The organism is Weizmannia sp. WK01 (genome assembly GCF_025905465.1).
Taxonomy (GTDB): Bacteria; Bacillota; Bacilli; order Bacillales; family Bacillaceae_C; genus Weizmannia; species Weizmannia faecalis.
Genome location: NZ_CP109616.1, coordinates 2,473,795 through 2,531,465 on the forward strand (window position 1 = coordinate 2,473,795; position 57,671 = coordinate 2,531,465).

The 57,671-nt window shown below is 47.9% G+C and carries 44 protein-coding genes, 21 tRNA genes, 3 rRNA genes, 3 pseudogenes and 1 riboswitch (1 of these 72 running past the window's edge); of the genes and pseudogenes, 22 read left to right on the plus strand and 49 right to left on the minus strand.

From position 1 onward, the window contains the following. Window positions 1–9: 9 nt before the first annotated feature. On the minus strand, window positions 10–1,203 hold the full coding sequence (locus OF158_RS11830) for an MDR family MFS transporter (protein ID WP_035183954.1): 1,194 nt from the start codon (window positions 1,201–1,203) through the stop codon (window positions 10–12). A 349-nt stretch (window positions 1,204–1,552) separates the two neighbouring features. Further along, window positions 1,553–1,828: a YtzC family protein gene (locus tag OF158_RS11835; RefSeq protein ID WP_014097661.1), complete on the minus strand. Its 276-nt coding sequence runs from the start codon at window positions 1,826–1,828 to the stop codon at window positions 1,553–1,555. Window positions 1,829–2,202: 374 nt separating this feature from the next. On the opposite strand from OF158_RS11835, the gene OF158_RS11840 reads away from it, so the two are divergent. Continuing rightward, on the plus strand, window positions 2,203–2,775 hold the full coding sequence (locus OF158_RS11840) for a tRNA 5-(aminomethyl)-2-thiouridylate-methyltransferase MnmM (protein WP_014097660.1): 573 nt from the start codon (window positions 2,203–2,205) through the stop codon (window positions 2,773–2,775). Window positions 2,776–3,204: 429 nt separating this feature from the next. On the opposite strand, the gene OF158_RS11845 is transcribed toward OF158_RS11840, so the two are convergent. Both OF158_RS11845 and OF158_RS11850 read right to left on the minus strand, forming a co-directional pair. Further along, entirely contained in the window at window positions 3,205–4,299 is a 1,095-nt protein-coding gene (locus tag OF158_RS11845) for a tetraprenyl-beta-curcumene synthase family protein (protein WP_035183957.1), read from the minus strand. Window positions 4,300–4,309: 10 nt separating this feature from the next. After that, on the minus strand, window positions 4,310–5,116 hold the full coding sequence (locus OF158_RS11850) for an alpha/beta hydrolase (protein ID WP_035183961.1): 807 nt from the start codon (window positions 5,114–5,116) through the stop codon (window positions 4,310–4,312). Window positions 5,117–5,274: 158 nt separating this feature from the next. Here OF158_RS11850 and OF158_RS11855 point away from each other — a divergent pair, with 158 nt between their 5' ends. Next, entirely contained in the window at window positions 5,275–5,790 is a 516-nt protein-coding gene (locus OF158_RS11855; RefSeq protein WP_014097656.1) for a gamma carbonic anhydrase, read from the plus strand. A gap of 370 nt (window positions 5,791–6,160) precedes the next feature. On the opposite strand, the gene asnB is transcribed toward OF158_RS11855, so the two are convergent. Both asnB and metK read right to left on the minus strand, forming a co-directional pair. After that, window positions 6,161–8,059 carry an asparagine synthase (glutamine-hydrolyzing) gene (gene asnB / locus OF158_RS11860; RefSeq protein WP_035183964.1) on the minus strand — a complete coding sequence of 633 codons (1,899 nt, stop codon included), beginning with the start codon at window positions 8,057–8,059 and terminating at the stop codon, window positions 6,161–6,163. A 230-nt stretch (window positions 8,060–8,289) separates the two neighbouring features. Then, entirely contained in the window at window positions 8,290–9,501 is a 1,212-nt protein-coding gene (gene metK / locus OF158_RS11865; protein WP_014097654.1) for a methionine adenosyltransferase, read from the minus strand. Window positions 9,502–9,646: 145 nt separating this feature from the next. Then, window positions 9,647–9,795: riboswitch (SAM riboswitch) on the minus strand. Between the two features lie 170 nt (window positions 9,796–9,965). On the opposite strand from metK, the gene pckA reads away from it, so the two are divergent. Beyond that, window positions 9,966–11,555 carry a phosphoenolpyruvate carboxykinase (ATP) gene (pckA, locus tag OF158_RS11870; protein ID WP_017550244.1) on the plus strand — a complete coding sequence of 530 codons (1,590 nt, stop codon included), beginning with the start codon at window positions 9,966–9,968 and terminating at the stop codon, window positions 11,553–11,555. Between the two features lie 150 nt (window positions 11,556–11,705). Here pckA and OF158_RS11875 read toward each other — a convergent pair whose 3' ends face one another. The 3 genes from OF158_RS11875 to OF158_RS11885 form a co-directional block, all read right to left on the minus strand. Further along, complete coding sequence (locus OF158_RS11875) at window positions 11,706–12,095, minus strand: NUDIX hydrolase (protein WP_014097652.1); 390 nt, start codon at window positions 12,093–12,095, stop codon at window positions 11,706–11,708. A 480-nt stretch (window positions 12,096–12,575) separates the two neighbouring features. Next, window positions 12,576–13,619 (minus strand): DUF2584 family protein, encoded by a 1,044-nt coding sequence (locus OF158_RS11880; RefSeq protein WP_225620990.1) that lies wholly within the window; start codon window positions 13,617–13,619, stop codon window positions 12,576–12,578. 15 nt (window positions 13,620–13,634) lie between these two features. Next, window positions 13,635–14,177: a flavodoxin family protein gene (locus OF158_RS11885; protein WP_035183970.1), complete on the minus strand. Its 543-nt coding sequence runs from the start codon at window positions 14,175–14,177 to the stop codon at window positions 13,635–13,637. A 215-nt stretch (window positions 14,178–14,392) separates the two neighbouring features. Between OF158_RS11885 and gntK the strand changes: the two genes are divergently transcribed. The 4 genes from gntK to OF158_RS11905 all read left to right on the plus strand — a co-directional run bounded on the left by gntK (window position 14,393) and on the right by OF158_RS11905 (window position 19,309). Next, window positions 14,393–15,928 (plus strand): gluconokinase, encoded by a 1,536-nt coding sequence (gene gntK, locus OF158_RS11890; protein WP_035183973.1) that lies wholly within the window; start codon window positions 14,393–14,395, stop codon window positions 15,926–15,928. 770 nt (window positions 15,929–16,698) lie between these two features. Further along, complete coding sequence (locus OF158_RS11895; protein ID WP_035183976.1) at window positions 16,699–17,706, plus strand: ABC transporter substrate-binding protein; 1,008 nt, start codon at window positions 16,699–16,701, stop codon at window positions 17,704–17,706. 39 nt (window positions 17,707–17,745) lie between these two features. Further along, the gene (locus tag OF158_RS11900) at window positions 17,746–18,516 is read left to right on the plus strand and encodes an ABC transporter ATP-binding protein (RefSeq protein ID WP_014097647.1); all 771 of its coding nucleotides are present in this window, start codon (window positions 17,746–17,748) and stop codon (window positions 18,514–18,516) included. After that, window positions 18,503–19,309, plus strand: a complete 807-nt coding sequence (locus OF158_RS11905; RefSeq protein WP_017551856.1) for an ABC transporter permease — start codon at window positions 18,503–18,505, stop codon at window positions 19,307–19,309. The genes OF158_RS11900 and OF158_RS11905 overlap by 14 nt, the downstream gene beginning before the upstream one ends. A 585-nt stretch (window positions 19,310–19,894) precedes the next feature. On the opposite strand, the gene ytkD is transcribed toward OF158_RS11905, so the two are convergent. Continuing rightward, the gene (gene ytkD / locus OF158_RS11910) at window positions 19,895–20,356 is read right to left on the minus strand and encodes an RNA deprotection pyrophosphohydrolase (RefSeq protein ID WP_017551857.1); all 462 of its coding nucleotides are present in this window, start codon (window positions 20,354–20,356) and stop codon (window positions 19,895–19,897) included. Between the two features lie 168 nt (window positions 20,357–20,524). On the opposite strand from ytkD, the gene OF158_RS11915 reads away from it, so the two are divergent. Next, on the plus strand, window positions 20,525–20,773 hold the full coding sequence (locus OF158_RS11915; protein WP_013860030.1) for a DUF6154 family protein: 249 nt from the start codon (window positions 20,525–20,527) through the stop codon (window positions 20,771–20,773). A 72-nt stretch (window positions 20,774–20,845) separates the two neighbouring features. Here OF158_RS11915 and OF158_RS11920 read toward each other — a convergent pair whose 3' ends face one another. Then, complete coding sequence (locus tag OF158_RS11920) at window positions 20,846–21,295, minus strand: Dps family protein (protein WP_014097644.1); 450 nt, start codon at window positions 21,293–21,295, stop codon at window positions 20,846–20,848. Window positions 21,296–21,411: 116 nt separating this feature from the next. Between OF158_RS11920 and yidD the strand changes: the two genes are divergently transcribed. From yidD to OF158_RS11940, 4 genes are all read left to right on the plus strand, one after another. Beyond that, window positions 21,412–21,648 carry a membrane protein insertion efficiency factor YidD gene (gene yidD / locus OF158_RS11925; protein WP_013860032.1) on the plus strand — a complete coding sequence of 79 codons (237 nt, stop codon included), beginning with the start codon at window positions 21,412–21,414 and terminating at the stop codon, window positions 21,646–21,648. A gap of 100 nt (window positions 21,649–21,748) precedes the next feature. After that, the gene (locus tag OF158_RS11930; protein WP_014097643.1) at window positions 21,749–21,868 is read left to right on the plus strand and encodes a DUF4021 domain-containing protein; all 120 of its coding nucleotides are present in this window, start codon (window positions 21,749–21,751) and stop codon (window positions 21,866–21,868) included. Window positions 21,869–21,987: 119 nt separating this feature from the next. Beyond that, entirely contained in the window at window positions 21,988–22,878 is an 891-nt protein-coding gene (locus OF158_RS11935; protein ID WP_035183982.1) for a metal ABC transporter solute-binding protein, Zn/Mn family, read from the plus strand. Between the two features lie 61 nt (window positions 22,879–22,939). Next, window positions 22,940–23,098 (plus strand): DUF1540 domain-containing protein, encoded by a 159-nt coding sequence (locus OF158_RS11940; RefSeq protein WP_014097641.1) that lies wholly within the window; start codon window positions 22,940–22,942, stop codon window positions 23,096–23,098. Between the two features lie 328 nt (window positions 23,099–23,426). Here the strand turns inward: OF158_RS11940 and menC are convergent, their stop codons facing one another. From menC to OF158_RS11970, 6 genes are all read right to left on the minus strand, one after another. Beyond that, complete coding sequence (menC, locus tag OF158_RS11945; RefSeq protein WP_035183985.1) at window positions 23,427–24,530, minus strand: o-succinylbenzoate synthase; 1,104 nt, start codon at window positions 24,528–24,530, stop codon at window positions 23,427–23,429. Next, entirely contained in the window at window positions 24,527–25,981 is a 1,455-nt protein-coding gene (locus OF158_RS11950) for an o-succinylbenzoate--CoA ligase (protein WP_035183989.1), read from the minus strand. The genes menC and OF158_RS11950 overlap by 4 nt, the downstream gene beginning before the upstream one ends. Before the next feature lie 317 nt (window positions 25,982–26,298). After that, entirely contained in the window at window positions 26,299–27,117 is an 819-nt protein-coding gene (gene menB / locus OF158_RS11955) for a 1,4-dihydroxy-2-naphthoyl-CoA synthase (RefSeq protein WP_026684902.1), read from the minus strand. Window positions 27,118–27,156: 39 nt separating this feature from the next. Next, window positions 27,157–27,960, minus strand: coding sequence for a 2-succinyl-6-hydroxy-2,4-cyclohexadiene-1-carboxylate synthase (menH, locus tag OF158_RS11960; RefSeq protein WP_035183992.1), 804 nt, complete (start codon window positions 27,958–27,960; stop codon window positions 27,157–27,159). Beyond that, complete coding sequence (gene menD / locus OF158_RS11965; RefSeq protein ID WP_035183995.1) at window positions 27,957–29,702, minus strand: 2-succinyl-5-enolpyruvyl-6-hydroxy-3-cyclohexene-1-carboxylic-acid synthase; 1,746 nt, start codon at window positions 29,700–29,702, stop codon at window positions 27,957–27,959. The genes menH and menD overlap by 4 nt, the downstream gene beginning before the upstream one ends. Window position 29,703: 1 nt before the next feature. Further along, entirely contained in the window at window positions 29,704–31,056 is a 1,353-nt protein-coding gene (locus OF158_RS11970; RefSeq protein WP_226979843.1) for an isochorismate synthase, read from the minus strand. A 244-nt stretch (window positions 31,057–31,300) separates the two neighbouring features. Between OF158_RS11970 and OF158_RS11975 the strand changes: the two genes are divergently transcribed. Continuing rightward, a complete protein-coding gene (locus OF158_RS11975; RefSeq protein WP_035183998.1) occupies window positions 31,301–32,224 on the plus strand; it encodes a 1,4-dihydroxy-2-naphthoate polyprenyltransferase in 924 nt (307 codons plus the stop codon). A gap of 164 nt (window positions 32,225–32,388) precedes the next feature. Here the strand turns inward: OF158_RS11975 and OF158_RS11980 are convergent. The 24 genes and pseudogenes from OF158_RS11980 to OF158_RS12095 form a co-directional block, all read right to left on the minus strand. Further along, a tRNA-Glu gene (locus tag OF158_RS11980) sits at window positions 32,389–32,460 on the minus strand. Window positions 32,461–32,465: 5 nt separating this feature from the next. Beyond that, window positions 32,466–32,557: transfer RNA gene (locus tag OF158_RS11985), tRNA-Ser, on the minus strand. A 3-nt stretch (window positions 32,558–32,560) separates the two neighbouring features. Beyond that, window positions 32,561–32,635: transfer RNA gene (locus tag OF158_RS11990), tRNA-Asn, on the minus strand. A 5-nt stretch (window positions 32,636–32,640) separates the two neighbouring features. Further along, window positions 32,641–32,714 (minus strand) — tRNA-Ile (locus tag OF158_RS11995). 4 nt (window positions 32,715–32,718) lie between these two features. Further along, window positions 32,719–32,792: transfer RNA gene (locus tag OF158_RS12000), tRNA-Gly, on the minus strand. A 7-nt stretch (window positions 32,793–32,799) separates the two neighbouring features. Next, window positions 32,800–32,872 (minus strand) — tRNA-His (locus tag OF158_RS12005). A gap of 23 nt (window positions 32,873–32,895) precedes the next feature. After that, window positions 32,896–32,971, minus strand: a tRNA-Phe gene (locus tag OF158_RS12010). Window positions 32,972–32,979: 8 nt separating this feature from the next. Beyond that, a tRNA-Asp gene (locus tag OF158_RS12015) sits at window positions 32,980–33,052 on the minus strand. Window positions 33,053–33,054: 2 nt separating this feature from the next. Next, a tRNA-Met gene (locus OF158_RS12020) sits at window positions 33,055–33,128 on the minus strand. Window positions 33,129–33,145: 17 nt separating this feature from the next. Next, window positions 33,146–33,238: transfer RNA gene (locus tag OF158_RS12025), tRNA-Ser, on the minus strand. Between the two features lie 18 nt (window positions 33,239–33,256). Further along, window positions 33,257–33,333, minus strand: a tRNA-Ile gene (locus OF158_RS12030). A gap of 15 nt (window positions 33,334–33,348) precedes the next feature. Beyond that, window positions 33,349–33,422: transfer RNA gene (locus OF158_RS12035), tRNA-Met, on the minus strand. Window positions 33,423–33,446: 24 nt separating this feature from the next. After that, a tRNA-Ala gene (locus OF158_RS12040) sits at window positions 33,447–33,522 on the minus strand. A gap of 13 nt (window positions 33,523–33,535) precedes the next feature. Next, window positions 33,536–33,612 (minus strand) — tRNA-Pro (locus tag OF158_RS12045). Window positions 33,613–33,625: 13 nt separating this feature from the next. After that, window positions 33,626–33,699 (minus strand) — tRNA-Arg (locus OF158_RS12050). Window positions 33,700–33,716: 17 nt separating this feature from the next. Beyond that, window positions 33,717–33,802, minus strand: a tRNA-Leu gene (locus OF158_RS12055). A 9-nt stretch (window positions 33,803–33,811) separates the two neighbouring features. Then, window positions 33,812–33,886: transfer RNA gene (locus tag OF158_RS12060), tRNA-Gly, on the minus strand. Between the two features lie 15 nt (window positions 33,887–33,901). After that, a tRNA-Leu gene (locus OF158_RS12065) sits at window positions 33,902–33,983 on the minus strand. Window positions 33,984–33,989: 6 nt separating this feature from the next. Continuing rightward, window positions 33,990–34,065, minus strand: a tRNA-Lys gene (locus OF158_RS12070). 166 nt (window positions 34,066–34,231) lie between these two features. Then, a tRNA-Val gene (locus OF158_RS12075) sits at window positions 34,232–34,304 on the minus strand. A gap of 8 nt (window positions 34,305–34,312) precedes the next feature. Continuing rightward, window positions 34,313–34,428 (minus strand): 5S ribosomal RNA (rrf, locus tag OF158_RS12080). 277 nt (window positions 34,429–34,705) lie between these two features. Continuing rightward, window positions 34,706–37,638 (minus strand): 23S ribosomal RNA (locus tag OF158_RS12085). 165 nt (window positions 37,639–37,803) lie between these two features. After that, window positions 37,804–39,356, minus strand: a 16S ribosomal RNA gene (locus OF158_RS12090). Together the 16S, 23S and 5S rRNA genes with 20 tRNA genes alongside form the textbook arrangement of a ribosomal RNA operon. Window positions 39,357–39,559: 203 nt before the next feature. Continuing rightward, a pseudogene (locus tag OF158_RS12095) lies at window positions 39,560–40,216 on the minus strand (DMT family transporter); the annotation flags it as partial. A 90-nt stretch (window positions 40,217–40,306) separates the two neighbouring features. Here OF158_RS12095 and OF158_RS12100 point away from each other — a divergent pair. Continuing rightward, window positions 40,307–40,996: an MgtC/SapB family protein gene (locus OF158_RS12100; RefSeq protein ID WP_029142729.1), complete on the plus strand. Its 690-nt coding sequence runs from the start codon at window positions 40,307–40,309 to the stop codon at window positions 40,994–40,996. A 139-nt stretch (window positions 40,997–41,135) separates the two neighbouring features. Here OF158_RS12100 and OF158_RS12105 read toward each other — a convergent pair whose 3' ends face one another. Next, on the minus strand, window positions 41,136–42,203 hold the full coding sequence (locus OF158_RS12105) for a DUF1646 family protein (RefSeq protein ID WP_035184005.1): 1,068 nt from the start codon (window positions 42,201–42,203) through the stop codon (window positions 41,136–41,138). A gap of 485 nt (window positions 42,204–42,688) precedes the next feature. Continuing rightward, window positions 42,689–44,104 carry an ISLre2 family transposase gene (locus OF158_RS12110; protein ID WP_048339815.1) on the minus strand — a complete coding sequence of 472 codons (1,416 nt, stop codon included), beginning with the start codon at window positions 44,102–44,104 and terminating at the stop codon, window positions 42,689–42,691. 259 nt (window positions 44,105–44,363) lie between these two features. On the opposite strand from OF158_RS12110, the pseudogene OF158_RS12115 reads away from it, so the two are divergent. The 3 genes and pseudogenes from OF158_RS12115 to OF158_RS12125 form a co-directional block, all read left to right on the plus strand. Next, a pseudogene (locus OF158_RS12115) lies at window positions 44,364–44,484 on the plus strand (LysM domain-containing protein); the annotation flags it as partial. Window positions 44,485–44,530: 46 nt separating this feature from the next. Continuing rightward, on the plus strand, window positions 44,531–45,115 hold the full coding sequence (locus tag OF158_RS12120) for a hypothetical protein (RefSeq protein WP_225620903.1): 585 nt from the start codon (window positions 44,531–44,533) through the stop codon (window positions 45,113–45,115). Window positions 45,116–46,256: 1,141 nt separating this feature from the next. Next, complete coding sequence (locus OF158_RS12125; RefSeq protein WP_052042158.1) at window positions 46,257–46,544, plus strand: hypothetical protein; 288 nt, start codon at window positions 46,257–46,259, stop codon at window positions 46,542–46,544. Window positions 46,545–47,112: 568 nt separating this feature from the next. Here the strand turns inward: OF158_RS12125 and OF158_RS12130 are convergent. From OF158_RS12130 to OF158_RS12150, 5 genes and pseudogenes are all read right to left on the minus strand, one after another. Beyond that, complete coding sequence (locus OF158_RS12130; protein ID WP_035184255.1) at window positions 47,113–49,527, minus strand: heavy metal translocating P-type ATPase; 2,415 nt, start codon at window positions 49,525–49,527, stop codon at window positions 47,113–47,115. A gap of 93 nt (window positions 49,528–49,620) precedes the next feature. Then, on the minus strand, window positions 49,621–49,827 hold the full coding sequence (gene copZ, locus OF158_RS12135; protein WP_014097626.1) for a copper chaperone CopZ: 207 nt from the start codon (window positions 49,825–49,827) through the stop codon (window positions 49,621–49,623). A 15-nt stretch (window positions 49,828–49,842) separates the two neighbouring features. Beyond that, window positions 49,843–50,187 (minus strand): metal-sensitive transcriptional regulator, encoded by a 345-nt coding sequence (locus tag OF158_RS12140; RefSeq protein ID WP_035184253.1) that lies wholly within the window; start codon window positions 50,185–50,187, stop codon window positions 49,843–49,845. 826 nt (window positions 50,188–51,013) lie between these two features. After that, window positions 51,014–52,489 (minus strand): annotated as a pseudogene (locus OF158_RS12145) (IS1182 family transposase); the annotation flags it as partial. A 346-nt stretch (window positions 52,490–52,835) separates the two neighbouring features. Then, complete coding sequence (locus tag OF158_RS12150) at window positions 52,836–53,246, minus strand: Lrp/AsnC family transcriptional regulator (protein WP_026685168.1); 411 nt, start codon at window positions 53,244–53,246, stop codon at window positions 52,836–52,838. Between the two features lie 106 nt (window positions 53,247–53,352). Between OF158_RS12150 and OF158_RS12155 the strand changes: the two genes are divergently transcribed. The 5 genes from OF158_RS12155 (at window position 53,353) to OF158_RS12175 (ending at window position 57,130) form a co-directional block, all read left to right on the plus strand. Further along, on the plus strand, window positions 53,353–53,769 hold the full coding sequence (locus OF158_RS12155) for a carboxymuconolactone decarboxylase family protein (protein ID WP_014097622.1): 417 nt from the start codon (window positions 53,353–53,355) through the stop codon (window positions 53,767–53,769). Between the two features lie 218 nt (window positions 53,770–53,987). Then, window positions 53,988–55,175 (plus strand): M20 family metallopeptidase, encoded by a 1,188-nt coding sequence (locus tag OF158_RS12160; protein WP_035184248.1) that lies wholly within the window; start codon window positions 53,988–53,990, stop codon window positions 55,173–55,175. 59 nt (window positions 55,176–55,234) lie between these two features. After that, window positions 55,235–55,429, plus strand: a complete 195-nt coding sequence (locus OF158_RS12165) for a DUF3311 domain-containing protein (protein ID WP_026685171.1) — start codon at window positions 55,235–55,237, stop codon at window positions 55,427–55,429. Continuing rightward, a complete protein-coding gene (locus OF158_RS12170) occupies window positions 55,426–56,895 on the plus strand; it encodes a sodium:solute symporter family protein (protein WP_026685172.1) in 1,470 nt (489 codons plus the stop codon). The genes OF158_RS12165 and OF158_RS12170 overlap by 4 nt, the downstream gene beginning before the upstream one ends. A gap of 151 nt (window positions 56,896–57,046) precedes the next feature. Next, window positions 57,047–57,130, plus strand: a tRNA-Leu gene (locus OF158_RS12175). Between the two features lie 299 nt (window positions 57,131–57,429). On the opposite strand, the gene OF158_RS12180 is transcribed toward OF158_RS12175, so the two are convergent. Further along, on the minus strand, window positions 57,430–57,671 hold the 3' portion of the coding sequence (locus OF158_RS12180; protein ID WP_071646896.1) for a four-helix bundle copper-binding protein. The gene runs 82 nt beyond the window's last position; only the last 242 of its 324 coding nucleotides appear in the window; its start codon lies beyond the right edge, outside the window; it ends in the stop codon at window positions 57,430–57,432.

The window sequence follows — 57,671 nt, forward strand, 5'->3', positions numbered from 1 at the left end:
GTTTCAACATTATTTTCCTGCCGCCTCAGAATGCGGTTTTTCTGCGAGTGGGCGGTCATACAGCAAGGCCAATAAAAGGGAAATAGCGAGAAAAATAATGAGCAATCCGAACAATGCCTTCATGCCGAATGCATCTGCGACAAACCCGCCAACAACAGGGCCAATCATTCTGCCGCATGTTGCGACACTGTTGATGATGCCCTGGTAAAACCCTTCCCGCCCTTTCGGCGAAAGCGTATTGGCAACTGCGGGCACAGCCGGCCAGACAAGCATTTCCCCAACCGTTAAAATGGCCATTGCCACTAAAAAGCCGGCAAAATGCCCGGCAAAGGCAACGACAGCGAATGACAGCATAAAAATGGCCGTCCCAACAACAATTTGCTGTTTGACTTCCGGCAAGAACCGCTTTAAAAACGGCAAAAGGAGCGGCTGGCCGAGCACGATGATCGCGCCATTCAATGTCCAAAGAAAGCTGTATTTGTTCAGCGATATATGAAGCGTCTGCGTATAAGTGGAAATCGTGGCCGTCCATTGCGTGTACGCCGTCCATGCCAGGAAATAAGCAAAGCATAACAGGATGAGTGATGCCACTTGCGCCCGTCCTGCACGTTTGGCAGAAGCAGCGGCTGTGCCCGCATATCCGGCATGTTTTTCGGCAATATTCCGGTAACCGAAGATAGCAATCGCCATAAAAACGAGAAAAAGTGCAAGATTCGCTGCAAAAATAAGGTCAATGGAATAAGAGGCAATCACACCGCCCAGCGCGGCACCGAGTGCAACCCCGATGTTGTTGGCGACATAGATATAGATGGCATTGAACGCTTTTCTCCCTCCGCCTTTCCAAGCCGCGCCCGCCATTGCAAGGATCGCCGGGCCGATCATGCCGGAACCGAGCCCGATGGCACCGAGGAAAAATACATAATCCGGCCAAGCGTGGTTCCATGTCAAGCCGGCAAGCGCCCCGGCAGAGATCAAGCCACCCAGTATTACGGAACGGTAACCTCCGATTTTATCATGCAAATATCCACCCAAAAGACTGCCGATGACGCTTGTAAAATTATTCAGCATGAGCACAAGCCCGGCGATAAACAGCGATTTACCGAGATGATCGTGGATATAGATTGAATTTAACGGCCATAAAAAAGAAGCGCCAGTCATGTTGACAGCCATGCCAATGACAAGCAGCCACACAGTTTTTGGCAAAATGAATGCCCCCCTGCTAATGAATCGATCAAAGGAAATTGTAGGGGTTTTTCCCGACAGTTACAAGCATTCTTGCAAAATATAAATATTATGGCAATTCCCCGTCCTCTACTTGATCCAACATTTGCATTAAAAGCGGGATAAGGCCCGTGCCCTATCCCGCTTTCATGAATCCGCCCGGCTTTTCTTGTTGTTTTTCCTAAATTTTCTGTGCCGAAACCGCTCCTACATGTCCGTTGTTCCCGTCGGATTTTTCGCCGTGATGTTTGCCTGGCTTTTCCGTTTTCCCAATTTGCTTATTGACCCATTTTGCCCCAGCAAGCTTCGTTTTTTCCGGCTTACGGTTTTATCACATGGTCGGTTCATGTTCCTGTAAAATCATCTCGTTTTGCAGCTGCTGAATCACAAGGCGCATACGGTGGAGGCGCTCACGCTGCTGGGAGTTGGCACTGATCGCCAATTTGCAAAGTTCATTATAGGCTTCTTCCAGCTCTGTTAACGGTTCCGAAAAATCATAATAGCCGTAGTTTTCCTGGCGGTTGCCTTCCGCAAATTGCTCACGCGCCGATTGAACGGCTTGCTCGCAACGGTTGATACAATTTTCGACTGCTTCCCGTGTGGCCATCACGATTCCCCCCTTTATGCTTTGAAGCGTGCAGGCTTCATTTGTATAATGCCCCGTGCAGAAAAAATGTTTCCCCAGCGCATTGGGAGTTTCTTCCCGACAGCTCGATTTAGAATCCGAGCCGCCTTTGCACCCGCACCCGTTCATGGTAAAATGCAAAAGGAGTGCGCTGCATAAAGACGGTTTTTTACCATTTTGGGGCGCGAGCCTGTATGTCTGAAGAATAAGAACGATTTTGCCGTGTCCATTCCGGTATTCGAATGGAAAGCGCTGAAAAATATGATTTACATGGGGCACATTTGCCTTTTCACAGTAAAAAAACAGGCGTTCAACTTTCACCTGTAGACCAATCAATAAATGGAGATGCTGCAAAGATGAATATGCTTCCTGTTCTCTCATTTGCTCATTTACTTTTAGAAAAAGCTGTAAAGAGCGGCGGTTTTGCCATTGACGCAACAGCCGGGAACGGGCATGATACTGTATTTCTCGCCAAACGGGTTGGAGAAGGTGGAAAAGTGTTTGCTTTTGATATCCAGCCGGAAGCGGTGAGGCGGACAAAGGAACGCCTGGAGAAAGAAGGCCTCGTTACGCGCGCCGAACTTTTCTGCACCGGCCATGAACATGCCAGCGAATGCATCCCGGCAGCGCTGCATGGCAAGATCAGCGGAGCGGTTTTCAATTTGGGCTATTTGCCGGACAGCGACAAAACGGTCATTACCCGGCCGGAGTCAACCATTGCCGCACTCGAGCAGATTTTTTCCATGCTTGAAACTGGCGGGATCATCGCAGTGGTGGTTTACCACGGGCATGAAGGCGGCGCATATGAACGTGACCGGCTCCTAGATTATGTAAAACAGCTCGACCAGAAAAAGGCGCATGTGCTCCGGTATGAATTTCTTAACCAGGCAAACCATCCGCCTTTTCTTATTGCTATTGAAAAACGATAACGAAGGATCGATTGGTTCCGATTCAAAACATAACGGGAACCTGGCTTTTTCATGTCATTCCCAAAAGCGATAACATAGGGGCGGCTACGAACAGCTGCCTTTTTCAATCGCATATGAATCTGACCGGATTCTGGATTATGCAAAGCACGCCTTTTTTCATGCCATTCAAAAAGCGATAACAAAAGGACCGGGTACGAAAAGCACGCCTTTTCTCATTGCCATTGAAAAAGGGTAACGCATCTTCCGACTATGAACGGCCGCCTTTTTCAATCGCATATGAACACGGCCGGCTCCTGAATGATGAAAAAAAGCCGGAGGGAAAAAGGCGTATGGGCTCCGGTTTCCTCCACCAGACAGCCATTCGCCTTTTCGAAAAACGGTAACAAAGGGGCCGATAAAATCTGCCCTTTCCCGTTGCCACCAGCCGGCTCATTTTACTATTGTTTTTGCCAGGCTGGCCGGGATCATGTTTTTGATGGCGCGGTACATTTTTCCGTTAAAATAAAAGAATAAACTGATCGAGCCGGCAAATTTGATCATTTTCCGCGACAATTTCTGAACGCTCCGCTGCTTTCTCACCTTTTCGTCTGACAAATAAACAGCCAAAAGCCCCCGGTTAATCAGTTTATGAAATTTTTCATTTGGGAGTCGGGCCGTATGTTTATCCGCCTCCTGCAAGAAATGCTTCAGCCGTTTAAACAATTCTTCTTCGCTCGGGTAATAAAAACAAAAATTCAAGTCCCCACCTTTTTTGTCTTCGTCCTGGTCGATAAAATAATCCAGCAGAATATGCAACCCCTGAATATAAGGAAAATACCCGTCACGGATGATTTTCGCATATTCAGGGCGGAAATCGTCCCGGAGCGCGTAGGAAACAAGGCAGAAAATCCCGAGGGTCGAGCCGGAACAGGCGGAAAACTCATACCATTCCATATCTGGAAAATCCGCCTTATAGCGCAAAAACCATTCCTTTAGCCGCGGCACCCGTTCCTCTACGCGCACATGTTTATGTACTTGCAGATCCGAATAATAACGGCAAAGTTCCAGCAAATAAGGTTGAATGGCTTTATATTGGGGGATGCGGCTCAACACAACCTGGCATGTCCGCACGAGTTCATGCAAATAACCGCCGTCATCCTGGTCCAGTCGGTAACGGTAATAATTTTTCAACGGTGCGCCGACCGTAAGCGCATCGGACATGGACTCGTGCAGTGCTCGGAAATCAACCGGGTCAAGCGACGTGCTGCGGTCGCATAGATTATCAAGATAGTCGCTGATCGTCTGGTAAGCGACAATAAACCGAAAAGCCGCTGTCCGCTCTTCCATTGCCAAAAGGCCGAGGATCGATCCGCCTTCGCAGTGAAACGTTTTATGCTGAATGCTGGCGAGCGCCTGTGTCTTTAATTCATCATTGGGAATCCGGCGTGCCATTTCCCGCCAGTAATGGAGTTCACGGTGGACAGCCGGCATCACCCGGCGGTAAACTTGCGCCATTAATGAGATCGGATAGGATGGAATTGTCACAAGCGTCACCTCATTCTAATATATAGCCTAACGTGCGGAGCCGGTTTTCCACAAAATTTTTCGCATAAAGGAAAACATCTTCCCTTTCCGGTTCATTGAAAATTTCATGGTAGCATTTCGGCCATTCTTTGTATAATTTTTCGGACACGGAAGTTTGGTTAAACCAATTTACGACAGCCCCCTTGTCCACAATTTTGTCATTCCCGGCCTGCATGACAAGAAACGGGACGTCCGGCAGCCGTACGGTATCCATCTGTGCCTGCCGCATCGCTGCGAGCAGCTCACGGTACCAGCGGACAGATACTTTTGTCAGCATCAATGAATCGTTGACCGCCTGCATTTGAATATCCTTATTCCGCGTTGCCATTTGCACGGTCAGCGGGCTGTTAAAGCGGAGGCCCGGGGCAATCCGGTTTAACCCGATTGAAAGCAGGCCGAGCAGCTTTGAAGGATACTGGACAAGCCCAAGGCACGGCGAGGAAAGAATAACCCCCGCGATTTTCAGATGTTCCTGCTCAAGCAGCCGGATGACCGCCAGCCCGCCCATGCTGTGACCGAGGAGAAAAATCGGGAGGTCGAACTGATAGGCTGCCGTCACCCACTCTTTTATCTCTGTTGTATATTCATCAAAGGAATCAATATGCCCCCTTTTTGCTCTTGATGTCATCCCATGACCGGGAAGATCGCCCATCACGACATGATAGCCGCTTGATCTCCACATCTCAATCAGCCAGCTGTAGCGGCGGTGATGCTCCATCGCGCCATGGACCATGACGATGACTGCTTTTGGGTTTTCATCTGCTTCCCATTTCCACATGTTCCTGCCTCCTTCAAAACCTGCGAAACCATCCTGCTTTTATTTTACCCATAATCCTTCTGTTCTGAAAAACATATGCCATTTTTAACCCGATTTATTCACAATTTGTTCCCAATTCTTTAAGATAAAAGAAAAGATCAAAACAGGAGGGTATGAATATGATTTATGCTTACAATGGAAAAACCCCTTTGATTGCGCCAACTGCTTATATTGCTGACAATGTGACCGTTACGGGGGACGTTGAAATCGGCGATGAATCCGGCATCTGGTTTGGAACCGTTATCCGCGGCGATGTCGCACCGGTAAAAATCGGACAAAAGGTAAATGTCCAGGATAACTGCGTCCTGCACGAAAGCCCGCAAACACCGCTCATACTGGAAGATGAAGTGACGGTCGGCCACCAGGTAATTTTACATAGCTGCCATGTTCGGACAAAAGCTTTGATCGGCATGGGTTCAATTATTCTTGACGGCGCCGAAATCGGGGAAGGCGCTTTTATTGGCGCCGGCAGCCTTGTAACGCCCGGGAAAAAGATTCCTCCGCATACGCTTGCGTTCGGCCGCCCGGCAAAAGTGATCCGTGAACTTACCGAAAAAGATATCCAGGACATGCGCCGCATCGTCCGCGAATATGCCGAAAAAGCACAGTACTATAAAAATTCCGTCGGGCGCTGACAAAGGTTACCGGCGGGGACAAAAATAACGCCTTCTTTAAAAGCATCGGCAGCCGCACTGTTTTAAGCCGCAAACAAGCGAAAAAATGAACAAAAAAAGCCATGCTGCGAACCGGGATAAATGCAAAGCTTACCAGGCATATACGAAAAAAGCGTTATACGATAAAGGGGCCTGCCCCCGTTTCCGATTACACGGAAGCGGGGCCAGACCCCCCTTTTTTGTCCCAGCTTTCTTACTGTGAAACGCTGAACGAACACCGGACCATTTCACAATTCCATCCCCTTTTGAAGACGGAAAAACCTCCTGTCCGCTCATTTTGCGGACAACTTTACCCGGTTATTTTCCCGATTGTGAATCGATTTTTTGGAGATTACAGCGAAGCGCCGGCAAGCCCCCCTTGTGCTCCTTTTTGGAAATCGTACTTGTCTTCCATATACACGGCATGCCAGAGCATGAAAATGAGCACGGTCCAGATTTTCCGGCTGTAATCGAGCTTGCCTGCACAATGGTCTTCCAAGAGCTTCAGTACATATTGTTTGTTGATGATGTCATCGGTCGGGCTCGTTTTGATGATCTCTGCCGCCCAATCATGCATTTCATCTTTCAGCCAGTGGCGGATCGGGACCGGGAACCCGAGTTTTTTCCGATTCAGCACATGTTCCGGCACAATGCCTTCTGCCGCTTTGCGCAAAACATACTTCGTTGTGTTATGAGACGTTTTTAAGCTCGCCGGAATTTGCGAAGCGACCCGGAACACTTCTTTATCCAAAAACGGCACACGCAGTTCAAGTGAATGGGCCATCGTCATCCGGTCCGCCTTCAGCAAAATATCGCCGCGCATCCACGTATGGATATCGATATATTGCATCCGGTTAACCGGATCATAGCCTTTTGTTTCATTGTACAGCGGCTTTGTGATGTCACGGTAGTCAAGGCTGTTGTTATAAGTCAACAGCAAGTCGCGTTTTTCTTCTTCGGTGTACATTTTCGCATTGCCAATATAACGGTCTTCCATCGGTGTGACGCCGCGTTCGATAAAGCTTTTTCCTTTTACCCCTTCCGGCAACACTTTCGCCAAAGCTTTCAAAATAGATTTTCCGGCAGCCGGAATTTTTTCAAAAACTTCAAGCGACTGCGGTTCACGGTAAATATTATAGCCGCCGAACAATTCATCCGCGCCTTCGCCAGACAGAACAACGGTCACATACTTTCTTGCTTCACGCGCCACAAAATAAAGGGGCACACAAGCAGGATCTGCGAGTGGATCGTCCATATGCCAAATGATTTTTGGCAGTTCTTTCATGTATTCTTCCGGCGTGATCACATAGCTGATATTTTCAACCCCGAGTTTTTCCGCCGTTTCTTTGGCCACATCAATTTCACTGTAGCCGTCGCGTTCGAAGCCGACGGAGAATGTTTTAATGCCCGGATGGAACTGTTTTGCAATCGATGCCGTAATCGAGGAATCGATCCCACCCGACAGGAATGCGCCAACCGGTACATCGCTGCGCATATGGACTTTCACCGAATCAATCATTACGTCACGCACTTCTTGAATAAATTCGTCCTCGCTTTTATGAACCGGGTGGAAGGATGCTTTCCAATATCGTTTGATTTCCATCGGTTTGCCAATTTTTTTCACAAAATAATGGCCCGGTTCAAGTTTCCGGATGTCTTTTGTCATGGTGAAAGGTTCGGGCACAAATTGGTAGGTTAAATAATATTGGACAGCATCATAATTCAGTTCTGGTTTTTCCATGGCAAGCAAAATGCTTTTCTTTTCAGAACCGAAATACATTTTATCGCCGTCTTCATAATAGAAGAACGGTTTAATGCCGAACGGGTCACGCGCGCCGCACAGCGTTTGTTCCTGCTTATCCCAGATCGCAAACCCGAACATCCCGCGCAGACGTCCGATCGCTTTTTCGCCGTAACGGCTGTACATGGCAAGAATGACTTCCGTATCCGAATTCGTTTCGAATGTCATCCCTTCTTTTAGCAGTTCTTCACGCAATTCCACATAGTTATAAATTTCGCCATTAAAAATAATCCAGTACCGTTCGTTTTCGTATGTTAAAGGCTGGTGCCCCGCCTCGATATCGATAATGCTCAGGCGCCTGAAACCGAACTGGATATGCTCGTCTTCATAAAAGCCTTCATCATCCGGGCCGCGGTGCTCAATCATATGATTCATCTGTTTAAACTGTTGCCTGTCTTCGTCTGATAATGTAACGGGATGGTCATGGACGCAGCCAATAAATCCGCACATGTAAAAAGTCACCTACTTCATTTCGATATACTCTATTGTAAATTTATTTCTTTAAAAAACAAATGTATTTCCGCCAAAATTTGACGGCCAAATTCTGCACATGTAATATAGTTTAGCATGTTTTCCGCCAGTTTGCAGGGTTTTTGTTAAAAATGAGGCAAACAGGATTCCTTATTCCCGCCGTTTTATGAAAAAGAGCGGCCTGTATACCAGGCGCGCTCTTTTTCCTATTATTTTCCGATATGATTGCGGGCGAATTCGTTCAACGCCCCGGCTTTGTCCGTTTTTTCCCAAGGCACATCCAAATCATCGCGGCCGAAATGCCCGTACGCAGCGATCTGCCTGTAAATCGGACGGCGCAAGTCGAGCATTTTGATAATGCCGGCCGGGCGCAGGTCAAAATGAGCTTCGACCGCCTCGATCAGCACTTTTTCCGGCACTTTTCCGGTCCCAAACGTATCGATGGAAATAGAAACGGGCTTCGCCACCCCGATCGCATACGCAAGCTGTACCTCGCATTTTTCCGCAAGGCCTGCCGCAACAATATTTTTCGCAACATAGCGGGCGGCATAAGCAGCGGAACGGTCCACTTTCGTCGGGTCTTTCCCGGAAAATGCGCCGCCGCCGTGACGTGCATAGCCGCCGTACGTGTCGACAATGATTTTGCGGCCGGTCAGCCCCGCATCCCCTTGAGGGCCGCCGATAACAAAGCGGCCGGTCGGATTAATCAAATACTTTGTATCCGCATCGAGCAAGTGTGCCGGCACAACCGGTTCAATGACGTATTTTTTCATATCTTCCTGGATTTGTCCGGCGCTTGTGTCAGGATCATGCTGCGTTGAAATGACAATCGTATCAATGCGGGCAGGCTGGTTGTTCTCGTCATATTCAACTGTCACCTGTGTCTTCGCATCCGGGCGCAAATACGGGATCACTTCTTGTTTGCGGAGTTCAGCAAGACGGCGGGCAAGCTTGTGGGCAAGCGAAATGGGAAGCGGCATCAGCTCTTCTGTCTCATTGCAGGCAAACCCGAACATCAGGCCCTGGTCGCCGGCTCCGATTGCCTCAATCTCTTCGTCGCTCATCCCGCCTTCGCGGGCTTCCAAAGCCTGGTTAACGCCGCGCGCAATATCTTCGGACTGTTCGTCAATCGATGTCAGCACAGCGCATGTTTCCGCATCAAACCCGTATTTCGCGCGCGTATAGCCGATCTCTTTAATGGTCTTGCGCACCACTTTCGGAATATCCACATATGTATTGGTGGAAATTTCCCCCGTGACGAGCACAAGCCCTGTCGTGACGGAAGTTTCACAGGCAACGCGGGCATTCGGGTCTTTTTCTAAAATGGCATCCAAAATGGCATCGGAAATCTGGTCGCAAATTTTGTCCGGATGGCCTTCCGTCACCGATTCCGATGTGAACAAATGCCGTCCTTTTAACATCCGCTTTTCCTCCTTATATGGTTACATATTGGAAACGGTACTCATACCCTAAACTCGATTCATTTCATGTACAAAGCCAAAAATAAAAACCTTCCCCATTCATCATGAGTGGAAAGGTTTTGACTTCAATCAATCGCGCCTTTCACTCTTATCGTTCAAGGAAACATTCCTTGCTGCAGGTTAGCACCTTTGCCTGGAAGTCAAGCGGCAGCTGCGTTGCGAGCGCATTGCCTGTTCCAGAGGCGGGTTGCTGGGTTTCATCGGGCCCGTCCCTCCACCAGCTCGGGATAAGAGTATCCGTTCAAAGTAAAATCATACGCAATTTAGCAGGCGCTGTCAATGATTTTTTCGCCCTTCTCCCCTTTGTCCTCTGCATTTTTCCCGGAAAAAAGTATGTAATAAACGGATGAATATGTTATACTGATATCGTTTAAAGTGAAATAAGTTATTCAAAGGGGCGGTTTATGAAAATGGATCTGATTGGCGCTTCTGACGATTTAAAGTTTTTGTTGTCGGGGGAAAACGTACGCATGCAGCTTTCCGTGCCACAATTAATGGAAAAAATTATCGAACGGAAAGAAGCTGTACTGACAACGGAAGGGGCCATTTCTGCTGCAACAGGAAAATATACAGGAAGGTCACCGAAAGATAAATTTATTGTCGTCGACTCCGAATCAAAAGACCGTGTCGACTGGGGCAAAATCAACCAGCCGGTTTCTCCCGGCGTGTTCAACAGGCTTTATGAAAAAATGGTCCGGCATTTAAAAGGGAAAGACGAAATTTTTGTGTTTAAAGGTTTTGCGGGTGCCGATCCAAAAAGCCGCCTTCCGATCCAGACCGTGAATGAGTTCGCCTGGCATAATTTATTCGCGCATCAATTGTTTATCCGGCCGGATGCGGAGGAGCTCTATCAACACGATGCGCAATTTACGATTCTTTCCGCGCCGCTGTTTAAGGCAGACCCGGCGCTTGACGGCACGCATTCCGAAGCGTTCATCATGATTTCACTTGAACGCCGGATAATTTTGATCGGCGGGACGGAATATGCAGGCGAAATGAAAAAAAGCATTTTTTCCATCATGAATTACTTGCTGCCGCAAAAAGGCATCCTTCCCATGCACTGCTCCGCCAATACTGGGAAAAACGGCGATACGGCCCTGTTTTTCGGCTTGTCCGGGACCGGGAAAACGACGCTTTCCGCCGATCCGGAGCGCGCACTTATAGGGGACGATGAGCACGGCTGGTCCGACAGCGGTGTCTTCAATATTGAAGGCGGATGCTATGCAAAGTGCATCGGGCTTACGGAAGAAAAAGAACCACAAATTTACCAGGCGATCCGTTTTGGGACCGTACTTGAAAATGTGGTCGTAGATCCGGTGTCCCGCAAACCGCAATATGACAACAATGCACTGACGGAAAATACAAGGGCTGCTTACCCGATTGAAAACATCGGCAATATTGCCCGCTCCGGCATGGCCGGCCATCCGTCAACCATTATATTCCTGACGGCCGATGCATCCGGTGTCCTGCCGCCGATCAGCAGGCTGACAAAAGAGCAGGCCATGTACCATTTCTTAAGCGGTTACACTTCTAAACTGGCCGGTACCGAACGCGGCGTCACGCGCCCGGAAGCCGTGTTCTCCACTTGCTTCGGCGCGCCGTTTTTGCCGCTTGAGCCCGCCGTTTATGCGGAAATGCTCGGCGAGAAAGTTGACAGGCACAACGTCCAGGTATTTCTTGTCAATACCGGCTGGACAGGCGGCCCGTACGGAACCGGTTCCCGCATGAAATTAAGCGATACGCGGGCCATGGTCCGGGCTGCGATAAACGGCAAACTGAAAGATACCGAAACACGGCAGGATGATATTTTCGGGCTACACATCCCGGTTCATATTGAAGGGGTGTCAGATGACGTCCTTTATCCGGCAGATACATGGACGGACAAGCAGGCTTACCGTGAAAAAGCGTTCGAACTTGCAGCCCGGTTCAAAGAAAATTTCCGGCAATTTTCGGTGCCGGATGACATTGAAAAACTCGGCGGCCCGCTTATATAAGCATAAACGGGAGCCCGCATTTTAAATTAAAATGAGACTCCAATTAAATTGTGGTATGCTCATTTCTGTAAAAGCGGAAACGCTGCAGCAACCCAAAAGGTTACGGCGAGTACCAAGGGTCTGCTCATTTAAGCAAAAGCGGAAACCCAGTTAAAACCAGGTGCTTGTCTGGACGGCGCTGATTCCTTCCTGCACTGCCCATTGATGGTGGGCACCGGCCATTTTTTCCACAGCCTCGTGAAGGTTGAGCCATTCCAAGTTATGGCTTCCTTTGCGGGGCTGTTCCCATTTTCCTAAATAAAACAGGCCTTCATCCATGGACCGCGCGCCCGTTTCCTGTGCCGCTTTGCCTAAAAAGCCCGCGATTTCAAGTTCCGCGCCGACTGTCCGCATCAGGCAGGCAAGTTCAGACTCCCCGCGGCTGATTTCCCCACCCGGCAGCCTGTAGCCGCTGCCCGATGGCACCACCCCGACTTTTTCTTTTTTCGCATCAAAAATGACGGCATATGCGCCGCAAGCTTTTTTGTAGTCCGTTTCCATCTTTGGACTTCTCCTCCTTTTTCAAGCAAATGCGGAAGGCCGGCCCTTTACCTCAAGTATTCGATTCTGGCGGGAGTAGCTGCCAGCCTTTTTAAATCGCTGCGACCAGTTCTCTTTTCCAGTTTTAGAAGCCGGCCTCTCTTCCGATTAGTATTTTCAATCCTGCCCATTTCATCCCGAAGAACCAGGCTGGCGGCACACTTGCAAGACGTGTTGCGTTCGCCAATATTCCTGTCCACACCGGTCTAGGCCCAGTTGAAAAATTTTAGCAGTTCCATTCACCAATACTCCGGCACCACTCCCGCCGGATCCGTTCTTTCTCCGCGCTACCCGCAAGCTGGTTCACCATTCACAAGGCATTGCCCTTTGGCCGAATTCCGGCGTTCTCCGCAAGACCAGCCAGGCATTACACTTGTAAAATTCCCTTCCGCCCGTCCTGATAAACTAAACAGGCGCCGCGGACCATGGTGCGGCGCCTGTTTAATTCGGCGTGTTCAAAGAAACCAATTCATAGTGAACGATCGTTGTATTGTTTTCCCATTCCAGTTTGCGGATGACAGCGCTTCCGCTCGGCCCGTGTTCCTTCTTTTTCCGGATTTCAACCGGCGTATCAAGCGGATACACGCAGTATCCCGGTTGTTTTAGCAAAAAGAGGTTTTGCTCAATACGCTCTTCTTTTCCGTTCGTCACGAGCATCGTATCGAGTTCCATCGGCATTCCCATTCGGCTCACCTCCGTCGTTGCTTCTATTGTATCATGTGCGGAATGCCTTTTCATCCAAACGCTGGCAGCATGGACAACCCGCCGGTTTACAGGCGGCGGGAAATGGTGGCCAAGTTCCGGGAAATACCATGTTTCAACCGATTTTCCAAGCTGTTTGAGACCGTGTTCGAGACGAATGGCGTGTTCCACGGACACATTTTGATCCTTCTCCCCGTGGATAACGAGAACGGGGCAACCAATTTGCCCGAGCTTATACAGTGGCGTCCGCACCCGGTACCGTTCCGGATATTTTTCCGGCGTGCCCCCGATCACGCGCTTCATCATTTTTCTTAAATCGACCCGTTCCGCATAACAGAGCGCAACATCCGAAACGCCGCCCCATGTGACAATAGACGCGGCCGGCCGTGCTTCCGCGGTGCCGAGTGCCATGATGCCGCCGCGGGAAAATCCGAAAACGTGGACACGCCCGCTCACCCGCTCATTCTCCATCAATACGTCAAAACCAAAATACGCATCATGCATATCGTCTCCGCCAAAGTCTTCATCGCCTTCCCCGCCCCAGTTGCCGCGGTAAAAAGGCGCGAAAACGATAAACCCTTCCGACGAAAACTCGCCGATCCGCGCCGGCCGCACCATCCCGACGCTTTTGATGCCGCCGCGTAAATATAAAAACCCGTCATAAACGCGCCCGTCATCCGGCTCTGCCAGCAACCCTTTCACTTTCAAGCCGTCCGACCAGTATGTCACAAGATACATGCGCACACGCGGATTTGGGGACGGAAAAAGCTGCTTTTCGATCACGATCTTCAAATTGCATCACCTTTTCAGTGTTTCGTTTAATTGATCCGCTGCAAAGATTGCCTCTTTATCTTGTACAATATCGCCGGGTTTATTGCCCTCTCCAAGAATGTAACCGTCAAAACGCATGCCTAAAAAGTCAAAAATATACGCAAACTGCTGGATCAGCGGCAGCCCTTTGACACGTGGCATATCCCCGCCGACTGCAATCACATAAATTTTTTTCTCCGCCATTCTTTTTTTAAAATCCGGAAACTGCGGATCCCGCAATGTTTGCGACCAGCGATCGATGAAGGTTTTCATCAGCCCCGACATCCCGTACCAGTAAATCGGCGTTGCAAAGATAATCGTATCGCACATGAAAATATGCTGGATGAGAATGCTATAATCATCCTCCACTTTTGAAAACCCTGAATCCGTATGGCGTTTGTCTTCAATTGGAAGAATATGCGCATCTTTCAAATAGAAGCGCTCCACATGCATGCCTTCCACTGCCCGCTCTGTCAGCATCTCTGTATTGCCGCGCGGGCGCGAACTTCCGTAAATCACTGCAATCGTCATGGCTGTACCCTCTTTTATCCATTTACTTTTACTTTCTATGTTAGTATGTCGGCCGCAGCCTTCGTCTGTCAAGCAATTCGGATTCCAGCGGTTTTCCAAAAAACTTTTAAAAATCGTCCAGTTTCAGTTAAAATAAAGGTATTGGAAAAAATTAAAAAAACGCTGAACTGTAAACCATTTTGAAGCAACAGGTTCATAAAGGAGATTGACTTTCAATGACCTATTATTTAGGCGTAGATATCGGTACAACAACAACAAAATCTGTTTTATTCGGCGAAAAAGGGAAAGTCATCAGCATGCACCATGCAGGCTATCCGCTTTACAGCCCATCCCCTCAGGTCGCCGAGCAAAATCCGGATGAAATTTTCCGTGCTGTCATTGACTCGATGAAAACAGCGATCGTAAAAAGCGACATCGATCCTTCCGAAATAAAACTTGTTTCGTTCAGTTCCGCGATGCACAGCTTGATTGCAGTGGACAAAGACGGAAAACCGCTAACCAACTGCATTACTTGGGCGGACGCGCGCGCTAGAAAATGGGCTGAAAAGATAAAGAATGAATGGCACGGCCAAGACATTTACAGGCGGACCGGCACCCCTATCCATCCGATGTCCCCCCTTTCCAAAATCACATGGCTCCGCCACGAGGAACCGGAGCTGTTCAAAAAAACGTTCAAGTTTATCGGCATTAAAGAGTATATTTTTTACCACCTTTTCGGGCAGTATGTCATCGATTATTCGCTTGCCTCTGCGACCGGCCTTTTTAACCTTCACGACCTGGACTGGGACAAAGAGGCACTGCATGTGGCCGGCATTACAGCGGACGAGCTGTCAAAACCTGTGCCGACGACCTTTTCCCTCACCGGGCTTGCGCCGGAATATGCGGTCGAAACTGGCATTCCGCAAGACACGCCGTTTGTTGTCGGCGCAAGTGACGGGGTGCTTTCAAATCTCGGTGTGAATGCAATCGACCCCGGTGTTGTCGCGATCACGATCGGGACAAGCGGCGCGATCCGGACCGTTACCGACAAACCTGTGACCGATCCAAAGGGAAGGATTTTCTGCTATGCATTAACGGAAAACCACTGGGTCGTCGGCGGGCCGGTCAATAACGGCGGCATGACGTTCCGGTGGGTGCGCGATGAACTGGCCGCAGCCGAAGTCGAGACGGCAAAACGGCTCGGCATTGATCCGTATGAAGTGCTGACGAAAATTGCCGCCCGTGTTGCCCCGGGATCGGACGGACTCATCTTTCATCCGTACCTGGCCGGCGAGCGCGCGCCGATTTGGAACGCGGATGCAAGGGGCTCGTTTTTCGGCCTTGGCCTGCACCATAAACGCGAGCATATGGTCCGCGCCGTGCTGGAAGGCGTAATTTATAATCTCTATACGGTCATGCTGGCGCTTCAGGAAATGATCGGCATCCCGAAAAAAATCCAGGCGACCGGTGGCTTTGCCCGCTCCGATTTGTGGCGGCAAATGCTCGCTGATATTTTCAACCAGGAAGTCGTCGTGCCGGAAAGTTTTGAAAGCTCCTGCCTCGGGGCGATCGTCCTCGGCATGTACGCGCTCGACGAAATAGATGACTTCTCGGTTGTCTCCGACTGGATCGGCGCCACACACACCCATCGCCCGATTCCGGAAAACACTGCGGTATACGAAGAGATCCTTCCGATTTATATCCGGATCTCCCGCCTGCTTGAAGGGGAATACACCAACATTTCCGCTTTTCAGCGAAAATGGGTAAAATAACGCACGCGTAATGGTGAAAACAACAGACACGCATGGATTTGATAGGGCCGCCATTTGCTTTTGTTCATTCTGCAAATGGCGGCGTTTTTTGTAAAACTAGGCCGCCCACTTTGCGAGATCCAATTCGCAAATGGTGGTGTTTTCGCAAAAACAGTTCGTCCGCTTTGCCTTTAGAAAGACACAGTGCGGGAATGTATGGAAGACAACCATTCCGCTTTAAAATTTGCGAAGGACCTGGGTTGCAAATAGGGATTGCTGAATAAGCAAAATTCCTAGATTTAGCAAGAATGCTGACAGCTTTGGCATTTATAAAAAATGCAGGGAAAAGCTTGCACCTGAAACGCGCCCTATGTGAAGGAAGGCCGTCAATTTTACGCACTTTCTTAACGTAGACGCTCTCTATGTGAAGAAAGAGACTCGTTTTTGCTTTCTTCCTTAACGTAGAAGCTCTCTATGTGAAGAAAGGCCTTCGTTTTTCCGTGCTTCCTTAACGTAGACGCTCTCTATGTGAAGGAAGCGCCTCGTTTTTCCACGCTTCCTTAACGTAGATACACTCTATGTGAAGAAAGGACGTCAATTTTCCTCGCTTTCTTAACCTAGACGCCCTCTATGCCCCGGCATCCGGCTGGTCTCCAGTACTGTCATCGTTTTTATCATAAGCTCTCTTCTCTTCCCCTAACCCGGCAAAATAAATTTTTAATTGATTAGGCGTTCACACAATCAGCGCCCGCGGCATAGGCTGTAAAAAAGCCCAATGAGGAGGTTGCATGATGAAAAAGTGGCTCAAATCCGGATGCACGCTTCTGCTTGCCGCATTGCTTGCATTCAGTTTAAGCGCGTGCGGCAGTATCGGTTCAAAGAAAAAAGCATTGCAGAAAGTACGGGTTGCCGAAGTGACACGCTCCGTCTTTTACACTCCGCTTTATGTCGCGCTTGAAAAAGGATATTTCAAAGAGGAAGGGCTTGATATTAAGCTGACCACCACATGGGGCGGGGATAAAACGATGACTGCCCTGCTTTCAGGGGGAACCGATATTGCGCTCGTTGGATCGGAAACGTCCATCTATGTATACAAACAAAAAGCGGCAGACCCGGTTATCAATTTCGCACAGCTGACGGCGACAGACGGAACATTTCTCGTCTCGCGCAAAAAAATCGACCATTTTTCGTGGGATATGCTGAAAGGCACCACTTTTCTCGGCCAAAGGAAAGGCGGAATGCCGCAAATGGTCGGCGAGTTTGTCCTGAAAAAGCACGGTATTGACCCGCACAAAGACACGAAGCTGATCCAAAACATCGATTTTGCCAATGTCGCTAATGCTTATGCATCCGGAACGGAGGATTTTGTCCAGCTGTTTGAACCGACCGCATCCACAATGGAAAAAGAAGGAAAGGGTTATATTGTGGCTTCTTTCGGCAAAGAGTCCGGCGAAGTGCCGTACACGACCTTCATGGCAAAACAAAGCTATTTGAAAGAGCATGAAAAAACAGCGGTGAAATTTGTCCGCGCCCTGCTAAAGGCCGGAAAATGGGTGCAAGAAACCGATGCGGAAACGGTCGCAAAAACGGTTCAGCCTTATTTTAAAGACACGAAAACTGATATGCTCGCCTCCTCCATTGAACGGTACCGCAGCCAGGGCTCGTTCAGTAGCGATATGATTTTAACCAAAAGCGGCTGGAACACGATCCAGGACATCATGAAAGAAGCCGGAGAACTCGACCATACTGTGCCGTACGACAAACTCGTCAACGCATCGATTGTGAAAAAGGCAAAATAACGGAAAGGGGGTGCGCCCCTCTTCAGGCGGGCAGCACAAATGCATTTTTTGACCGTACAAAACGTCAATCACACCTATTTTACGGCAAAACAGGCCACAAAGGCGCTTGAAAACATTTCGTTTCAAATGGAAGAAGGCGAGTTTGTCTCGCTTTTGGGCCCGAGCGGCTGCGGAAAAACAACGCTGCTTTCGATTCTTGCAGGGCTTCTGCAACCGACTGCGGGGATTGTGCAGATTGACGGCAAATTACCAGGTTCCCGGCAATCTTCCATCGGCTATATGCTGCAGCAGGACTATTTGTTTCCGTGGAAAACAATTGAAGAAAACATCATGATCGGGCTGAAATTGGAAAAACGGCTGAATCCGGAGTCAAGAAAACATGCTCTCGGGCTTTTACAAACGATTGGCCTTGCCGGCACCGAAAAGCAATACCCGCGCCAACTTTCGGGAGGAATGCGGCAGCGGGCGGCACTTGTGCGGACGCTCGCGGTCGATCCGAAAATCCTGCTGCTGGATGAACCGTTTTCCGCCCTTGATTTTCAGACGAAGTTAAAACTGGAGGACCTGGTATTTGACACACTGAAGCAATTCCATAAAACAGCGGTGCTTGTCACGCACGATATCGGCGAAGCGATTGCGATGAGCGACCGGATCCTGCTGTTGGCATCAAAACCCGGCAGGCTCTATAAAATTTTTGACGTGCCAACAGAGCTGCGCCGCCTCCGCCCGTTTGAAGCGCGAAGCCAAAAAATTTATTCCGAACTTTTTAATGACATATGGAAGGAGCTGGAGTCCCTTGAAAACAGCTGAAAATACGGCGCTCCGACATGAAGATTACCTCGCCGCAATGCGCAAAGAAAAACGCCGGGTTCGCTTTTTCCAGCTTTTCATTTTAATTGTCTTTTTCTGCCTATGGGAAGTGGCGAGCCGCCTGCATTGGATTGACCCGTTGATTTTCAGCTCCCCATCCAAAGTGTGGGCGTTATTGGTGGCAAAGTTGGAAGACGGCTCGCTTTACGTCCATTTGGGAATCACCGTTTTTGAAACCGTCATGGGCTTTATCCTCGGGACTGTGCTCGGCGCGGCACTTGCCGCCGTTCTTTGGTGGTCGCCGTTTTTATCGAAGATTCTTGACCCGTATCTCGTCGTCCTGAACGCCATGCCGAAAGTAGCGCTCGGGCCGATTTTAATTGTCAGCATGGGCCCGGGATTTTCTTCTATTGTTGCCATGGGTGTCATTATTTCCGTCATTGTGACGACGATTGTGATTTATACGGCGTTCCGGGATGTCGACCCAAATTACACGAAAGTGCTGCACTCGTTCGGCGCCTCCCGCTTGCAAGTGTTCCGGGAAGCCATTTTTCCGGCATCGATTCCTGTGATCATTTCCACGTTGAAAGTCAATGTCGGGCTTGCATGGGTTGGAGTCATTGTCGGCGAGTATCTCGTATCTTCAAAAGGGCTCGGCTACATGATCATCTATGGTTTCCAGGTGTTTAATTTTACGCTCGTCATGCTTTCGATGATCCTGATTGCCATTGTGGCAACCATTATGTACCAGCTTGTCGGGTGGCTGGAGAAAAAGCTGGTAAAAGACAGATAGGCCGGTAAGCTGTTCTGGTATAGCATCTTAGCGTAGACGCGCTCTATATGAAGGAAGCGGCCGTTTTTGCCGACGTATCTTAATGTAGACGCGCTCTATGTTAAGGAACTCCTTCTTTTTTGTTTGCTTCCTTAACGTAGACGCACCCTATGTTAAGATACGCCTTCTTTTTTCCATGCTTCCTTAATGTAGACGTGCTCTATGTTAAGGAACATCTTCTTTTTTTCACGCTTCCTTAACGTAGACGCATCCTATGTTAAGAAACATTTTCTTTTTTTCACGCTTCCTTAACGTAGACACGCCCTATGTAAAAAAACAATGTCTTTTTTGCTCGCTTCCTTAACATAGACGCGCCCTATGTGAAGGAACATCTTCTTTTTTTCACGCTTCCTTAACATAAACGTGCCCTATGTTAAGGAACATCTTCTTTTTTTCACGCTTCCTTAACATAGACGCGCCTTATGTGAAGATACGGATACCTTCACCGAGATTCACGCTATGTTAAAAAAGGCCCCAATCACCCCGAAATCTTAACGTTTGCGAGATTTCCGTTTAACCCGAGAAACTTCCTGCTGCTTTTTCTTATTATTCGACGTGTCTGAGCGCTGTTTCGACAACCCCGTCTTTCATGAGAAAACTGAATGACGAGGACTGCAATTTTTCAACAAGATCGCCTTCCACAAGCACAGGTCCATCCGTTTCCAAATAGTCGTGTTTGGTTTCAAGCCGGCCGATGTCCGCGTAAAAAACCGCCTTCACAAACGGCCCGCGCACCTGATCATCGACGCAGTATTCCCCGATATATTGAAGGTTTTCCGGAATGCCGCCCGTTTCTTCATACAGCTCGCGTTCAGCCGCTTCTCGGACCGTCTCGCCCGCTTCCCTTTTTCCGCCCGGAAATTCGAGCCCCCGCTTCGGATGCCTTGTCAAAAGCCAGTTTCCACGGTACCGGGCGAGCACAAGCACATGCTGCGGCTCTATAGGAAAAGCATTTTTTTCAAAAATAAATGTAACTGGATTGCCGTTCAAATCTGTAAACCGATACATCAAATCCCTCCTGTTCTTCATTATACGGCAACCGGGTGCAAAAATTGGCGAAATTTTTCTTGAAACCCGTTGCATTTTTCGAGGTACATCGCGTGAAAATAATCATAAAATGTTTAAAAGGGCCCCATTGCGGATAGTGAATAAGAAATGAATAAAGGAGGAGACGGCATGAGGCTAGTCGATGAATTGTTTGAGCTGTACCGGGACCGGCTGACGGGGGATGAAGAAGATTTGGACGCCATTTCTGCAGCGGTCGTCGAAAATTACAACCGGAAAGACCTGCTTGGGATTGTGCGCGAAATGAGCACGGCCGAACTGGAACATTTTATCGGATTATACATACTGGAGACACTGAAAGATAAATTTTCCGATTACGCAGGCTTTGATGCTTACCCGACAACAAAATATTTGCAGTAATAAAGGCTGTTCCGCTTTGGCGGGACAGCCTTTATAGCGGGGGCCGGCTCCATTTGACCTCCCACTTTTGCGTTACCGTCTTCCAAGAAAGGCGTTCAGCATCCAAATGTTTTTATCGAGCGTTTCCTGGATGTTGATAAACATGTCGGCGGTTGCGTCATCGCCAATCCTGTTGGCAAGCCCGATCGCTTCCTCCAATTCTTTCGCGATCATCGCAAAGTCATTGGCAGTCCCCTGTACCATTTCCTCCGTGCTCTCATTGCCGCTTGCTTCCTGTACCGATGACAATTCAAGGCTTCCTTTCAATGTCGCTACCGGATTGCCGTTTAAAGCGAGAAGACGTTCAGCCAGTTCATCGAGATAGTCATTTGCAAGATTGTACAATTCCTCAAATTTGGCGTGAAGGCTTAAAAAATTCGGTCCCTTCACATACCAATGGTAGTTGTGCAATTTTGTATAAAGCACTGTCCAGTTGGCAACCTGCTTATTTAAGATTTCCATCAATTGTTCGTTTTCTGCCATGTTTCATCAACCTCCTGCTTTGTTTGTACCCTTTTCCCGGGCCTTCAAACACCCAATCATATGTTGCACATCTTTTTTGAAAACATGCTAAAATAAACGAAGAAAGGGGCAGATCGATGCTGAAGTTCATTTTTATTAAATTGATCCGTTTTTATCAACTTGCGATTTCCCCACTGTTCCCGCCAAGCTGCCGGTTTCAGCCGACCTGCTCGAATTACGGGCTTGAAGCGGTAAAACGGTTCGGCGCACTTCGCGGCGGCTACCTGGCAATCAGAAGAATTTTAAAATGCCACCCATTCCACGCCGGCGGGTATGACCCCGTTCCGGACCAGTGGCCGGTGAAAAAACATTGAACACCATTCGGTTTCTTTTCCGCCGTACCGGTGAAAAAACAACCCCTCCCCCGTATACGTTTCCCATTTCCGGAAAACGCTACAGGTGGAGGTGTTTTTTATGGAAGAGAAAAAAGAGCAGCAAAAAAAGAGCGGCGATTTCGGCGCTGATCCCGACGAACAGGCCATAAACGGCGATTACGGTATGCTTGAAACCGAAGAAGAAGACAAAAAAGATTAAGGGGCAGCATTTGCTGTCCCTTAAAAATTTTTCTTGCCATATGAAGCGGAGTTTAGTAATATATTTTTTGTGAGTAAATCGTAATCATTACGAATTAAAAAAGAAAGGAATCGTCCGCTTTGAAAAAACTTTTTCCCGTACTGCTCGCTTTTACCATGCTATTTGTTACGGCATGTGCAAACAAACAGGAAAGCAAGCAGGATCATAAAATTTCGGTCTATACCACCGTCTATCCACTGGAATACGTTACACAGCAAATCGGCGGGAAGTATGTGTCGGTTAAAACGATTTATCCGCCAGGCACGGATGAACATACATACGAACCGTCACAGAAAGATATCCTGAAGCTCGCCGATTCCGACTTTTTCTTTTACATCGGGCTCGGGCTTGAAGGTTTTGCGAACAAGGCAAAACAAGTGCTTGAAGGCCAAAATGTGAAAATGATGGCGCTCGGGGACCGGCTTCCTGTTCCGGATAAAACAAGTGCGAAGGCCGATCCGCATGTCTGGCTCGACCCAATTTACGTCAAGCAAATGGCCGGCATGATTACAACACAACTTTCGAAAAAAATGCCGAAGCAAAAAACGTATTTCAAGAAAAATTATGACCAGCTGGCAAAGAAACTGGACCGGGTCAATGCGGCATACAAACAGGCAGTTGAAAAGTCAGACAACAAAGAACTTGTCGTTTCCCATGCGGCATACGGCTACTGGGTAAAACGATATGGCATCAAACAAATTCCGATTGCCGGGCTCTCCACTTCGGATGAACCGTCACAAAAACAGCTGGAAAACATCATCCAGAAAGTAAAACAAGACCATATTTCCTACATCGTATTTGAAAAAAATGTGCCTTCCAAAATTGCGGAAGTGGTTCAACAGGAAACGAATACAAAAGCGGTTTACATCCACCATCTCGGCGTCCGAACGAACGCAGAAATCAAAGCGCATAAAGATTACTTTACTTTGATGGACGACAATTTAAAAGCATTGGAAAAAGCTTTACAGTAATGGTTTGCCGCACGCTGCAAAAACTAGAAACGTACGACATGTTTTAAGGGAGGGTGTCCGGATGGCAAAAGATGTGTTATGCGAAGTCAGGAACTGTGTGTTCTGGGAGGAAGGCAATCTTTGTTCTGCCGAAGAAATTTACATCGTGAGCCATACAGGAACCCAGGCTGAAAACCAGCGGGAAACCGATTGTAAAACGTTTGAATCGATGTTTTCATGAAAATTGGCGTGAAGGGTCATTCCATTTATAAAACATTTGAATGAAAAAAAGCCTCGAGCGTCAGCCGTGTGGGCTAATTTCATTTGTGAAATCGAAACTCAAGTGACGTTTGAATCGATGTTTTCACGAAAAAACATCGATTGTCCAGGTGTGAAAACTAAAATCCATGTTTTATGAAAAAATCAAGCGTGATTTCACAAAAAACATCGTTTGTCCCGGCGTGAAGATCGATTTCATATGTAAAATCGAAACTCGAGCGGGATTTCACTTATAAGACATTTGATTCGATGTTTTCATGAAAAAACTGCCGTCTTGTGCGGCAGTTTTTTCATATCGTTTCGGTATATGTCCGGATTTTTTCCACATAGGCGCGGTCGATCTCAAACCCGGTTCCCGGTCTGTCCGGCAGGCGGATTTGTCCGTTTTCCACCGTGATTTCCGGCTCAATAATATCTTTTTCCCAGAACCGGCTGGATGAAGAAATATCGCCCGGAATCGTAAAGCCCGGCAAAGAGGCGAGTGCGAGGTTAAAGGCGCGCGATACGCCAAATTCAATCATGCCGCCGCACCAGACCGGAATGCCGCGGGATGCACAAAGGTCATGCAGCCGGATCGCCGGATAAAGCCCGCCGACCCGCCCGATTTTAATATTGAGCACCCGGAAGCTGCCGAGCCGGAGCGCGCTTTCCGCATCATGGTACGTTACGATGCTTTCATCCAGACAAACCGGCGTCTCCAGCTGCTTTTGCAAGGCCGCGTGCTCCACAATATCATCGGCGGCAAGTGGCTGCTCAATCATCAGGAGCCCGTACCGGTCGAGCCTTTTCAAACGCGGCGCATCCGCCAGCGTGTAAGCGGAGTTCGCATCTGCCATTAGTGCGAGATCAGGAAATGCATGCCGGATTTCGCGGATAAACGCTTCATCATGGCCGGGCTTGATTTTGACTTTCACCCTTTTATAGCCTTCATCAACAAATGCCGCGATTTGCCGGAGCGCTTCCGCTGTATCATGGCTGCCGACCGCAACGCCGGCATCCACATGGTCCCGCGCACCCCCGATTAACTGCCAAAGCGGCTTTTGCTTCTTTTTCGCATACAAATCCCATATAGCCGTTTCGATTGCTGCTTTTGCCATATGATTGCGCCGGACGGATTGGAACCGGCCGCTCACTTCTTTTGGGTGTGCAACCGGCTTTTCCCGAAGAAGCGGGACGAGTACATCTTTCAGCATGTGAAAGCATGTCTGCACCGTCTCTTCTGTATACCAGGGGGTTGAAAATGCAACAGCTTCCCCGAAACCGGTCACCCCGTCATTGTCTGTCACCTCAAGCAGGATCGCTTCCCGCTCCGTTACTTTTTCGAGCGCATTTTCAAATGGAGACTTAAGCGGCATTTTGATCACAGAAAGCGTTACTTTTTCAATCCCGATCATGACGGCAGCAGCTCCAGCAGTTTCCTGCGCACCAACTTATTCGATGCATTCCGCGGCAGCGCGGGAACGGCATACACTTTTTTCGGGATTTTAAATTTTGCGAGCCGCGTTTCGCAAAAAGCCTGCAGCTCCCTTTCCTGGACTGCCCTTTTTGTGACAATAAACGCAGCCGGCACCTGGCCCCATTTCTCATCCTCCACGCCGATAACCCCGGCTTCAAGAATATCCGGATGGGCAAGGAGCACCTCTTCAATTTCAGCGGGATAAATATTTTCGCCGCCGGAGATGATCAGATCGGAGCGCCGGTCCAGTACGTATAAAAAGCCTTCATCATCCAGATAACCGATATCGCCGGTGAAAAACCAGCCGTCCCGGAAACTTTTCTGGTTTGCATCCGGGCGGTTCAGATAACCGATTGTCACGTTCGGCCCTTTTACAGCAATTTCTCCGTGCTCAAACGGACCGCACACTTTGCCATCGGAAACGATCCGGATTTGCGCCGGGAATAACGGTTTCCCCGCTGACCCGATTTTTCGCAGGCTGTCTTCCGGCGCAAGTGTCACGGTTTGTGAAGCCGTTTCGGTCATGCCGTATGACTGGAAAACCGGAATATTCTTTTCGGCACACGCTTCAAGCAGCGGGCGCGGCGCCGGCCCCCCGCCAAGCAGGAGGCAGCGGAAGTTCGGATGAAGGCGCTCTTGTCCGAGTTCACGAAGCAAACGCTGCAGCATGTTGGTCACAACCGACATCGTTGTAATGCGGCCGGACTTCAGCAGTTTGGCCGTCTCTTTTTCATCGAATTTTTCCATTAAATAAACCGTCATACCATAAAAAACAGAGCGCATCAGGATCGAAAAACCGCTGATATGAAAAAGCGGCACTGCGCACAGCCACGTATCGTCCTCCCGCACGCCGAGATTGAGTGCAGAACCGGCGGCGCTCCACCAGTGGTTGCCGTATGTTTGCAGGACGCCTTTTGGTTTGCCGGTTGTGCCGGATGTGTACATGATCGAGCAGACATCCTCGAATGCAAACTCCGCACGTTCTTCGTATCCTGCAGCCGGCAAATCGTCAAGCGCTTCGCTTTGGATCACTGTTGCTGTTTCGTTTAACACTTCTGCTTTTTCCCGGAACGATTTTTCCGTAATCAGCCATTTCGCCCCGCTGTCGGTGAGCTGGTACTGCATTTCCGCCGGCGTTAAACGGTGGTTAAGAAAAAGGGTGCGGACACGGAGCTGCTGCAGCGCATGGAGAATGATCACCGTTTCCGCGCGGCTGTTTAAAAGGACCGCTGCCGTATCTTCCGCCTGCAAGCCGCAGCTGGACAGCTTCCGCGCCGTTTCTTTCGCCTTTTCGTACAGCCCGGCAAACGTCAGGCTTGTACCTTGACTGATGAGCGCAATCCGGTTCGGCGTTAAATACGCACGCTGTTTTAAAAAATTGGGTAGCATAACATCACCTGATAAAAATCTATTTTGAACATGCCACTTTTGCTTTTTCAACAGGACAGGTTATCCCTGTCCAATGCAAAATCGTCTTTTAAAAGCGCCTTAAAGGACATTACGGGCTTCTTTACTTGCGGAATTGTCCTTTTGAACCTCTTTAAAGGACAATTTGTGCTTTGTCATTAGTCAAAACGTCTTTTTGAACCACGCTAAGGAACATCTCAGCCACTTGCAGAATTGCCTTTTTGAATCATGGACCACATAGCAAAAATTTCCCCGTGAAAAAATTCAGGCTGCCTCAGTTGAGACAGCCCATTTTCCAATCACGGGAAACGCGGGAATTGGCCGAAGTCCGGTTTGCGTTTTTCCTTGAATGCATCGCGGCCTTCTTTTGCTTCGTCCGTTGTGTAATACAAAAGGGTTGCATCGCCCGCAAATTGCTGGAGGCCGGCAAGCCCGTCCGTATCAGCATTAAACGCGGCTTTCAGGAAACGGATCGCCATTGGGCTTTTCTCAAGGATTTCCTCCGCCCATTTGATCGTTTCTTCTTCCAATTTTTCGTACGGCACGACTGCGTTGACAAGCCCCATTTCTAACGCTTCCTGCGCATTGTACTGGCGACACAGATACCAGATTTCACGCGCTTTTTTATGACCGACGATCCTTGCAAGATAACCTGCGCCATAACCACCGTCGAAGCTGCCAACTTTAGGACCGGTCTGGCCGAAAATGGCATTGTCGGCCGCAATCGTCAAATCACAAACCACATGCAGCACATGCCCGCCGCCGATCGCATAGCCTGCTACCATGGCGATGACCGGTTTCGGGATCACACGGATCAAATGCTGCAGATCAAGCACGTTCAGGCGCGGAATATTGTCGCTGCCAACATAACCGCCATTGCCGCGCACTTTTTGATCGCCGCCGGAACAAAATGCCTTTTCCCCCATACCGGTTAAAATAATGACTCCGATGTTGGCGTCATCGCGCGCCCGGGAAAACGCATCATACATCTCGGTTACCGTTTCCGGCCGGAAAGCATTGCGCACATGGGGACGGTTAATCGTAATCTTGGCAATGCCATTATAGGATTCGTATAAAATATCTTCATACTCATGCTCAGTCTTCCATTCAACTGCCATGATGATTCCTCCTTTTTATGTACATTTTATGACAATTTATCAACAATTTTTTAAAAATCCCTTTATCATTGTACCAAACTTTTTCGGATCTTCCACATGAATTGCATGGCCGGCATGCGAAAAAATGATTTTTTTGGCATGCGGGAGCTGCTCCTCCATCTCTCCGGCAATCCGGCAAAACTTGGCATCCCATTCGCCAGCTGCAAGTAAGACGGGGAAATGAAGTTCAGAAAGTCTTCCCCACCATGATGGCTGCGCGCCTGTCCCCATGCCGCGGAGGCTGTTCGCCAAACCAGCCGGGTCATTTTCGAGGCGCTGTTTGCGAATTTTTTCTCTTACTTCAGCCGGCAGCTGTTTTTGTGATGCAAACAGCGGTAGATTTTCCCAATGGCTGACAAATGCTTCCATGCATCCGGTCAAAATCCGTTCCGCCAGCTGTTCATCCCGTTCTCGCCGCGCCAGCCGTTCCGCTTCCGTTTTCAAACCGGGAGACGCGCTTTCCAGTACAAGTTTGTCCACCATTTGCGGGTACTGGACGGCAAACGTAAGCGCCAGCCTCCCGCCCATCGAATAGCCGAGAACAGACGCCCGCCGGATGCCAAGCGCCAGAAGCACCGCACGCAAATCAGCGGCGGCTTTTGTAATGTCATAGCGGCCGGGATCATCTGGTTTTTCGGTTTTGCCGTGGCCGATGATATCCACCACAATGCAGCGGAATTCGTCCCGAAGTATGGAAACCGTATCATTCCAGGTATTACCATTTCCTGTAAAACCGTGAAGCAACAGCAACGGTTCCCCGTCACCCGCCGTTTCTACATGATATTCCAATCCGTTAATTCTCATTGTTGCTCACCTTGAAAATAACGTTCCATTTCCCGGGAAACTTGTGACCAGATTTTCCGGTGGGTTTCGACATTTTTCGCCCGGTTTGTCCGCACTTCAATCACCTGTAGCCCGCCTTTATATTCGGAAAGCGCCGCCCGGAATTGATCCCAGTTTTGCGGCTGGATGTAGCTCCCGCCATACATTTTAACCGCATATTCAAACGCGAGGTCCGTCGGCGTGCCGAACAGCTGCTCAAATTTTTCCGGTTCATCCGCCTGGGGCAGGAAAGAAAAAATGCCCCCACCATTATTATTGATCAAAATCACACAAAGATTGAGCTTATGCATTTTCGTCATCAGCAGGCCGTTTAAATCATGGAAAAAGGACAAGTCGCCGATCAGCAAAAAGGCTTTGCCGCATCCCGCGCTCACGCCGGTTGCACTGGACACAACGCCGTCAATGCCGTTCGCGCCCCGGTTTGCCAGAATGCGGATCTTTTTATCTGTTGCCTGAAAAAATGTATCGACATCCCGGATCGGCATGCTGTTGCCGACAAAAAGGGTGCTGCCGTCCGGCAAAGCAGCAGCAAGTTCGGTTACCGTTTTTCCTTCATCAAAGGTTTTTTCCACCTCCAGCGAAGCCGTAACAATCTGCCGCGCCTGTTGATTCAATTTTTCCCACATGGTGAACCATTCCGAAACCGGGTTCATTACAATTATATTTGACAATTTTTTACAGAAATCAATTTCATCCGAATAAACAACCGTTGTCCCCCGCTTCACGGGATCGCGCCAGCCGTTTCCGCCGTCAACGATATAATGGGCAGCTGTTTTTACTTTTTTTAGCAATAGGGTCAGCGGTTTGGAAACGGGCATGGCACCGAAGCGAATCACAACATTCGGTGCAAGGCGGCCGGCCCATTTCGGATCTTTTAGTAAGGAATCATAATTTTCAATGATCCTTTCTTTCCCGTGCCGGCCGCTTCGCAGTTGTGACAGTGGATCGGCCAGCACCGGGTAACCCGTTTTTTCGCTGAGCGCCACAACCGCCTCCGCAAAGCCGGGAATATCAATCGGCCCGCAAATGATCAGGCCGCGGTCCTTTTCCCGGATCTCTTTTGCCACAATTTCAACCGTTTCTTCTGAAAGTCGCAGGGTGCCGGAAAAATTTTCAATGGCCGGCACCGGTACTTCGCCGGCAAAAGGAGACGGCTTAAGAACCGGAACAAGCGGCTCGCGCAACGGAAAATTAAGATGCACGGGACCCGCTGGCTGCTGAAGCGCCGTCACAACTGCCCTGGCCGCCGTCTGCCGAACAAATTGAAGCACTTCTTCTTCTGCTTCCGGAAGCGGCATCTCCTCAAACCATTTGACATGGGTGCCGTACAGCCGGATCTGGTCAATGGCCTGCGGGGCACCGACATTGCGCAGTTCATGCGGCCGGTCTGCCGTCAGCACAATAAGCGGCACGCGTGAAATATTGGCTTCCGCAACCGCCGGATAATAGTTGGCGGCAGCTGTGCCAGACGTACATAAAAGCACAACCGGTTTGCGTTTTTCTTTTGCAAGCCCGAGCGCAAAAAAAGCGGCTGACCGTTCATCAATATCCATGTAAATTTGAAAATCCGGATGTTCCGCTAACAACATCGCAATCGGCGTCGACCTTGACCCGGGGCTTACCACCGCATAGCGGATCCCCATCGCGGACAACTGCCGGATAAAAGCTGCCAAATAAGTTGTCATGATCTCCTGGTGTTCCACTCTATTTGCCTCCTAAAGCGCGCAGCATCGGGGTAAATTTGACGCTTGTTTCTTTATATTCTTCTTCAGGTTCCGATTCCTTGACGACACCGCATCCGGCATAAAGGGATGCACGATCCTCCTTTAACAGCCCGGAGCGGATGCCGACGCAAAATTCGCCGCTTCCCCTGTAATCCACCCAGCCGATCGGCGCGCCGTATAAACCGCGGTCCATTTTTTCAAGAAGCCGGATTGCTTCCATGGCCGGCTGCCGCGGAATACCGCCAAGTGCTGGCGTCGGATGGAGCGCTTTGACCAATTGAAAAAGGGTGGTGTCCTTGTCCTTCACTGTCCCGGTAACCGGGGTGTAAAGATGCTGGATATCGCGCATCCGCATCAACACAGGCTCATCCGGCACATTCAGCCCATTGCAAAAAGGTTCAAGCACCTGCCGAATCATGGATACGACAAAACCATGCTCGCTTAAATTTTTCTGATCCGAAAGCAGCGCTTTTCCAAGTTCCAAATCCTCCGCCTCATTGCGGCCGCGTTTGATCGAACCGGCAAGACACGTCGATAAAATATGCCGGCCCGTTTTTTTCACCAGCCTTTCCGGCGAAGCCCCGATAAAACTTTCACTGCCTTCTTCCAGCACAAATAAATAGCTGTCATGCTGCTGGACGGAAAGCGCTGCAAGCACCGCATCCGGGCTCACCACACCGTCAAAAGCAAGTTCCAGTTTTCTTGCCAGGACAACTTTGTCCATTCTCCCTTCCCGGATAAACTCCACGGCTGTTGCGACACTTTTTTTCCATTCGTCCGAACCGATTTCCTTTACAGCTTTTAAAAGCGGAAGTGCAGGGAAAGCTGTACTGCCGTTTAAAAGGCTTCGTACGGTTTCCTCCGCTTCCTGCACGCTCTCTGTTCCGCCGCATCCATTTACCGTGAGAAAGACGGCATCTTTTTTAAAAGTGAAAAGAATTTGCGGCACGCGGAAAATGCCTTGACCAAATGTTTTCCATTTCTGCTTTGCAACCGTCCCGTCAAACGCAAAACCGCCGAAAAGCACAGGCCCTGTTCCCGTTTCACCGGTTCCCGAATAAACTTCGCCCGCCCCCTTCAAATTTCGCCATTCGTCTTCCATTTGGGCAAAACCGTCAGAGGCTGTGACCGTACATGACCATACGCAGCCAAAACCGACAAATACGGTTTCGCGATCGGCATCCTGCCAGAAAAACCGGCTGCCGTAAAAATGCGCGGCACCCGCTGTAAAAAGGCGGAGCGGATCCGGTGCAGTGCGGCATTTTATGACTTTGCTTACCAGTTTTAATGCCGGCGCCGTTTTTTCTTTCATTAATATATCCTCATTAGCCAAAAGATCTCCTCCAAACCTCTCTTACTTTTTGCCGGGCCATCTATCACAGTTTTCATATGAAAACTTAACATTTTTATGAACATACCTCATCTATTATATAAAATTTGCCGGTTAAATTCAGCAAAACGGCTTAAAATAAGATTGCCAACCAAATACATTGACACATGGGCCTGATTTCCCTAAACTTTAAATGTACTAATTTCGCCATATTTATATAAGAATAGCATAAAAGGAGAGTAAGAAGATGAATGCGCAATCTTCTCCAGCAATCGGCCCTGACAAAGGCTGGCGGATCTGGTGGCAATTAACACGGCCCCATACTTTAACGGCCGGTTTTGTGCCTGTCATTCTCGGGACAGTACTGGCTTTGGGCATTGCCCGCATCAATCTGCTGCTGTTTGCTGCAATGCTGGTTGCAACCCTGTTAATTCAGGCAGCAACCAATATGTTTAATGAATATTACGATTACAAACGCGGCCTTGATACCGAGCATTCCGTCGGGATCGGCGGGGCAATTGTCAGAAACGGCATCAAACCGAAAACGGTGCTCCACCTCGCCTTTGCTTTTTTCGGTGCAGCCATGCTGATCGGCGTTTACATTTGCTCGCAAAGTTCCTGGTGGATTGCTGTAATCGGCACTGTCTGCATGCTTGTTGCTTATCTTTACACTGCAGGGCCTTTTCCAATTTCATCAACGCCGCTTGGCGAACTGATTTCCGGCTTTTTTATGGGTGTAATTATTATATTAATATCGTTTTTTATCCAGACAAAAACGATCACATGGCCGATTGTATTTATTTCGATTCCGATTATGATTTTAATCGGTGCCATTATGCTGTCGAATAATATCCGCGATCTGGACGGCGATAAAGCAAATGGCAGAAAAACGATCGCCATTCTGCTCGGCCGGAAAGGAGCCATCCTGCTTCTGGCCGCAATGTTTGCCCTTTCCTATCTCTGGATGGCCGGGCTCGTTTTGTTCGGTGTTGTAACCCCGTGGGTATTGCTCGTTTTCGTCAGCACACCGAAACCGGTCCGGGCCATTAAAGGCTTTATTGGAAAAAGTGAACCGTTGCAAATGCTGCCTGCCATGAAAGCAACCGCACAGACAAACACCATTTTCGGGGTGCTTTTATCCATCAGCTTTTTGATCGATCATTTTATTTAAAAACAAACGGCGGAGTGTAACACTCCGCCGTTTGTTTTTGCGTTTTTTCTATCATACTTTACCGGACCCGTAGCCTGGGTGAAGTCCTGAAGAGGTTTGCAGAAGTGAAAAAACGCGCAAAAAAAGCTGCTCCGGCAGTTTCCGGAACAGCTTCGTGACCAGTATGACCCGTACGGGATTCGAACCCGTGTTACCGCCGTGAAAGGGCGGTGTCTTAACCGCTTGACCAACGGGCCAAAAATGGCGGAGAAGGAGGGATTTGAACCCTCGCGCCGCTAATCGCGACCTACACCCTTAGCAGGGGCGCCTCTTCAGCCACTTGAGTACTTCTCCATATGGCTCCGCAGGTAGGATTCGAACCTACGACCGATCGGTTAACAGCCGATTGCTCTACCACTGAGCTACTGCGGAATATATGGGCCTAAATGGACTTGAACCATCGACCTCACGCTTATCAGGCGTGCGCTCTAACCAGCTGAGCTATAGGCCCAAAGTGGAGCGGGTGATGGGAATCGAACCCACGACAACAGCTTGGAAGGCTGTGGTTTTACCACTAAACTACACCCGCAGCAAAGGGCGGATGATGGGAATCGAACCCATGAATGCCGGAGCCACAATCCGGTGCGTTAACCACTTCGCCACAACCGCCATATATTTTTCATTGAAACCAATGGTGACTCGGGACGGAATCGAACCGCCGACACAAGGATTTTCAGTCCTTTGCTCTACCGACTGAGCTACCGAGCCAAAACAAGCGGTCCCGACGGGAATCGAACCCGCGATCTCCTGCGTGACAGGCAGGCGTGATAACCGCTACACCACGGGACCAATTGCGGGGGCAGGATTTGAACCTGCGACCTTCGGGTTATGAGCCCGACGAGCTACCAGACTGCTCCACCCCGCGATGATAAAATAATGAAATGGCGGAGGAAGAGGGATTCGAACCCCCGCGCGGTGTAACCCGCCTGTCGGTTTTCAAGACCGATCCCTTCAGCCAGACTTGGGTATTCCTCCGTATGAAAAAATAAAAAATGGTGGACCTTGTAGGACTCGAACCTACGACCGGACGGTTATGAGCCGTCTGCTCTAACCAGCTGAGCTAAAGGTCCGATATATACAAAATATAGCGGCGGAGGGGATCGAACCCCCGACCTCACGGGTATGAACCGTACGCTCTAGCCAGCTGAGCTACGCCGCCGTTATTTGACTCTGTTTGGTGGATTGGTGGAGCCTAGCGGGATCGAACCGCTGACCTCCTGCGTGCAAAGCAGGCGCTCTCCCAGCTGAGCTAAGGCCCCGTTATGATCTTCATGGTCGGGAAGACAGGATTTGAACCTGCGACCCCATGGTCCCTAACCATGTGCTCTGCCAAGCTGAGCTACTTCCCGAAACAGGAATAAGCGCGCCCAAGAGGAGTCGAACCCCTAACCTTTTGATCCGTAGTCAAACGCTCTATCCAATTGAGCTATGGGCGCATTTGTCATGGTACTGATGCCGAGGACCGGAGTCGAACCGGTACGGTAGTCACCTACCGCAGGATTTTAAGTCCTGTGCGTCTGCCAATTCCGCCACCCCGGCGGGATAAAATGGAGCGGAAGACGGGATTCGAACCCGCGACCCCCACCTTGGCAAGGTGATGTTCTACCACTGAACTACTTCCGCATATCATGTAAACAGTGCGGGTGAAGGGAGTCGAACCCCCACGCCTTACGGCGCCAGATCCTAAGTCTGGTGCGTCTGCCAATTCCGCCACACCCGCGATAAATGGTGAGCCATGCAGGATTCGAACCTGCGACCCTCTGATTAAAAGTCAGATGCTCTACCAACTGAGCTAATGGCTCATATCCGATAATGACATTACTTGTCACAAAGAGAATTATACTATATTGGGTTAAATATGTACATATCTATTTTTAGGATTCCCGGGAAGTATGATGCCGGTCACAAGCCAGTATCCCCAACCTTCCGATGGAAGCCGGTTGCACCTGAATCGGAACGGCATAAAAATGGAGGATGACGGGATCGAACCGCCGACCCTCTGCTTGTAAGGCAGACGCTCTCCCAGCTGAGCTAATCCTCCGTATTATGGCCCGGCAACGTCCTACTCTCGCAGGGGGAGACCCCCAACTACCATCGGCGCTGGAAAGCTTAACTTCCGAGTTCGGGATGTGTTCGGGTGTGACCTTTCCGCCATTATCACCGGACCTGTATAATTTTGGGATGTGTTCCCTGAAAACCGGATGGGAGAAGAAACTGTAAACGGAGAATGCGTTTTTAACTTTGAAAATGATCTAGCGCCAGTGCCTTTAGTAAGGCACCTCCGCTTTTCTGTTGTCCAGCTCCAGCGCCTATCGGCTAGCGTATTTCTACGCTTTCTCCCTACGATAAGCAGGCATCGGCTCGATACCTCGCCGTGTTTCCTTTATTTCAGTCGAAAGCTCCGAAATCCGTACACCGATGAGCAAGGCGCTTCCGCTTTTCGTGGTTAAGTCCTCGATCGATTAGTATCCGTCAGCTCCACGCGTCGCCGCGCTTCCACCCCGGACCTATCAACCTGATCATCTTTCAGGGATCTTACCAGTATAAACTGTGGGAAATCTCATCTTGAGGGGGGCTTCATGCTTAGATGCTTTCAGCACTTATCCCTTCCGCACATAGCTACCCAGCGATGCCTTTGGCAAGACAACTGGTACACCAGCGGTGCGTCCATCCCGGTCCTCTCGTACTAAGGACAGCTCCTCTCAAATTTCCTGCGCCCGCGACGGATAGGGACCGAACTGTCTCACGACGTTCTGAACCCAGCTCGCGTACCGCTTTAATGGGCGAACAGCCCAACCCTTGGGACCGACTACAGCCCCAGGATGCGATGAGCCGACATCGAGGTGCCAAACCTCCCCGTCGATGTGGACTCTTGGGGGAGATCAGCCTGTTATCCCCAGGGTAGCTTTTATCCGTTGAGCGATGGCCCTTCCATGCGGAACCACCGGATCACTAAGCCCGACTTTCGTCCCTGCTCGACTTGTAAGTCTCGCAGTCAAGCTCCCTTATGCCTTTACACTCTGCGAATGATTTCCAACCATTCTGAGGGAACCTTTGGGCGCCTCCGTTACCTTTTAGGAGGCGACCGCCCCAGTCAAACTGCCTGCCTGACACTGTCTCCCACCCCGGTAAGGGGTGCGGGTTAGAATTTCAATACAGCCAGGGTAGTATCCCACCGATGCCTCCGCCGAAGCTGGCGCTCCGGTTTCCAAGGCTCCTACCTATCCTGTACAAGCTGTACCAAAATTCAATATCAGGCTGCAGTAAAGCTCCATGGGGTCTTTCCGTCCTGTCGCGGGTAACCTGCATCTTCACAGGTACTATAATTTCACCGAGTCTCTCGTTGAGACAGTGCCCAGATCGTTACACCTTTCGTGCGGGTCAGAACTTACCTGACAAGGAATTTCGCTACCTTAGGACCGTTATAGTTACGGCCGCCGTTTACTGGGGCTTCAGTTCAGAGCTTCGCCTTACGGCTAACCCCTCTCCTTAACCTTCCAGCACCGGGCAGGTGTCAGCCCCTATACTTCGCCTTGCGGCTTCGCAGAGACCTGTGTTTTTGCTAAACAGTCGCCTGGGCCTATTCACTGCGGCTTCCCGGGGCATACACCCCAAAAAGCACCCCTTCTCCCGAAGTTACGGGGTCATTTTGCCGAGTTCCTTAACGAGAGTTCTCTCGCTCACCTTAGGATTCTCTCCTCGCCTACCTGTGTCGGTTTGCGGTACGGGCGCCTTTCACCTCACTAGAGGCTTTTCTTGGCAGTGTGGAATCAGGAACTTCGGTACTAAAATTTCCCTCGCCATCACAGCTCCGCCTTGGCGCGAAGGATTTGCCTCCGCACCGGCCTAACTGCTTGGACGCGATCAACCAGTGTCGCGCTTGCCCTATCCTCCTGCGTCCCCCCATCGTTCAAACGGTGAAGAGGCGGTACAGGAATATCAACCTGTTGTCCATCGCCTACGCCTTTCGGCCTCGGCTTAGGCCCCGACTAACCCTGAGCGGACGAGCCTTCCTCAGGAAACCTTAGGCATTCGGTGGAAGGGATTCTCACCCTTCTTTCGCTACTCATACCGGCATTCTCACTTCTAAGCGCTCCACCGGTCCTTCCGGTCCGGCTTCAACGCCCTTAGAACGCTCTCCTACCACGGACACCAAATGGTGTCCATCCGCAGCTTCGGTGATACGTTTAGCCCCGGTACATTTTCGGCGCAGCGTCACTCGACCAGTGAGCTATTACGCACTCTTTGAATGATGGCTGCTTCTAAGCCAACATCCTGGTTGTCTAAGCAACGCCACATCCTTTTCCACTTAACGTATACTTTGGGACCTTAGCTGGCGGTCTGGGCTGTTTCCCTTTCGACCATGGATCTTATCACTCACAGTCTGACTCCCAAGCATAAGTTTTTGGCATTCGGAGTTTGTCTGAATTCGGTAACCCGATGAGGGCCCCTCGTCCAAACAGTGCTCTACCTCCAAAACTCTTCGCTTGAGGCTAGCCCTAAAGCTATTTCGGAGAGAACCAGCTATCTCCAAGTTCGATTGGAATTTCTCCGCTACCCACACCTCATCCCCGCACTTTTCAACGTGCGTGGGTTCGGGCCTCCAGCAAGTGTTACCTTGCCTTCACCCTGGACATGGGTAGATCACCTGGTTTCGGGTCTGCGGCCTCATACTCTTTCGCCCTGTTCAGACTCGCTTTCGCTGCGGCTCCGCTTCTTCAGCTTAACCTTGCATGAGACCGTAACTCGCCGGTTCATTCTACAAAAGGCACGCCATCACCCGTTAACGGGCTCTGACTACTTGTAGGCACACGGTTTCAGGATCTCTTTCACTCCCCTCCCGGGGTGCTTTTCACCTTTCCCTCACGGTACTGGTTCACTATCGGTCACTAGGGAGTATTTAGCCTTGGGAGATGGTCCTCCCGGATTCCGGCGGGATTCCTCGTGTCCCGCCGTACTCAGGATCCACTCGGGAGAGAACGAAGTGTCAGTTACAGGGCTTTTACCTTCTCCGGCAGGCCTTTCCAGGCCGCTTCACTTACCCCGTTCTTTTGTAACTCCCATATGAGTGTCCTACAACCCCGGAAGGCAAGCCTTCCGGTTTGGGCTGTTTCCTGTTCGCTCGCCGCTACTTGGGAAATCGCAATTGCTTTCTCTTCCTCCGGGTACTGAGATGTTTCAGTTCCCCGGGTGTGCCCTTCCTGCCCTATGGATTCAGGCAGGAATCCTGTCCGATTAAAGACAGGGGGTTTCCCCATTCGGAAATCTCCGGATCAAAGCTTACGTACAGCTCCCCGGAGCATATCGGTGTTTGTACCGTCCTTCATCGGCTCCTAGTGCCAAGGCATCCACCGTGCGCCCTTTCTAACTTAACCATAAAAAGGTTTAAATCCAAAAATAAGCGATTCTCGGTTTACTTGGTTTGTTTCTCCTATCCGGTTTTCAAAGAACACATGTTGAAGTATTGAACCTTCAAAACTGAACAAAACGGAAACGTCAAACTTAATTGTGGAAAACGAAGTTTTCCTTAATTTCCTTAGAAAGGAGGTGATCCAGCCGCACCTTCCGATACGGCTACCTTGTTACGACTTCACCCCAATCATCTGTCCCACCTTCGGCGGCTGGCTCCGTAAAGGTTACCTCACCGACTTCGGGTGTTACAAACTCTCGTGGTGTGACGGGCGGTGTGTACAAGGCCCGGGAACGTATTCACCGCGGCATGCTGATCCGCGATTACTAGCGATTCCGGCTTCATGCAGGCGGGTTGCAGCCTGCAATCCGAACTGGGAATGGTTTTCTGGGATTGGCTTAACCTCGCGGTCTCGCAGCCCTTTGTACCATCCATTGTAGCACGTGTGTAGCCCAGGTCATAAGGGGCATGATGATTTGACGTCATCCCCACCTTCCTCCGGTTTGTCACCGGCAGTCACCTTAGAGTGCCCAACTGAATGCTGGCAACTAAGGTCAAGGGTTGCGCTCGTTGCGGGACTTAACCCAACATCTCACGACACGAGCTGACGACAACCATGCACCACCTGTCACTCTGTCCCCCGAAGGGGAAGGCCCTGTCTCCAGGGAGGTCAGAGGATGTCAAGACCTGGTAAGGTTCTTCGCGTTGCTTCGAATTAAACCACATGCTCCACCGCTTGTGCGGGCCCCGTCAATTCCTTTGAGTTTCAGCCTTGCGGCCGTACTCCCCAGGCGGAGTGCTTAATGCGTTAGCTGCAGCACTAAAGGGCGGAAACCCTCTAACACTTAGCACTCATCGTTTACGGCGTGGACTACCAGGGTATCTAATCCTGTTTGCTCCCCACGCTTTCGCGCCTCAGCGTCAGTTACAGACCAGAGAGCCGCCTTCGCCACTGGTGTTCCTCCACATCTCTACGCATTTCACCGCTACACGTGGAATTCCACTCTCCTCTTCTGCACTCAAGCCTCCCAGTTTCCAATGACCGCTTGCGGTTGAGCCGCAAGATTTCACATCAGACTTAAGAAGCCGCCTGCGCGCGCTTTACGCCCAATAATTCCGGACAACGCTTGCCACCTACGTATTACCGCGGCTGCTGGCACGTAGTTAGCCGTGGCTTTCTGGCCGGGTACCGTCAAGGCGCCGCCCTGTTCGAACGGCACTTGTTCTTCCCCGGCAACAGAGTTTTACGACCCGAAGGCCTTCTTCACTCACGCGGCGTTGCTCCGTCAGACTTTCGTCCATTGCGGAAGATTCCCTACTGCTGCCTCCCGTAGGAGTTTGGGCCGTGTCTCAGTCCCAATGTGGCCGATCACCCTCTCAGGTCGGCTACGCATCGTGGCCTTGGTGAGCCGTTACCCCACCAACTAGCTAATGCGCCGCGGGCCCATCTGTAAGTGACAGCAAAAGCCGTCTTTCCTTTTTCCTCCATGCGGAGGAAAAAACTATCCGGTATTAGCCCCGGTTTCCCGGCGTTATCCCGATCTTACAGGCAGGTTGCCCACGTGTTACTCACCCGTCCGCCGCTAACTTTTTAGAAGCAAGCTTTTAAAAAGTCCGCACGACTTGCATGTATTAGGCACGCCGCCAGCGTTCGTCCTGAGCCAGGATCAAACTCTCAGTAAAGATGTTTGATAAAAGCTCAAAAAGAATTTGACGTTTCGTTTTGTCCAGTTTTCAAGGAACAATCTGTGTCGCATCTTTATGACTGTGACTTTTCTATTATATCAAATGCCGGATAGCTTGTCAACGTTATGTTGCTTGCTCGCTATCGGACGAGTATTAATATATCATGTCGTGAGCATTTGTGCAATAGTTTTTTTGAAATTCGTTGGCAAGACGGCCAGGAGGAGAAAACAGATCCAGTTGCGGGCGGAATACGGGTAAAAAGCTTCTCCGGCAAAAAGCACATAGAAAAACAGTACAACCGTTGACGCGAGGTAGACGATAAATGTATATGGAACCACATCCGCCCTTTTCCGCACGTACTGGCCGATCATCATATAAGCTGTAACAAAAAGGCAGGAGATGAGCGCCAGAACATCGCCGTAGAGTGCTTTTCCGCTGATAAAAAAATCGCCCCAGCTGATCAGGATGCTCCCGAAAATGGAAAATGCAGCACAAACAATCGCCTTAAGAGAGAGCGGTTCCCGAAAAATAAAATAGCTGCCGGCAAATGCAAAAACCGGTTGCAATGTTACAAGGACAGTCGAGCTGGCAACCGATGTCAAGTTCAGCGATTCAAACCATAAAATAAAATGGAAAGCGAGCAATGCCCCGGAACTGATGGAAAAGAGCAAATCTTTTTTCAGCATGCGCATTTTCGCTTTCTTTCTGGCTGCCAGAAAGATTGGCAGCATGATGATGGTGGTAAAGAATAACCGGTAAAAAGCAATCACACCGGCATCCGCCGTGCTGTATTTTACCAAAATGGCGGAGGATGTGACAGCAAGTACGCCCGCGATTAAAGCAATATAAGGATTCAAATTGCGAATTCTCCTTTTTTTGATTATTTACTTTTATTTTATAGCGCAGAAGCAGCATTGAACAGTATTTTTTACAAGGGGGGAAGCCGGATGGTTTTTGGGGATTTGGAAATTTTATATAAACTGGGAATTACAGCCGTGCTGGGGCTGATTATCGGGCTGGAAAGAGAATTAAAACGGAAACCGCTTGGACTGAAAACCAGCCTTGTCATCTCAATTATCAGTTGCCTCCTTACCATTGTTTCCATCCAGTCTGCCTATCTTTTCAACCATGCCCATAGTGTGCAGATTACAATGGACCCGCTCCGGCTTGCCGCACAAATCGTTTCCGGGATCGGTTTTCTCGGGGCAGGGGTGATTTTAAAAAAAGACAATGACACCATTACAGGCCTGACCACCGCCGCCATGATTTGGGGAGCGAGCGGCATCGGGATTGCTGTCGGGGCCGGTTTTTATATGGAGGCGATTGCCGGCGTCGTGCTCATTATCATCAGCGTGGAAATCATCCCTTATTTAATGGGCAAAGCAGCGCAAACAAAGTTGCGCAATAAAGACCTGATTATAAAAGTGATCGTCCGCAACAGGGATGCCATACCATGCGTCCTCGATGCGATTGAGAAGCAGCAAATTACAATTGAAAATATCCGGATCAAAGATTTAAAAGATCAAACCCATTTAGTCGATTTAAAGGCGCGGGCGAGCTACAAACATACAACGGTGGATGTATACCGCCATATTTCCGGCATGGATGAAGTTGCGGCTGCAGAAGTAGAGAGCTGAATTGAGCTTTTTACTGGGCAAAAACCGCTTGCTTTTCCCGGCCAGGCCCAAGGGTTCCGGATATTCAGCAGCAGCCGGATTTTCTCCATCTTTGCTCGCACCCGCCGGCAAGTAAGGACGTCGTTACGAAGCGCTTATTTTAAACCAGGAAAAGGATGATCGCAAAATAAACGACCATTGCTGCCAGGCCGAGTGGGAATGCAAAGCGCGCATATTCCATGCTTGAGATTTTTAATTTTCCCGCGGCAATGATATTCGGAATATTCCCCGGCACGAGCATTCCGCCGCTAATCAGCAGGCCCATCAAAATATCTTGAATCGCCTTATCACCCATCGCCGGGCTGATTTCGGCCGCGGCAAGGGTGGCGTTATCCAAAACAGCAGAAACCATATTGATCCAATACAGGACAAGCGGGCTGAGATCCAGCAAATAGGCTTCAATAAACGGTTCAAATCCTGCCCCGAGCAAAGTGAGCGCCATGACAAACAAGTAAATCTTGGAACTTCGGATGACAATTTCCTTGTATGATTCTGAAGCCGATTCAGTTTTTAGCCCTTCATCTTCCTTCGCGACTATGCCCGGTTCTTTTCCTGCCGCGGTTTCCATGGCGCTTGCATACTGCCCCGGTTTGACGATCAAAGCAGCCAGTACGCCGAAAAGAATGACAGCTGGAATCACTGAAGTACCGGTAAGTCTCAGCAAGTAAAAAAAGTCCGCATCCAGTTTGCTCACGACAATGGTGGAAAGCGGCTCCCCGATCGGCGTGAGCACAGCCCCAAGGCCAATGGCGAAACAGGCGAGAACAACCAAACGAACTTCCGTCTTTCGGTCAAGCCGCAAAAAACGAATGACCGCGACAAGAACGATGGCGGCAACAATGGCGGTGATGACGCTCGACAGCAAACCGAGTATGATGACAAAGAGCGCAATAAACAAACGAAACGGCATCGCATGGCTGATCCGACTGATTCCTTTTTCGATCGGTTTCTCAAACCAGCGGAACAAAAGCCCCATCGCAAGCACAGCAATCGTAATGTTGAGCGGGTGCAGTAGCGCTTCCTGCACAAGATGCCAGGAAAATGACCGGCTGACAATACAAGCTGCCACGCCCATTACAAACAAAAAAGCTTCCAGATTCCTTTCCACTATTTTTGTAAACGGCAGGCACAGGACCAATAACAAAATAACCGACAATCCCATTACCATCAAACCACTCCCTTTCTTTTCTCTGGAAAGCAAAAAAGCCTGCCACCGCGGGACATACGTATCCCTTGGTGACAGGCTCCTCCTTTAAAAAATGCTCTATTCCATTGTCAAAACCATCTGCGTTTCACAGTAATGCTCTATCTATCATAACATCTACCGCGCATTGGCGCAATGGTGTACATCAACCGGTATGTGTCAAGTTTTTCTCGACAAGGTTTAAATATCGGGTATTCCAAGACACTCTTTTTGTACACTTTCGGCTACCGTGTTTTACTTGCTCGGTGTAATTTTCGGAAAAGATGTAATATTTCCGTATAAAGATGGATAACGGGGATGTTGAGGCGCGCGAAATCCACTCGCTTTCCGCGGGCGGCCGGCGAGCCTCCTCGCTTGTACCTCGCTGCGGGGTCTCTCCTGGCTCGCTTTTCCCGCAGGAGTCTCGTAAATTTCGCGCGCCTCAACGATCAGTCCCCACTGAGCCAGGCTTAAAACGAAAGCTCTAATATTTTGCTTAAATGTCCCATTGCCGATGAACTGCTTGAATGCAGGGCAACTGATCCGTGCTTTACGCCCACTGACGGGCGTACAGGCTGCTTGAGTAGTTGAGACATCCTGATGGATTGTTTCAAGTTCCGTTGCTTTCTCTCGCTTCTTGAACGGTGTTTCAGATAGGCTTCTCTCAATGTCCCATTGAGTATGCCTTGTTTGATTTTCACCATGGCTTCTGCGCCAAGTTCACTCCAATGCATGCCCCTTTTTTTCATCCTGAAGGAGATATGCCTTTGATTCGATTCCATCGCTCCTAGGCCTCTCGCACCTTCCGGCACGTTTTTCACCCTGTCCCTCCAGTCAAAAATGCGGTCCCAGTTTTTCAAGATATACGAACGGAATTCCTTGATTTTCTTGAGAGCCTTTTTATCCGTCAAGGTGCTTTCGTGCGTATCCAAATATAACGTGAATTGGTCCAGGTCATGCGTTCTAATCGCTTTTCTAATTTGCTCCTTGATCTCGCTCTTTCCGCCCCCAAATGTCCTTATGATGGCTTGTGCAACGTGGTAGGTATCCAGCTGGTTGAGCACCGGAAATTCCGACTGTGAGAAAGCTGTTTGAAACCGTTCAGCTGTGTATCCCGCACCTCCATCACTGTTTGTAATGACATGCGTTTTTTCGAGGGAGTAGGTGTTGGCAGCTGTGGCTTGGACTTCATCCCAAAATGTCTGGATGGCTTCCGTTGTCATGATGACTGTGGGCTGACGCAGGGAGACCCTTTTACCATTGGTTTCCCATCCCTCATAGAGAATGGCGTGGTGGACTTCCATACTCTGTTTCTTTTTTAGTCCCCGAACGAATACACCATCTGCTTCAGAAAACAGGTAGTCTACCTTCTTCCCCTCAGGCAGGGAAACAGCTATTTCTAGCTCTTCTACAAGTGCCTTATCGGCTTCCGCCTGAGTTTTCCCTACGTATTTTACCATGTTCCCTACAGTTGTGTGACTAAGACTCACTGCTGTCCACTCTTTTAAAATATCAGCTACTTCCCGATAGGTGTTCTCACTTGCCAACTCTGCCACCTTTAATTCCACTAACGGGCTATATCTCTGGTGGGGTACCAGCCCCAAGCATTCATCCAAGGGATAATGTGAGTTCCCTCTCTTATCACGCATTAATGAACGTTTAAAAGTCACACTTCCAAATAGAAACTGAACGCTTCTGTTATCACTACGGCAGTACTCCCAGCCTTCCTCCAACTTCTTTTGTTTAATTGTTTTATCTAACTCTTCAAATATTTCCCCAACCCATTGTGTAAAAGCCTTCTGCATCAGAAGTTTAAGCTGTTCTTCAAATTCGATAAGACTCTTTGTATCCTTTAATAATCCAGCAATTATTGATATAATATCCATGGGAAGACCTCTCTCTCTAGATGTTCATCTTGAAGTGTACAATTAGATGATAGAGCGTCTTCCCATTTTTTTCCACTCATCTGCCCCGTCGAGTAAAATTTTACACATACCATCAACCGAGGGCTTTACCGTACCCTTGACATACCAACCCCGGAGAAGGAAAAATAAAGCAAAATGAATCACTCCAAAAAATGTGTACTGTCCACTAGCTGCCCCCAATGAGCATCCTCACGCTCTGACATGTCAGTATCCATATTTGACCTATGTGGTGAAATCAGGCGATACGCTTAGTGGCATTGCAGGTATCCGTTTCACAACTCCAGTCTTGGAACAATATTGCTGACCCAAATAAAATCTACGCTGGGCAAGTACTTGAGGTTTAATACTATACAAGTGTGTTAATATGTTGGAAGAGGAGACATCAAAATGAAAAAAGTTGGTTTACTCGTATTGGTTGTTGTTCTGATTGCGATTGGTGGTTTCTTTATATATCATCACAATCAAAACCAAAACGCATCAAGTGATCAAAGTCATTCTGAAACAAACTCCTCTCCGCAGCATAAGGACAAAGCACAAAAAAAGGACACAAGTAAGAATGAAGCAACCAGTTCAACTTCCGGTTCAAAGAATGAAGCAGACAGTTCAGGCTCAACAACGGAAAATGATCAGAAAAGTTCTAAGGGACAATCAGGAGAAAGCAGATCATCAGCATCAACCCAGTCTGACGGTTCAAAATCAGACCAATCAACATCAACCCAGTCTGATGATTCAAAGTCAGATCAACCAGCATCAGGAAATTCATCGACATCAGGAAATACAACATCGAATAATGAAGGAACATCAAATAAAAACACAAGCTCCAGTTCCAGTCCGTATAAGATTAATCAGGTTGTAACTCGGCCGAAAGGTGCCTGGGTAGATACTTTTGAAAAAGACCTATATAAGAATTATCATCTTACACCTGACCACTACAAGTATATTGGTAACGGCTACTGGGAGGTCTGGGTGTAAGAACGTGATACTGGTAAATACCCTGATGTAACGGTCAATCAAAAGACCGGTGATTTTCACGGGTAATGATTCCATAATGGATCATTACAACACAAGGTTCCCATTAGATGCCCCCACTTTTGAAGTGGGGGTTTTATGTTGAAGAACTTCCTACACGTTTTTGCAACCATTTTAATTCATCCGACCCAGGAAGATTTCCGTTTTTCTTCGGTAATCACTTTTTAAATACTCTAGCATGCGGAATTTCACTTTTCATGACTCTGGATTGTTCAAGCAGCTCTTCCCCACTCAATCCTTTCGCAATTAAATCCTGCAAAATATCCTCCAAAAAAATCCACCACTTCATTTCGGGCTGAACGGATGACAATTTCTTTTACGTTGTATTCGACAAAAGTTTCATCATAAAAATTTAAAATATTCTAAAAATATTTGGGAATGTTGATTTGACGCTGTTTCGATATTTTTATGCGCCGTTTGAGTTTCCAATTTAACGCACTCATGTTTTTTTCTCCCCATCTCTAATCATTACCATAAGTTATGCCCCCCTTGTGATAAAAAAAACTTTTTCTTTAAAACTTTATTTTCTTTTTCCTTTATTATAAATTTTTTCTCTCCGTGAGCAATCCTTAGCCTTCGATTTTACACCATCCCATCATTTGCAAAAATTTGATCATCTTTTGCCTTTTAACGGATTGATTTTATGAATGATTCATTCCCCAATCATTAGGGTTTGCGGAACGAATTCGATTTGTGAGCAAGCTTTGCCACAATATATTTGCGAAAATCCGTGCTGTTGTTGAGCAGCTTTCGAGCGCAAGGTTTTTCCTGCAATTTTTAAAAAACCCTTGAGTTAAAGTTCGGCCAGAGCTGTCAGAGCCCTTGCTTTGCTTATTCAGCAAGCCCTGTTTATGGCACGATCTTTTTTTCCTGTGCAAGTCCATGACGTTTCAATACTTTATTCACAATAACTCAAGTTTCGGAGTAAAAAAAGTGACATAATCCCTTATAAAATCAAGCCTGAAACTGATTTTTTTATTAAAAAGTGTAAAAAAGACACCCATTTCTTGGTAAAATTAAGGTAACCAAACCACCAAAATATCTAAAACTAGGTAAAGAATTTCAATGTCAGAGCTATGACTCAATGTTTGCTCATACGACCATTGTATTTCTAAGGTATTTGATGCTATCCTTACGCGCTAGAGAGGAAGAGGATCCTCGAACACTCGGACAATTATTTTACATGTATTGTGAAGAAATAGATGATATCCAATTTGCTGAAGCACTTTTGACAATTATAGAAGCTTTAGGTCAAACATTGGCAGAAAGCTTTCTGCTTACAGATGAAAAAATTCAGGACTTTTTGGATTGCTTTATCAACAAATTGCCGAGCTTTTTACAAAAGCCACTACTAAAATCGGAAGCAGCATGATAATAAAAGCATGGCGATTCCTTTTGTATCAAGGGATTATGCTCATTATTCAAGTCCGAAACTTGAGATATGAAAAACTGCCGAGGCCTGCTATGATTGCTTACCTGTATGGAGGACTTGCTGAAGGAATCCAATTCTGAGTTTGTACACAATTTGTCAGCAAGGATTTGTCTCAAAAAATATAGAAGGATCCATCTTTGAAAAGGCGATTTTTTCTTCTCAAGTGCAAGCTTTTCCCTGGATTTTTTATAAAATCCTTGCATCTAATTTTTTGCCGAACCTGTTAGCATCCTTGCCAAATCCAGTAATTTTGCTTATTCAGCAAGCCCTATGTATCCCCCCAGCAAAGAGGCCATGGTTAAAACAGACATCGTGAATGAGACTACTTTTTAAAGCGCCCTTAAACATGCCTGATTTCGTTATCAGCAAATTTCAAATCGTCTTTGAAAACAAACTGATCTGATATATTATAGCATATGGCGTACGGATTTGATGTCTCCATTCAAAAAAATGAAACAAAAAACCGTTATTTTGATCGAGCAAAATAACGGTTTTTATTTTCTATATGTCATGATACCGGCTGCCATTTGCGCAAGAACAGGGTATTGCCCACAACTGACACAGAACTGAAGGCCATGGCTGCTCCGGCCAGAATCGGATTTAACAACCCGAATGCTGCAACCGGGATCAGAACCACATTGTAAGCAAAAGCCCAGAACAGGTTCTGGCGGATTTTCCGCATCGTTGCTTTCGACAAGCGGATTGTGTTGACAATCCCCATCAAGTCGCCGCGCATTAATGTAATATCAGCGGCCTCCATCGCAACATCTGTCCCGGTTCCAATCGCAATCCCGACATCGGCTGCAGCAAGAGCCGGGGCATCATTGATCCCGTCGCCGACCATTGCGGTGATGTTGCCGGCACGCTTTAATTTTTCAATCTCTTTGGATTTATCTTCCGGCAACACTTCCGCAAGCACACGATCCACGCCAACTTGCCGGGCAATCGCTTCGGCAGTGCGGCGGTTATCGCCTGTCATCATGACCGTTTCAATGCCCATTTCTTTCAACATGCGGATCGCTTTTGCCGATGTTTCTTTTACCGTGTCTGCAACAGCAATCAGTCCGGAAAGCGCGCCATCCATTGCAACCAGCATGGCCGTTTTGCCGTCTTCCTCAAGCTTTTCCATTTGGCTGATCACATCGTCAATCCGGATATGCGCATCCTCCATCATTTTTTTATTCCCGATCAAAACTTCTCTTTCCTCTATTTTAACCCGGATACCACGGCCCGGGACTGCTTCGAATTCCATAACATTTGGCAGTTGCAGGCCCTTTTCAGCCGCTTTTTTTACAATGGCTGCACCAAGCGGGTGTTCCGATCCTTTTTCGGCTGCGGCGGAAATGGCAAGCAAATCATCCTCTGAAAAACCGCCGTATGGAATGAGATCTGTTACTTCCGGCTCTCCTTTTGTAATCGTACCGGTTTTATCGAGTACAACAGTCGTAATGCGATGGGCGCTTTGCAAATGCTCCGCGCTTTTGATCAGCACGCCGTTTTCAGCACCGAGGCCGGTTCCCACCATGACTGCTGTCGGGGTAGCAAGCCCGAGGGCGCAAGGGCAGGCGATGACGAGCACAGCAACCATGCTGACCATCGCAGGGGTGAATCCGGCCGCAAAATACGTCACCGCAAATGTCACCAATGCAATCAATATGACGATCGGTACGAAAATACCCGAAATCTGGTCAGCCAGATGCTGGATCGGCGCTTTCGACCCTTGCGCCTCTTCCACGAGTTTAATGATCTGGCTGAGTGCCGTATCTTTCCCGACTTTCGTAGCTTTAAAACGGAACGAACCGGTTTTATTCAATGTCGCACCGATGACGGCATCGCCCGCTTTTTTTGAAACAGGCATGCTTTCGCCGGTCAGCATGGACTCATCGACAGAAGAAGCCCCTTCTGTGATGACGCCGTCAACCGGAATTTTTTCCCCGGCGCGGACAAAAAGTATATCGCCGGAGACGACTTCTTCAACCGGCACTTCAATTTCTTTTCCGCCCCGGTTGACGCGGGCCGTTTTTGCCTGCAGGCCGATCAGTTTTTTCATCGCTTCTGATGTTTGGCCTTTTGCCCTCGTTTCCATCAGTTTGCCAAGAACGATCAGCGTCATCACAATGGCGGATGCCTCAAAGTAAAGCATGCGCTCGGAACCGAGGATGGTGAGAACAAGGCTGTATAAATAGGCCGTGGATGTCCCAAGCACAACCAAAACGGCCATATTGGCACTCCCGCCCCGGATTGCATGGTAAGCATCTCGGTAGTAATGGCCGCCGACAAAGATTTGCACGATTGTAGCAAGCAAAAGCTGCAGCCACGGGTTCATATGGAATGAAAAACTGCCGCCGTAATGCATAGCGATATCCGAAATCATTTGCAACAGGAAAAAGACTGAGATGACAGCACCAACTGCAAATTTTATTTTTTGCTTTTTGTATGCTTTCTCACGCATCTTCTTTTCATAGTCCGGATCGAGTTCGCCTTTTACTTTTGCGTCATAGCCGGCCTTTTTTACAGCGGCAATCATTTGTTCAGCGCTTGCCTGCCCCGGCAGGTATGTAACACTTGCCGTTTCCGTTGCCAGGTTGACGGCGGCACTCACAACACCGGGGGTTTTTTTCAGCGCCCGCTCCACGCGGTTGGCGCATGCCGCACATGTCATGCCTATAATATTGAGCTGCGCTTTTTCTTCTAATACGCCATAACCCGTTTTCTCCACTTTTTCGATCAAATTTTCGACGGTCGCCTGTTTCGTATCGTATTGAATGGCAGCTTTTTCTGTTGCCAGGTTCACACTTACTTTTTTGACGCCTTCCACTTTCGATAAATTCTTTTCAATCCGGTTGGCGCAAGCTGCACACGTCATGCCGGTAATGCCAAGCGTGACGCTGGCGTCCTTTTTTTCCTGTAGTGATGCGGCCATATCCATTCCTCCTGACGCCTTTTATACCCTCTATAGGTATATTTTTTTGAAAAAAGAGAGCGTGCCCGAAAGCACAGCCCGTTTTGTCCGGATTTACGCTACTTCATAGCCTTGGTCTTCAATGGCTTCTTTTACCTTATCAAGCGTAACTTTATTCGGATCGAATTCAACATCCACTTTTCCTTCTGCCAAATGAACGTCTACATTTTTCACGCCTGACAATTCGCCGACGCTTCCTTTAACCGCTTTTACACAATGTTCGCACGACATGCCTTGTACATTTAAGGTTACTTTTTCCATGATCCATTCGCTCCTTTATTTTCGCATTGTTTTTTGTATGGTTACTAAAAATTCATCCAGCACATCAAGGTCCCCTTCTTGAATCCGTTCCAAGACACAATTTTTCAAGTGGCCCTCGAGCAAGATCTTCGACACGCCGTTTAAGGCAGATTGGATGGCAGCGATTTGGGTAATGACATCATCGCAATAGGTATCTTTTTCGATAAGGCCCTTTACCCCTCTTACCTGCCCTTCAATACGGTTCAACCTGCTGACCAGGTTCCTTTTCACTTTTTCCGAATGGTGGCTTTTACGTTCACTGTGGGCGGGGCAAACGGAAGCTTCATTCCGGGCATCCATCATGATATCCAATTCCTCCATATCCTGGCCTCCTCGTATATGTAAAATATACCTCTCCCCGGTATACTATGTCAATAGAGATGCTCCTATTTCTGAAGCGTACGTCAAATGGCCCGGAAATGTTGATCACCTTTTCAAATAAGCGATCTTGTTTTAAATTGGAACTTGCTGAATAAGCCAAATTCCTAAATTTGGCAAGGATGCTGACAGCTTTGGCATCAATTTAATGCAAGTTTTTTAAAAATGCAGGGAAAAGCTTGCACTCGAAACGTGCCCTAGTGAAGGAAGACCTTCTTTTTAACGTAGACGCACCCTATGTTAAGAAAGAGCCTCGTTTTTCCGTACTTCCTTAACGTAGACGTACCCTATGTGAAGGAAGGTCTTCGTTTTTGCGTGCTTCCTTAACGTAGACGGGCTCTACATGAAGAAAGACCGTCAATTTTCCGTGCTTTCTTAACGTAGAGCCCCTCTAAGGAATCGCGACTGATCCCAAAATGTCTTTTTGAAGCCGTCAAAAGGACAAAACACGCGGCATTCGATCCCGAAATGTCTTTTTGAACCTGCCAAAAAGACAAAACACGTTGCATCCGAACCCAAAATGTCTTTTTGAACCTGCCAAAAGGACAAAACAAGCCGCACCTAGGCTCGAAATGTCCTTTTGAACCTGCCAAAAAGACAAAACACGTTGCATCCGAGCTCGAAATGTCTTTTTGAACATGCCGTGACCACTGAAAAAAGCCATTTTTTTATGTAAAATTTGCTGTGTAGTGTAAGAAATTTTCTGTAAATGGTACTCTTTACCATAGAAATTAGTAAAAATGACAAATGTTTGGCTATAATTCGCCTTTTTAGAGGATAGTATGGCGGCTATCCTCTTTAAATTTACTGCCAAGGCTGTTAGCTTGGCTTGTAAGCCCATGCTTTTTAGACCGTACCATTTGGCACGATCTAACCCGTGGAAATTCTTCATTTCGCCATTTTTCCCTTCTTGGCATGCTCTTTTTTTATACTTCTCTTTAAATCCCTCCGATTTCTGTTGTTGACTATACTCATAAAATTCTGGGGTGTTGATTCCGATCCCTAATACTTTTCCGACTGTTTTTCCGGTTATGCAAACTTCTCGCATTGGGCAATTTCTACATTGTTCTCTGTCAAAATAGTAATTATACGTTTCTTTTCCACATTTTCTTATATAGTGTTTCTTTTTGATTGTTTTGTTTCCTTGACTACAGAACCACTCGTCAGAATCTTTGTTATAACTGAATCTTTCTTCGTCTATGCGATATGCAGCTTCACTTACAGGGATGTATGCCTTTGCTTTAAGTTCAGAGATTTTGTCTAAGATTGGCTTTTTAAAATAGGCTTTATCACCATATACTTCTGGCATTTTTATTCTCGTTTTCTTGGTTAACTCTAATAATTCATCAAACTTCGTTCCATCCACATAAGCTCCATTACCAGTATGAACAGCTGTAATCATTCGATCTTCTGTTGTCATCATAAATTCCGTTTTATAACCAAAGAAAGGATCATTTTTGCTTTTATACCCTATTCTCGCTTCTTGGTCGACAATCGATCGTACCCCTTTTTGCTCCATAAACTTCGGGTCTGCTAAAATTTCTTTCGCATTATTAACGAGTGCTTTTGTTTCAGGTGCTTTCTCCAGTTCAACTAGTTCTTCTACCTTTGATACCGTTTCTTCAAGATAGGACTTCATTGTTTTTCTAGCTTCATCATGGTTTTCTATTTCTTTATAATCAGGGATTTCTTGGTTGATTTCACTTGGTATTTCTCCGTTTTCTTCTTTAACGGTTTTAAAGATTTTTTTCGCTAATTGTTTCATGACTCGTTCCGGTCTATATTTTTTGGTGTTGGCTTCTGTATGAGTGGAATCAATCGTTATACCAGAAACCTTTTGTAAAATTCCTTTTTCAATGCATTGGTTTATGATTTCAATAATAATTTCATCTATAGTGAGATTGCCTTCTAATCTACTTTTACGAAATTTTGCCAAAAGACTTGGGTGAGGGAGGTCGTCTTCCGGATTGATTCCTAAAAAATACATATATGCAAGGTTTAATGAGCAATTTTCTATAACTTTCTCATCAGATAAGTCATAGAGTTTTTGTAACACCAAGATTTTAACCATAAGTTCGGGCTCTTTTGCTGGCCTTCCATATTCTTTACAGTAAGTTTTTTCAAGCATTTTATTGATAAAACTAAAATCCACTTCATCTCTTAATAATTTAAGTGTATGATTTTCAGGAATTTTATCGTATAATATGGAATAGATGCTTAATTGATTATCTTTTTCTTTAAGCATGATAGATACCCCCAGTTTGGTTTTGGTTTGTAGTATAACTTTATTATACCAAATACTGGGGGCATTTTTTTTCAATTTATTGTACATATAATTATTTTGAATTTTCAGATTGACTTTTTCAGTGGTCCCGAACATGCCAAAAGGACAAAACACGCGGCATCCGAACCCGAAATGTCCTTTTAAGACAAAACACTGCAAGGATGCTGACAGCCTTGGCAAAAATTTAAATGCAAGGGTGTTATAAAATTTGCACTTGAAGCTGATTCAATTATAGAGAAAACAAAATCGCATTTTTAAAGATGGATTCTTCTAGAGCTTACTCAGAATCGGATTCGTTCAGCAAATCCTAAATTACTTTTGAAAAAATAAAGTTCGTTTTAGAATGTGCAAATAACTGCAGTTCATCAATAAATTGTTCCGCGTCTTCAAATGAGTGGAAGCGGGCTTTTAACATAAAGCATGCTTCACCAGCAATACGATAACAAAAATCAACATTCGAATACTGGCATATTTGCTTTTTAAAATCGTCATAACGATTATTTTTAATTGTCGCTTCAATGATGGCTTCTATCGGATATCCCAATTTTTTTTGGTTCAGTTCAATGGTATAGCGTTTAATGATATCCTGTTCTTCTAATTGTCGTACCCGCTCTCTCACAGCCGGGGCAGATAGATGAATACGCCTGCTTAGCTCGCTCATTGATAACCGGCTATCTTCTTTCAATTCATGTATAATTTGTTCATCAATGAAATCCATTTCTTCAAATTCCTTTCCAATTTGAAATTCAAATCAATCAAATGCCTTTTAACCGGTATGTAAAAGCCGCACACTTTATTTTACACTATTTTTGGGAGGGATGAGCATGACACTGATACCATTACATGAAAGAGGAAATACGCCATTTCAACAATTGCTGGGATATAACGCGTCCATTCTGAAATACTGGAACAAACTCAGTGATGAATTTGAAAAGGATGGCCGGTTATCAGCGAAGTTAAAAGAAGAAGTCCGGCGTACACTTGCACAAAAAAATGGCTGCCTGTATTGTAAGGCAAAAGGCAAACCAAACCCCGTTGATTACGATGAAAAAACAGCGGTATGTACCGGATTTGCTGAAGCTTTTCTTGCGGGCAAAGGGCAAACATCTCCAAATGTAACAGCGGTTTTAAAAGAGTATTTAACAGATGCGGAGATCAGTGAGCTGATTGCTTTCATTTGCTTCACAACAGCATCACAATATTTTGGCGCCCTCATGCAACTGGGGGAGCAACAAAGATAAGTGAAACTTCCATCAGTGGTGTTTATCCACTGATGGAAACCAATGGAGATGGTTTGATGCCTATTTCTCTCCTCTGCAGAAAGTCCCCCTTTTTTTCAAGAAAGCTAAACGTAAAACCAAATTGTTATTGCAATATAAAAGTATTTGATGTTATAATACTCTAAATTCTTTAAATCAATAAAGAAAATAGAAATATAGAATAAGAAAGGGATTTTGATATGGCATTATCTTTGGAAGCCGAAAAAATCGATGCATTGGTCGAACAAGTCAAGGAAGATGTAATCCATTGGCGGAGGCATTTGCACCAAAACCCGGAGCTTTCCTTCAAGGAAGTCGAAACATCACAATTTATATACGATACGCTTGCATCTTTCGGGGGTTTGGTGTTGTCCCGCCCGACAAAAACGAGTGTGGTAGCCCGGCTGAAAGGAGCAAAGCCCGGCCGAGTTTTAGCGATTCGCGCCGATATGGACGCGCTCCCCATTCAAGAAGAAAATGCATTTGATTTTGTCTCAAAGCATGACGGTGTGATGCATGCTTGCGGCCATGACGGGCATACCGCGATGCTGCTTGGAGCCGCGAAAATTCTGGCCGGCTTAAAAGACCAAATCGCCGGTGAAATCCGTTTTCTGTTCCAACATGCCGAAGAACAATTGCCGGGCGGGGCTGAAGAAATGGTCCAAGCCGGTGTCATGGACGGTGTGGACCAGGTGATTGGCGCTCATTTATGGTCACCGCTTGAAGCTGGAAAAATCGAGTTGGTGTCAGGACCGATGATGGCGGCACCGGATGCTTTCTACATCACGATTAACGGAAAAGGCGGACACGGGGCACAGCCGCATTTGGCAATCGACAGCATTGCAATTGGCGCACAAGTTGTAACAAACCTTCAACATATTGTTTCAAGAAATATTGATCCCTTAGATCCCGTTGTTCTTTCCGTGACCCAGTTTATAGCCGGTACTGCGCATAACGTCATTCCCGGTTCGGTTTTCATCAGCGGCACCGTCCGGACGTTTAAGCCGGCGTTGCAGGAAGAAGTGATCCGGCTGATGGAACGCGTCGTGAAAGGCGTAACAGAAGCGCACGGAGCGGCTTATGATTTTCAATACGTGAAAGGTTATCGTCCCGTTATCAACGATCCGGAAGTCACGGCAAAGCTGCGTGAAGTACTGGTTGAGGCGTTTGGCGAAGATGCCATTCAAGACGGCGTTCCAACAATGGGTGGGGAAGATTTTTCCGGATTCCAGCAAAAGGCGCCTGGCACATTCTTTTTTATCGGGGCCGGAAATGCGGACAAAGGCATCGTTTATCCCCACCATCACGCTCGCTTTACTGTGGATGAGGATGTATTGCCTTACGGGGTGAAAGCGTTCGTCGCCGCCAGCCTGACGTTAACTGCCTGAAAAGGATCAGCCGCTTCCTTCAGGTTGGCCTTTTACACTAAAAAAAGTGAGGTTTTCAAATGAAATTTGTCCTTGCATCACTCCCATTTCTTGCTTTAATCATTGGCATGTTTTTTGCCAACCGTACCGATCCGATGATTCTCGGAATGCCTTTTATCATGTTCTGGACCGTGTTGTGGGTTGTTTTATCGACGGTTGTGATGTTCATTATCTATAAAACCGATCCGAAAAACCAAAGGGGGGATGCCGAATGAACAGCGCACTCCTTGTTATCCTCGTATTTTTGCTAGTGTCACTCTATCTTGGCATCCGGGCCCGTCGGGGCAAGCAAATGAACCTTGAACAGTGGGCAACCGGCGGCAGAAGTTTTGGAACACTGTTTGTATTCTTGCTAAGTGCCGGTGAAATTTACACGACTTTCACTTTTCTCGGCGGCAGCGGATGGGCTTACGGCAAAGGAGGGCCAACGCTTTATATACTCTGGTACGGCTCATTGGCCTATGTTCTTTCCTATTGGCTGCTTCCGGCCATTTGGCGTTATGCAAAAGAACATAAGCTGTTGTCCCAATCCGATTTTTTCGCGAAAAAATACAATAGCCCCGCACTCGGTGTCCTTGTTTCGATTATCGGCATCGTTGCCATGATCCCGTACCTTGTTTTGCAGTTAAAAGGGCTCGGCAGTATCGTCAGCATTGCTTCTTACGGCTCAATTTCTTCCGGCGTTGCCATTTGGATCGGCGTGATTGCGGTAACCATTTATACGACGATTTCAGGCGTACACGGAACAGCCTGGACATCCGTCATGAAAGATGCATTGGTTTTGGCCGTCGTCGTTTTTCTCGGCATTTATCTCCCCGTTCATTATTTTGGCGGCTTTTCAGATATGTTTCATGCCATTGACCAGGCAAAACCCGGCTTTCTTGCGCTCCCGCACCAAGGGATGAGTGTATATTGGTTCATTTCGACCGTTTTGCTGACGGCACTTGGTTTTTACACGTGGCCGCATTCTTTTGCCGCCTCCTTTACAGCGAAAAATGAAAAAACGTTCCGCCGCAATGCGGTGATTTTTCCGCTGTATCAGTTGATCCTGTTGTTCGTATTCTTTGCCGGTTTTGCGGCGATTCTGACTGTGAAGCCGGCACTTGAAGGAGCAGCAACCGATAATGCGCTGCTCGTTCTTTCTATTGAAAGCTTTCCGCACTGGTTTGTCGGCGTCATCGGCGCTGCCGGTCTGTTATGTGCGCTGGTACCGGGGTCGCTGCTGTTGATGAGCGCATCCACGATGATTTCGAAAAACTTGTTTAAAGTATTTAAGCCGGACGCCAATGAAACACAAGTGGCCAATGTTGCCAAATACTTGGTTCCGGTCGTATCTTTAATTGCCCTCTACTTCACATTTAACGGTGGGCAAACCATTGTTGCCCTGCTGTTGATGGGGTACAGCATGGTCACACAATTTTTCCCGGCGATCGTATTTAGCTTTATGAAAAATAACCCGATTTCAAAAGCGGGAGCATTTGCCGGAATTGTTGCGGGCGAACTTGTCGTTTCCTATGTGACGATCACGAATCAGACGGTTGCGACGCTGTTGCCGTTTATGCCGCAAGCAGTCAAAGACTTAAATACCGGGATCATCGCCATGGTTTTGAACCTGATTGTAACCTTTGCCGTGAGTGCTTTTACAAGAGACAGACAAAAAAGCGTTGAAATGGCTGCGTAAACTATTTCCCAAAAAGGAGCCGTGCATGCACGGCTCCTTTTTTAACAAGCTTTCCAGGGATCCAAAAAAATTTAAAAAAAGGTATTGCTTTTTTCAACCGGGCATTATATAATAAATTTGTCGCTGATGAGGCGAACAAAAACAAAACAATGCGGATGTGGCGGAATCGGCAGACGCGCTAGATTCAGGTTCTAGTGGTGGAAACACCGTATGGGTTCAAGTCCCTTCATCCGCATCACAAAAAGCAAGGATTTCAGTTTATGGCTGGGATCCTTGCTTTTTTATTTTGATATTAAATTTCCTGCCGCATGTTCTGGAGACCAAGAAATATAAAACAAATACATCGAATTGTTTTCTGCCGGCCATCCATTTCATGATATGAGAGCGCCATGAGAAAAATTGGTTTTCACCTTGATTTAAACCGGCGATCCAATTTTTATTTTCTTCCGTTTGCTTAAGCTTAAACACATCATTCCCGTTTTATTGATTTTGCTAAAAGCCGGTTTCCTTTTTGATAAGGGAACCGGCTTTGTGTCAGGCCATTTTCCGGCAAGCTTCCGCACAGCGCAAGCATGCTTCGGCGCACTTTTGACAATGGTCATGGCTGTATTTCCTGCATTCCTCCCCACATGCTTCGCAAATTTCCGCACACAAATTGCAAATTTGCTTCACAAACGGGCTGTTGCTTTGCATCGCTTGCAATGCCAAAGCACAAATATTTGCGCATTCTCTGTCCATGCGGATACAGCCAGCCATCATTTTCACATTGTCTTCCT

Coding starts and splice junctions, on each gene's coding strand:
- OF158_RS11835 (WP_014097661.1), bottom strand. CDS start 1,828: ATGGCCACACGGGAAGCAGTCGAAAATTGTATCAACCGTTGCGAGCAA.
- copZ (WP_014097626.1), bottom strand. CDS start 49,827: ATGGAAAAAGTAACCTTAAATGTACAAGGCATGTCGTGCGAACATTGT.
- pckA (WP_017550244.1), top strand. CDS start 9,966: ATGAAAATGGATCTGATTGGCGCTTCTGACGATTTAAAGTTTTTGTTG.
- OF158_RS12105 (WP_035184005.1), bottom strand. CDS start 42,203: ATGGTAATGGGATTGTCGGTTATTTTGTTATTGGTCCTGTGCCTGCCG.
- asnB (WP_035183964.1), bottom strand. CDS start 8,059: ATGTGCGGATTTATTGGCTGCGTCCATGACCATCCCGTTACATTATCA.
- gntK (WP_035183973.1), top strand. CDS start 14,393: ATGACCTATTATTTAGGCGTAGATATCGGTACAACAACAACAAAATCT.
- OF158_RS11895 (WP_035183976.1), top strand. CDS start 16,699: ATGAAAAAGTGGCTCAAATCCGGATGCACGCTTCTGCTTGCCGCATTG.
- OF158_RS11930 (WP_014097643.1), top strand. CDS start 21,749: ATGGAAGAGAAAAAAGAGCAGCAAAAAAAGAGCGGCGATTTCGGCGCT.
- OF158_RS11875 (WP_014097652.1), bottom strand. CDS start 12,095: ATGGAAACGGACTACAAAAAAGCTTGCGGCGCATATGCCGTCATTTTT.
- menB (WP_026684902.1), bottom strand. CDS start 27,117: ATGGCAGTTGAATGGAAGACTGAGCATGAGTATGAAGATATTTTATAC.
- OF158_RS12150 (WP_026685168.1), bottom strand. CDS start 53,246: ATGGATTTCATTGATGAACAAATTATACATGAATTGAAAGAAGATAGC.
- menC (WP_035183985.1), bottom strand. CDS start 24,530: ATGATCGGGATTGAAAAAGTAACGCTTTCTGTGATCAAAATGCCGCTT.
- menH (WP_035183992.1), bottom strand. CDS start 27,960: ATGAGAATTAACGGATTGGAATATCATGTAGAAACGGCGGGTGACGGG.
- OF158_RS11940 (WP_014097641.1), top strand. CDS start 22,940: ATGGCAAAAGATGTGTTATGCGAAGTCAGGAACTGTGTGTTCTGGGAG.
- OF158_RS12125 (WP_052042158.1), top strand. CDS start 46,257: ATGTTTGCTCATACGACCATTGTATTTCTAAGGTATTTGATGCTATCC.
- metK (WP_014097654.1), bottom strand. CDS start 9,501: ATGTTAAAAGGACGGCATTTGTTCACATCGGAATCGGTGACGGAAGGC.
- OF158_RS11885 (WP_035183970.1), bottom strand. CDS start 14,177: ATGACGATTGCAGTGATTTACGGAAGTTCGCGCCCGCGCGGCAATACA.
- OF158_RS11915 (WP_013860030.1), top strand. CDS start 20,525: ATGAGGCTAGTCGATGAATTGTTTGAGCTGTACCGGGACCGGCTGACG.
- OF158_RS11850 (WP_035183961.1), bottom strand. CDS start 5,116: ATGTGGAAATGGGAAGCAGATGAAAACCCAAAAGCAGTCATCGTCATG.
- OF158_RS12140 (WP_035184253.1), bottom strand. CDS start 50,187: ATGGAGGAATTGGATATCATGATGGATGCCCGGAATGAAGCTTCCGTT.
- OF158_RS11855 (WP_014097656.1), top strand. CDS start 5,275: ATGATTTATGCTTACAATGGAAAAACCCCTTTGATTGCGCCAACTGCT.
- OF158_RS12110 (WP_048339815.1), bottom strand. CDS start 44,104: ATGGATATTATATCAATAATTGCTGGATTATTAAAGGATACAAAGAGT.
- OF158_RS11840 (WP_014097660.1), top strand. CDS start 2,203: ATGAATATGCTTCCTGTTCTCTCATTTGCTCATTTACTTTTAGAAAAA.
- OF158_RS12155 (WP_014097622.1), top strand. CDS start 53,353: ATGACACTGATACCATTACATGAAAGAGGAAATACGCCATTTCAACAA.
- OF158_RS12100 (WP_029142729.1), top strand. CDS start 40,307: ATGGTTTTTGGGGATTTGGAAATTTTATATAAACTGGGAATTACAGCC.
- OF158_RS12130 (WP_035184255.1), bottom strand. CDS start 49,527: ATGGCCGCATCACTACAGGAAAAAAAGGACGCCAGCGTCACGCTTGGC.
- OF158_RS11975 (WP_035183998.1), top strand. CDS start 31,301: ATGAATGCGCAATCTTCTCCAGCAATCGGCCCTGACAAAGGCTGGCGG.
- OF158_RS11950 (WP_035183989.1), bottom strand. CDS start 25,981: ATGCTACCCAATTTTTTAAAACAGCGTGCGTATTTAACGCCGAACCGG.
- yidD (WP_013860032.1), top strand. CDS start 21,412: ATGCTGAAGTTCATTTTTATTAAATTGATCCGTTTTTATCAACTTGCG.
- OF158_RS12160 (WP_035184248.1), top strand. CDS start 53,988: ATGGCATTATCTTTGGAAGCCGAAAAAATCGATGCATTGGTCGAACAA.
- OF158_RS12170 (WP_026685172.1), top strand. CDS start 55,426: ATGAACAGCGCACTCCTTGTTATCCTCGTATTTTTGCTAGTGTCACTC.
- OF158_RS12165 (WP_026685171.1), top strand. CDS start 55,235: ATGAAATTTGTCCTTGCATCACTCCCATTTCTTGCTTTAATCATTGGC.
- OF158_RS11900 (WP_014097647.1), top strand. CDS start 17,746: ATGCATTTTTTGACCGTACAAAACGTCAATCACACCTATTTTACGGCA.
- OF158_RS11920 (WP_014097644.1), bottom strand. CDS start 21,295: ATGGCAGAAAACGAACAATTGATGGAAATCTTAAATAAGCAGGTTGCC.
- ytkD (WP_017551857.1), bottom strand. CDS start 20,356: ATGTATCGGTTTACAGATTTGAACGGCAATCCAGTTACATTTATTTTT.
- OF158_RS12120 (WP_225620903.1), top strand. CDS start 44,531: ATGAAAAAAGTTGGTTTACTCGTATTGGTTGTTGTTCTGATTGCGATT.